This window comes from Streptomyces sp. NPDC048734, from assembly GCF_043198675.1.
Classification (GTDB): Bacteria; Actinomycetota; Actinomycetes; order Streptomycetales; family Streptomycetaceae; genus Streptomyces.
In genome coordinates this window covers 113,603-163,739 of record NZ_JBICUZ010000004.1, presented here as the reverse complement: position 1 = coordinate 163,739, position 50,137 = coordinate 113,603, and the positions used below count along the sequence as shown (strand labels likewise).

49 protein-coding genes and 3 pseudogenes are annotated in these 50,137 nt (G+C 73.5%); 27 read left to right on the top strand and 25 right to left on the bottom strand.

All coding sequences use genetic code 11. From position 1 onward, the window contains the following. Positions 1–199: 199 nt before the first annotated feature. From ACGFQC_RS13195 to ACGFQC_RS13185, 3 genes are all read right to left on the bottom strand, one after another. On the bottom strand, positions 200–559 hold the full coding sequence (locus ACGFQC_RS13195) for a tetratricopeptide repeat protein (RefSeq protein WP_363087962.1): 360 nt from the start codon (positions 557–559) through the stop codon (positions 200–202). Positions 560–637: 78 nt separating this feature from the next. Next, positions 638–1,075, bottom strand: a complete 438-nt coding sequence (locus ACGFQC_RS13190; RefSeq protein ID WP_363087963.1) for a MarR family winged helix-turn-helix transcriptional regulator — start codon at positions 1,073–1,075, stop codon at positions 638–640. Next, positions 1,072–1,608, bottom strand: a complete 537-nt coding sequence (locus ACGFQC_RS13185; protein WP_363087964.1) for a MarR family transcriptional regulator — start codon at positions 1,606–1,608, stop codon at positions 1,072–1,074. Before ACGFQC_RS13185 ends, ACGFQC_RS13190 begins: the two co-directional genes overlap by 4 nt. Positions 1,609–1,696: 88 nt before the next feature. On the opposite strand from ACGFQC_RS13185, the gene ACGFQC_RS13180 reads away from it, so the two are divergent. From ACGFQC_RS13180 to ACGFQC_RS13160, 5 genes are all read left to right on the top strand, one after another. After that, complete coding sequence (locus ACGFQC_RS13180) at positions 1,697–2,053, top strand: zinc ribbon domain-containing protein YjdM (protein WP_363087965.1); 357 nt, start codon at positions 1,697–1,699, stop codon at positions 2,051–2,053. Between the two features lie 155 nt (positions 2,054–2,208). Further along, positions 2,209–2,550 (top strand): metalloregulator ArsR/SmtB family transcription factor, encoded by a 342-nt coding sequence (locus tag ACGFQC_RS13175; protein WP_363087966.1) that lies wholly within the window; start codon positions 2,209–2,211, stop codon positions 2,548–2,550. Next, positions 2,547–4,280: a SulP family inorganic anion transporter gene (locus tag ACGFQC_RS13170; RefSeq protein WP_363087967.1), complete on the top strand. Its 1,734-nt coding sequence runs from the start codon at positions 2,547–2,549 to the stop codon at positions 4,278–4,280. The genes ACGFQC_RS13175 and ACGFQC_RS13170 overlap by 4 nt, the downstream gene beginning before the upstream one ends. A gap of 436 nt (positions 4,281–4,716) precedes the next feature. Further along, positions 4,717–5,142 (top strand): ATP-binding protein, encoded by a 426-nt coding sequence (locus ACGFQC_RS13165; protein ID WP_363087968.1) that lies wholly within the window; start codon positions 4,717–4,719, stop codon positions 5,140–5,142. Between the two features lie 222 nt (positions 5,143–5,364). Further along, positions 5,365–5,715 (top strand): metalloregulator ArsR/SmtB family transcription factor, encoded by a 351-nt coding sequence (locus ACGFQC_RS13160; RefSeq protein ID WP_363087969.1) that lies wholly within the window; start codon positions 5,365–5,367, stop codon positions 5,713–5,715. A gap of 49 nt (positions 5,716–5,764) precedes the next feature. Here ACGFQC_RS13160 and ACGFQC_RS13155 read toward each other — a convergent pair whose 3' ends face one another. Beyond that, the gene (locus ACGFQC_RS13155; protein WP_363087970.1) at positions 5,765–6,265 is read right to left on the bottom strand and encodes a hypothetical protein; all 501 of its coding nucleotides are present in this window, start codon (positions 6,263–6,265) and stop codon (positions 5,765–5,767) included. A 346-nt stretch (positions 6,266–6,611) separates the two neighbouring features. On the opposite strand from ACGFQC_RS13155, the gene ACGFQC_RS13150 reads away from it, so the two are divergent. Further along, a complete protein-coding gene (locus ACGFQC_RS13150) occupies positions 6,612–7,145 on the top strand; it encodes a 2'-5' RNA ligase family protein (protein ID WP_363087971.1) in 534 nt (177 codons plus the stop codon). Positions 7,146–7,759: 614 nt separating this feature from the next. Here the strand turns inward: ACGFQC_RS13150 and ACGFQC_RS13145 are convergent. Genes ACGFQC_RS13145 through ACGFQC_RS13135 form a run of 3 tightly spaced genes read right to left on the bottom strand, consistent with a single transcriptional unit; the run spans position 7,760 to position 9,632 of the window. Further along, entirely contained in the window at positions 7,760–8,725 is a 966-nt protein-coding gene (locus tag ACGFQC_RS13145) for a pirin family protein (protein WP_363087972.1), read from the bottom strand. A gap of 18 nt (positions 8,726–8,743) precedes the next feature. Then, the gene (locus ACGFQC_RS13140) at positions 8,744–9,235 is read right to left on the bottom strand and encodes a hypothetical protein (protein WP_363087973.1); all 492 of its coding nucleotides are present in this window, start codon (positions 9,233–9,235) and stop codon (positions 8,744–8,746) included. A gap of 1 nt (position 9,236) precedes the next feature. Then, positions 9,237–9,632: an ATP-binding protein gene (locus ACGFQC_RS13135; protein WP_363087974.1), complete on the bottom strand. Its 396-nt coding sequence runs from the start codon at positions 9,630–9,632 to the stop codon at positions 9,237–9,239. 190 nt (positions 9,633–9,822) lie between these two features. On the opposite strand from ACGFQC_RS13135, the gene ACGFQC_RS13130 reads away from it, so the two are divergent. Then, entirely contained in the window at positions 9,823–10,053 is a 231-nt protein-coding gene (locus tag ACGFQC_RS13130) for a DUF397 domain-containing protein (protein ID WP_363087975.1), read from the top strand. Between the two features lie 128 nt (positions 10,054–10,181). Beyond that, positions 10,182–11,102 (top strand): helix-turn-helix domain-containing protein, encoded by a 921-nt coding sequence (locus ACGFQC_RS13125; RefSeq protein ID WP_393288158.1) that lies wholly within the window; start codon positions 10,182–10,184, stop codon positions 11,100–11,102. A 35-nt stretch (positions 11,103–11,137) separates the two neighbouring features. On the opposite strand, the gene ACGFQC_RS13120 is transcribed toward ACGFQC_RS13125, so the two are convergent. Next, complete coding sequence (locus ACGFQC_RS13120) at positions 11,138–11,956, bottom strand: SAM-dependent methyltransferase (RefSeq protein ID WP_363087976.1); 819 nt, start codon at positions 11,954–11,956, stop codon at positions 11,138–11,140. 214 nt (positions 11,957–12,170) lie between these two features. On the opposite strand from ACGFQC_RS13120, the gene ACGFQC_RS13115 reads away from it, so the two are divergent. The 3 genes from ACGFQC_RS13115 to ACGFQC_RS13105 all read left to right on the top strand — a co-directional run bounded on the left by ACGFQC_RS13115 (position 12,171) and on the right by ACGFQC_RS13105 (position 14,434). Beyond that, positions 12,171–12,881, top strand: coding sequence for a helix-turn-helix transcriptional regulator (locus ACGFQC_RS13115; protein ID WP_363087977.1), 711 nt, complete (start codon positions 12,171–12,173; stop codon positions 12,879–12,881). Then, entirely contained in the window at positions 12,878–13,867 is a 990-nt protein-coding gene (locus ACGFQC_RS13110; RefSeq protein WP_363087978.1) for a pyridoxal-phosphate dependent enzyme, read from the top strand. The genes ACGFQC_RS13115 and ACGFQC_RS13110 overlap by 4 nt, the downstream gene beginning before the upstream one ends. 207 nt (positions 13,868–14,074) lie before the next feature. After that, positions 14,075–14,434 carry a cupin domain-containing protein gene (locus ACGFQC_RS13105; protein ID WP_363087979.1) on the top strand — a complete coding sequence of 120 codons (360 nt, stop codon included), beginning with the start codon at positions 14,075–14,077 and terminating at the stop codon, positions 14,432–14,434. Between the two features lie 84 nt (positions 14,435–14,518). Here the strand turns inward: ACGFQC_RS13105 and ACGFQC_RS13100 are convergent, their stop codons facing one another. Both ACGFQC_RS13100 and ACGFQC_RS13095 read right to left on the bottom strand, forming a co-directional pair. Next, positions 14,519–15,886 carry a VWA domain-containing protein gene (locus ACGFQC_RS13100; protein ID WP_363087980.1) on the bottom strand — a complete coding sequence of 456 codons (1,368 nt, stop codon included), beginning with the start codon at positions 15,884–15,886 and terminating at the stop codon, positions 14,519–14,521. Further along, complete coding sequence (locus ACGFQC_RS13095; protein ID WP_363087981.1) at positions 15,883–16,740, bottom strand: MoxR family ATPase; 858 nt, start codon at positions 16,738–16,740, stop codon at positions 15,883–15,885. The genes ACGFQC_RS13100 and ACGFQC_RS13095 overlap by 4 nt, the downstream gene beginning before the upstream one ends. A gap of 157 nt (positions 16,741–16,897) precedes the next feature. Between ACGFQC_RS13095 and ACGFQC_RS13090 the strand changes: the two genes are divergently transcribed. Continuing rightward, positions 16,898–17,533 (top strand): hypothetical protein, encoded by a 636-nt coding sequence (locus ACGFQC_RS13090; RefSeq protein WP_363087982.1) that lies wholly within the window; start codon positions 16,898–16,900, stop codon positions 17,531–17,533. Between the two features lie 140 nt (positions 17,534–17,673). Further along, entirely contained in the window at positions 17,674–19,212 is a 1,539-nt protein-coding gene (locus tag ACGFQC_RS13085; protein WP_363087983.1) for an FAD-dependent oxidoreductase, read from the top strand. Between the two features lie 9 nt (positions 19,213–19,221). On the opposite strand, the gene ACGFQC_RS13080 is transcribed toward ACGFQC_RS13085, so the two are convergent. The 6 genes from ACGFQC_RS13080 to rhaI all read right to left on the bottom strand — a co-directional run bounded on the left by ACGFQC_RS13080 (position 19,222) and on the right by rhaI (position 27,296). Further along, positions 19,222–19,938, bottom strand: coding sequence for an LUD domain-containing protein (locus ACGFQC_RS13080; protein ID WP_363087984.1), 717 nt, complete (start codon positions 19,936–19,938; stop codon positions 19,222–19,224). Continuing rightward, positions 19,935–21,422 (bottom strand): LutB/LldF family L-lactate oxidation iron-sulfur protein, encoded by a 1,488-nt coding sequence (locus ACGFQC_RS13075; RefSeq protein ID WP_363087985.1) that lies wholly within the window; start codon positions 21,420–21,422, stop codon positions 19,935–19,937. The genes ACGFQC_RS13080 and ACGFQC_RS13075 overlap by 4 nt, the downstream gene beginning before the upstream one ends. Then, on the bottom strand, positions 21,419–22,174 hold the full coding sequence (locus tag ACGFQC_RS13070; protein ID WP_363087986.1) for a (Fe-S)-binding protein: 756 nt from the start codon (positions 22,172–22,174) through the stop codon (positions 21,419–21,421). Before ACGFQC_RS13070 ends, ACGFQC_RS13075 begins: the two co-directional genes overlap by 4 nt. A gap of 110 nt (positions 22,175–22,284) precedes the next feature. Then, positions 22,285–23,736, bottom strand: coding sequence for a rhamnulokinase family protein (locus tag ACGFQC_RS13065; protein ID WP_363087987.1), 1,452 nt, complete (start codon positions 23,734–23,736; stop codon positions 22,285–22,287). Between the two features lie 5 nt (positions 23,737–23,741). Continuing rightward, positions 23,742–25,781 (bottom strand): bifunctional aldolase/short-chain dehydrogenase, encoded by a 2,040-nt coding sequence (locus tag ACGFQC_RS13060; protein WP_363087988.1) that lies wholly within the window; start codon positions 25,779–25,781, stop codon positions 23,742–23,744. Positions 25,782–26,135: 354 nt separating this feature from the next. After that, complete coding sequence (gene rhaI / locus ACGFQC_RS13055) at positions 26,136–27,296, bottom strand: L-rhamnose isomerase (RefSeq protein WP_363087989.1); 1,161 nt, start codon at positions 27,294–27,296, stop codon at positions 26,136–26,138. A gap of 296 nt (positions 27,297–27,592) precedes the next feature. On the opposite strand from rhaI, the gene ACGFQC_RS13050 reads away from it, so the two are divergent. From ACGFQC_RS13050 to ACGFQC_RS13010, 9 genes are all read left to right on the top strand, one after another. After that, positions 27,593–29,110 (top strand): sugar ABC transporter ATP-binding protein, encoded by a 1,518-nt coding sequence (locus tag ACGFQC_RS13050; protein WP_363087990.1) that lies wholly within the window; start codon positions 27,593–27,595, stop codon positions 29,108–29,110. Then, positions 29,107–30,144: an ABC transporter permease gene (locus tag ACGFQC_RS13045; protein WP_363087991.1), complete on the top strand. Its 1,038-nt coding sequence runs from the start codon at positions 29,107–29,109 to the stop codon at positions 30,142–30,144. The genes ACGFQC_RS13050 and ACGFQC_RS13045 overlap by 4 nt, the downstream gene beginning before the upstream one ends. Further along, the gene (locus ACGFQC_RS13040) at positions 30,137–31,159 is read left to right on the top strand and encodes an ABC transporter permease (protein WP_363087992.1); all 1,023 of its coding nucleotides are present in this window, start codon (positions 30,137–30,139) and stop codon (positions 31,157–31,159) included. Before ACGFQC_RS13045 ends, ACGFQC_RS13040 begins: the two co-directional genes overlap by 8 nt. A gap of 50 nt (positions 31,160–31,209) precedes the next feature. Further along, the gene (gene rhaS, locus ACGFQC_RS13035; RefSeq protein WP_363087993.1) at positions 31,210–32,292 is read left to right on the top strand and encodes a rhamnose ABC transporter substrate-binding protein; all 1,083 of its coding nucleotides are present in this window, start codon (positions 31,210–31,212) and stop codon (positions 32,290–32,292) included. 17 nt (positions 32,293–32,309) lie between these two features. After that, positions 32,310–32,630 carry an L-rhamnose mutarotase gene (locus ACGFQC_RS13030; protein WP_363087994.1) on the top strand — a complete coding sequence of 107 codons (321 nt, stop codon included), beginning with the start codon at positions 32,310–32,312 and terminating at the stop codon, positions 32,628–32,630. A 63-nt stretch (positions 32,631–32,693) separates the two neighbouring features. Further along, on the top strand, positions 32,694–34,118 hold the full coding sequence (locus tag ACGFQC_RS13025) for a BNR repeat-containing protein (RefSeq protein ID WP_363087995.1): 1,425 nt from the start codon (positions 32,694–32,696) through the stop codon (positions 34,116–34,118). Between the two features lie 91 nt (positions 34,119–34,209). Next, positions 34,210–35,241 carry a LacI family DNA-binding transcriptional regulator gene (locus tag ACGFQC_RS13020; protein WP_363087996.1) on the top strand — a complete coding sequence of 344 codons (1,032 nt, stop codon included), beginning with the start codon at positions 34,210–34,212 and terminating at the stop codon, positions 35,239–35,241. A 148-nt stretch (positions 35,242–35,389) separates the two neighbouring features. Continuing rightward, entirely contained in the window at positions 35,390–36,691 is a 1,302-nt protein-coding gene (locus ACGFQC_RS13015; RefSeq protein WP_363087997.1) for an alpha/beta fold hydrolase, read from the top strand. Positions 36,692–36,881: 190 nt separating this feature from the next. Continuing rightward, entirely contained in the window at positions 36,882–37,712 is an 831-nt protein-coding gene (locus ACGFQC_RS13010) for a pentapeptide repeat-containing protein (protein WP_363087998.1), read from the top strand. On the opposite strand, the pseudogene ACGFQC_RS13005 reads toward ACGFQC_RS13010, so the two are convergent. Further along, a pseudogene (locus tag ACGFQC_RS13005) lies at positions 37,677–38,139 on the bottom strand (cytochrome P450); the annotation flags it as partial. The gene ACGFQC_RS13010 and the pseudogene ACGFQC_RS13005 sit on opposite strands and share 36 nt — an antisense overlap. Here ACGFQC_RS13005 and ACGFQC_RS13000 point away from each other — a divergent pair. Both ACGFQC_RS13000 and ACGFQC_RS12995 read left to right on the top strand, forming a co-directional pair. After that, positions 38,129–38,399: pseudogene (locus ACGFQC_RS13000) on the top strand (TetR/AcrR family transcriptional regulator); the annotation flags it as partial. The pseudogenes ACGFQC_RS13005 and ACGFQC_RS13000 sit on opposite strands and share 11 nt — an antisense overlap. Positions 38,400–38,486: 87 nt before the next feature. Next, on the top strand, positions 38,487–39,212 hold the full coding sequence (locus ACGFQC_RS12995; protein ID WP_363087999.1) for a DUF2470 domain-containing protein: 726 nt from the start codon (positions 38,487–38,489) through the stop codon (positions 39,210–39,212). Here ACGFQC_RS12995 and ACGFQC_RS12990 read toward each other — a convergent pair. The 3 genes and pseudogenes from ACGFQC_RS12990 to ACGFQC_RS12980 form a co-directional block, all read right to left on the bottom strand. Beyond that, a pseudogene (locus tag ACGFQC_RS12990) lies at positions 39,183–39,341 on the bottom strand (beta-propeller fold lactonase family protein); the annotation flags it as partial. The gene ACGFQC_RS12995 and the pseudogene ACGFQC_RS12990 overlap by 30 nt on opposite strands. A 208-nt stretch (positions 39,342–39,549) precedes the next feature. Next, positions 39,550–40,815 carry an aromatic acid exporter family protein gene (locus tag ACGFQC_RS12985; protein ID WP_363088000.1) on the bottom strand — a complete coding sequence of 422 codons (1,266 nt, stop codon included), beginning with the start codon at positions 40,813–40,815 and terminating at the stop codon, positions 39,550–39,552. A 119-nt stretch (positions 40,816–40,934) separates the two neighbouring features. Then, the gene (locus ACGFQC_RS12980) at positions 40,935–41,429 is read right to left on the bottom strand and encodes an FBP domain-containing protein (protein WP_363088001.1); all 495 of its coding nucleotides are present in this window, start codon (positions 41,427–41,429) and stop codon (positions 40,935–40,937) included. An 851-nt stretch (positions 41,430–42,280) separates the two neighbouring features. Between ACGFQC_RS12980 and ACGFQC_RS12975 the strand changes: the two genes are divergently transcribed. Next, entirely contained in the window at positions 42,281–43,570 is a 1,290-nt protein-coding gene (locus ACGFQC_RS12975; protein ID WP_363088002.1) for an ROK family transcriptional regulator, read from the top strand. 69 nt (positions 43,571–43,639) lie between these two features. Then, a complete protein-coding gene (locus ACGFQC_RS12970; protein ID WP_363088003.1) occupies positions 43,640–43,909 on the top strand; it encodes a hypothetical protein in 270 nt (89 codons plus the stop codon). A gap of 525 nt (positions 43,910–44,434) precedes the next feature. Here ACGFQC_RS12970 and ACGFQC_RS12965 read toward each other — a convergent pair. The 3 genes from ACGFQC_RS12965 to ACGFQC_RS12955 all read right to left on the bottom strand — a co-directional run bounded on the left by ACGFQC_RS12965 (position 44,435) and on the right by ACGFQC_RS12955 (position 47,842). After that, a complete protein-coding gene (locus ACGFQC_RS12965) occupies positions 44,435–45,463 on the bottom strand; it encodes an NAD-dependent epimerase/dehydratase family protein (protein WP_363088004.1) in 1,029 nt (342 codons plus the stop codon). A gap of 514 nt (positions 45,464–45,977) precedes the next feature. Next, complete coding sequence (locus tag ACGFQC_RS12960) at positions 45,978–47,189, bottom strand: aromatic acid exporter family protein (protein ID WP_363088005.1); 1,212 nt, start codon at positions 47,187–47,189, stop codon at positions 45,978–45,980. Then, positions 47,186–47,842: an HAD family hydrolase gene (locus ACGFQC_RS12955; RefSeq protein ID WP_363088006.1), complete on the bottom strand. Its 657-nt coding sequence runs from the start codon at positions 47,840–47,842 to the stop codon at positions 47,186–47,188. The genes ACGFQC_RS12960 and ACGFQC_RS12955 overlap by 4 nt, the downstream gene beginning before the upstream one ends. Before the next feature lie 346 nt (positions 47,843–48,188). Here ACGFQC_RS12955 and ACGFQC_RS12950 point away from each other — a divergent pair, with 346 nt between their 5' ends. Next, positions 48,189–48,431 carry a hypothetical protein gene (locus ACGFQC_RS12950; RefSeq protein ID WP_363088007.1) on the top strand — a complete coding sequence of 81 codons (243 nt, stop codon included), beginning with the start codon at positions 48,189–48,191 and terminating at the stop codon, positions 48,429–48,431. A 51-nt stretch (positions 48,432–48,482) separates the two neighbouring features. Here the strand turns inward: ACGFQC_RS12950 and ACGFQC_RS12945 are convergent, their stop codons facing one another. Beyond that, positions 48,483–49,142, bottom strand: coding sequence for a VanZ family protein (locus ACGFQC_RS12945; RefSeq protein WP_363088008.1), 660 nt, complete (start codon positions 49,140–49,142; stop codon positions 48,483–48,485). Between the two features lie 231 nt (positions 49,143–49,373). Next, positions 49,374–50,036, bottom strand: a complete 663-nt coding sequence (locus tag ACGFQC_RS12940) for a DUF4230 domain-containing protein (protein ID WP_363088009.1) — start codon at positions 50,034–50,036, stop codon at positions 49,374–49,376. Between the last annotated feature and the right edge of the window lie 101 nt (positions 50,037–50,137).

The window sequence follows — 50,137 nt, the reverse complement described above, 5'->3', positions numbered from 1 at the left end:
CCGCGGGGCCCGGGGGGGGGGGGCCCGGGGGGGGGGCCGCGCCCGGGGGGGGGGGGGGGGGGCGGGCGGGGGGCCCCCGGGGGGGGGGGCGGGGGGGGGGGGGGCCCCCCCCCGCGGGCCCGCCCCCCGCCGTGCCGGATCAGTCGTGCCGGATCCGCCGTCCGGGCCCGGCCTGCCGGACCCGTCGCGAGCCCGTGTGTCAGGCCTCCTCGAAGTCACCCGTCAGTGCCGAGGCGATCCGCAGGTGCGGGCCCGCCTCCGCGTGCCGGCCCTGCCGCTCCAGGGTGCGGCCGAGCATCAGCCGGGCGTACTGCTCCACCGGGTCGCGCTCCACGATGGCGCGCAACTCGTTCTCGGCACGGCCGAGTTGAGCCGAGTGGTAGTAGGCGCGGGCCAGCAGCAGCCGCGGTCCGGTCTGCTCCGGCACCTCCTCGACCAGCCCGGCCAGGACCCGCGCGGCGGCGGTGTACTCCTTGGCGTCGAAGAACAGCCGCGCGCGCTCCCAGCGTTCGGCCGGCGTTCCGTGGGCGTAGTACTCGATGTCGTAGGTCGTGTCCACTCGTGTCCTCCTTCGCGTCGCACAACCGCGACCGATGGTTGAAAATTCCACCAGTGCGGCCGGTGGTGCTCCGCGGGTTCACATGGCGGCCAGTTCCGCGTCCGCCCGCTCGGTGACCAGGGCGAGCACCCGCCCGGCGGCGGCCCGGTCCTCGGCGGGGATGCCCGCGTAGATCCGGGCCGAGACCGCGCCCGACTCGGCGCTCGCCGTCTCGTACAGCGCGCGCCCGGCGTCCGTGGCGCGGACGGTCCCGCCGTCGGCCGACACCAGGCCCTTGGCCGGCAGTTGGTCGACGGTGGCGTGCACCTCGGCCCGGTCGGCCTCGAGGGAGGCCACGACCAGGGCGACGAGCGCCTCCCGCGTGGGGGGCCGGTCGGCCACGACGACCGACCGGAGGGTGATCTGCTGCGGGAACGTGGCGTCGTGGCGGCTCAGGACGCGTTCGAGTACGGCGCGGGCGGCGTAGTGGGCCAGGCCGATGGCGCGGCTGTCGACGGGAGGTGCGGTGACGGTCATGACGTCCCCCTGTCGCTCTGGTTCCGGTGGTCGCTGTCGTCGTTCTCGTGCGCGGTGGTGTCCGCGGTGCTGTCGTGCGGGGGTTCCAGGGGCGCGTCGAGCAGGAGCGCCAGTTCGCTCGTGAACGTGCGGGTGCGGGCGCTGTCCAGGCCGCCGAGCGGTTCCGTCAGCTGCTCCAGCAGCGCGTGCACCACCTTGACGGCCCGTCGGGTGACGTCCTCGCCCCGTTCGGTCAGCGTCAGTTGGACCGCGCGCGGATCGCGCGGATCGCGGATGCGCTCGATCAGTCCGGCGGACTCCAGGGCGCGGGCCAGCTTCGACACGTACAGCGCTTCCAGCCCGGTGTGGTCGGCGAGGCGGCGCTGGCTGGGGCGCTCGCCGGCGTGCCGCATACCGTGCAGCGACGCGACGACCGCGTACTGCGCGTGGGTGAGACCGAGCGGTGCCACCGCCCGGTCCACCGCCACACGCCACTTCGTGGACAGCCGCCACACCAGATAGCCGGGTGGGGCCCCTTCGGAACCCATGCTCATGCGCCATACGGTACATGGCTATTATGTACATGGCTACTATGCGGGCGGCCTGCCCGGCGCCGCGCCGGACGCCGGATACGCTGGCGCGGTGAACGAGAACCTTCCCCCCTGCCCGAAGTGCTCCTGCGAGTACACCTACGAGATGAACGCCCTGGTGGTGTGCCCGGAGTGCGGCCACGAATGGGTGCCCGCCGAGAGCGGCGCGGACGCCGGCGGCCCCGCGGAGCGGGTCGTCAGGGACTCCGTCGGCAATGTGCTGACGGACGGCGACACGGTGGTCGTCGTCAAGGCCCTCAAGGTCAAGGGCAGCCCGTCGGGCATCAAGGCCGGCACCAAGGTGCGCAACATCCGGCTGGTCGACGGGGTCGACGGCCACGACATCGACTGCAGGATCGACGGGTTCGGCGCGATGCAGCTGAAGTCGAGCGTGGTCAAGAAGGGCTGACCCCCCTCCCCGGGGAAACCCGCGGCGCCTCCACCGGATGCAGAATTGCAAAATTTCGCAATTGGTTAGATGCTTGATTTACTGCGCTCGCAGGTTGTGGCGGGCGCGACCCGCGCCCGCCCGGTGGGGCGCCGTCGAGGAAAGCCGAGGGTCCCGTGTCCGTTCCGCTGTACCAGGCCAAGGCCGAGTTCTTCCGCATGCTGGGGCATCCGGTACGGATCCGGGTCCTGGAGCTGCTCCAGGACGGCCCCACACCGGTGCGCGACCTGCTGGCCGCCATCGAGGTGGAACCCCCCAGCCTGTCCCAGCAACTGGCGACCCTGCGCAGGTCGGGCATCGTCACCGCGACGCGGGAGGGCTCGACGGTCGTCTACGAGCTGGCCGGCGGCGACGTCGCCGACCTGATGAGGGCCGCACGCCGGATCCTCACCGACGTGCTGACCGGACAGCACGAACTGCTGGCCGAGCTGCGGGAAGGCGAGGTCACCGCGCGATGACGGCCGTCCCCCTCCGGATCCTGCGCCGGATCACCGCCCTGCTCCCCGGCCGCGGCGACCTGGCGGAACTGCGCCGCGATCCGCGCCGGGACCTGCTCGCGGGCCTGACCGTGGCGATCGTCGCGCTGCCCCTCGCCCTCGGATTCGGCGTCTCCTCCGGACTCGGCGCCGAGGCGGGCCTGGCGACCGCGGTCGTCGCCGGCGCGCTCGCCGCCGTGTTCGGCGGCTCGAACCTGCAGGTGTCCGGTCCTACGGGCGCGATGACCGTGGTGCTCGTGCCGATCGTCGCCGCCCACGGCCCCGCCGGGGTACTGACCGTCGGGCTCGTGGCCGGCGTGATGCTGGTCGTCCTCGCCCTGCTCAAGGCGGGCAAGTACATGCAGTACGTGCCCGCACCCGTCGTCGAGGGCTTCACCCTCGGCATCGCCTGCGTGATCGGCCTGCAACAGATACCGAACGCCCTCGGCGTGCCCGAGCCGGAGGGCGACCGCGTCCTCGTGGTCGCCTGGCGCGCCGTGGCGGAGTTCGCCAGGACGCCGAACTGGACCGCCGCCGCCCTCGCCCTGGCCGTCGCCGCCGCCATGCTGGCCGGCGCCCGCCTGCGGCCCACGATCCCCTTCTCCATCCTCGCCGTGATCGCGGCCACCGTCGTGGCCCGGGTGGCCGGCCTGGACGCGGCGGAGCCGATCGGGGACCTGCCGTCCGGCCTGCCCGCGCCCTCCCTCTCCTTCCTCGACCCGGGCGCCCTCGGCTCCCTGCTCGCCCCGGCCGTCGCGGTCGCGGCCCTGGCCGCCCTGGAGTCGCTGCTGTCGGCCTCGGTCGCCGACGGCATGACGGTCGGGCAGCGCCACGATCCCGACCGCGAGCTGTTCGGCCAGGGCCTGGCCAACATCGCCGCCCCGCTGTTCGGCGGCGTGCCCGCCACCGGGGCCATCGCCCGCACCGCGGTCAACGTCCGCGGCGGCGCCGGGTCCCGGCTCGCCGCCCTCACCCACGCGGTGATCCTCGCCGTCATCGTGTTCGCCGCCGCGCCCCTCGTCTCCGCGATCCCGCTCGCCGCGCTCGCGGGCGTGCTCCTGGCCACCGCCGTCCGCATGGTCGAGGTCGGCTCGCTGCGGGCGATGGCGCGGGCCACCCGCTCCGACGCGCTGATCCTGGTGCTCACCGCCGTCGCGACCCTCGCGCTCGACCTCGTGTACGCCGTGATCATCGGCCTGGCCGTCGCGGGCGTCCTCGCCCTGCGCGCGGTGGCGGGCCAGGCCCGCCTCGAAGAGGTCCCGCTCGACCGGGGCGACCACAGCGCCGAGGAACACCGGCTGCTCGCGGAGCACATCGTGGCGTACCGCATCGACGGACCGCTGTTCTTCGCCGCCGCCCACCGCTTCCTGCTGGAACTGGCGGAGGTCGCCGACGTACGCGTCGTCATCCTGCGCATGTCCCGCGTGACCACCGTCGACGCCACCGGCGCCCTCGTCCTCAAGGACGCGGTGGAGAAGCTCCACCGGCGCGGCATCGTCGTCATGACGTCCGGGATCCGCGCCGGCCAGCGGCAGGTCCTGGACTCGGTCGGCGCGCTGGAACTGCTGCGCCTGGAGGGCCGCGAGTACGCCGACACGCCGGAGGCGATCCGGGCAGCCCACACCTACCTGCAGAGCGCCGGCCTCATACCGCCCCCGCACGGCCGGCGGACCCGGCCGCTCGGCGGGGAATCGGGCAGGGCCGCCGGATGAGCACTCCGCCCGCATCACCGCGAACGGCCGAGGACCGCGGTGCCACGTCCCCCCGGCCGCCGGAAGGCGGCACGCCGGGGCGGCGCGCGCACACGCGGCGGGAACAGGCCGCCGCGGTCCCCGCCACGGCCGGGGACGGGAGAGGTGCCCCCGCCCGGCGCGCTCCCGCCCGGCGGGAACAGGCCGCCGCGGTCCCCGCCACGGCCGGGGACGGGAGAGGCGCCCCCGCCCGGCGCGCTCCCGCCCGGCGCGCTCCGGTCCGGCGTGCTCCGGTCCGGCGTGCTCCGGTCCGGCGTGCTCCGGTCCGGCGTGCTCCGGTCCGGTGCGTTCCGGTCCGGCGCGCCCTCGCCGACAGGACCCGCGGCCCGTACGGCGCCCTGTCGCGCCCGCGCCCCACGACGGTGCCCGTGTTCCGCACGACCCCCGCGGAGCGGTCATGACGTTCACCCGGCTCGCAGCCCTGCCCCACCGGCACGTGCTCACGCTGCTCGCCACGCCGTCCGCGGTCCGTACCACCAGGGAGACGGCCCAGCAGGCCCTGACCGAGTGGGGCATAAGCCTGCGCCACCCCACCGTCGACCCGGCCCTGCTGATCCTCGGTGAGCTGGTCACCAACAGCGTCCGGCACGCCGCGGCGCTCTCCCCGCAGCTGACGGTCGTCTACGCGGCCGGCGAGGACACCCTGGCCTTCGCCGTGCACGACCGCCATCCCTATCAGCCCCTGCTGTACGGCGCGGTCGCCAGTGGGACGGGCGGGCTGGCCACCGTCATGGAGCTGACCCTCGGTCTCGGCGGCACCGCGGTCGTGCGCACCGACGCCGACGGCCGGGGCAAGAGCATCTGGATCACCCTTCCCCTCTGACCGGACGGCGAGGACCGGTCCGCGGCCCCGCGACGTCCCGTACGGAGTTGCTAATCTTGGCAATTGTCGATGTTGTCACCGCTGTGCGCGGTGCTGCGAGCGGGTGGACGCGATGCGCCGCGGACCGGCCGGTACGGCCGTGCTGCTCCATCGGGAACGCCGGGAACGCCGGGAACGCCGGGAAATCCGGGAAATCCGGGAAGTCGTGAAGGGGACGGCACGATGAGTACGCCGCTGTACCAACTGAAGGCCGAGTTCTTCAAGACCCTGGGCCACCCGGCGCGCATCCGCGTCCTGGAACTGCTGAGCGAACGCGAGCACGCGGTGGCGGAGATGCTGCCCGAGGTGGGCATCGAGCCGGCCCACCTGTCGCAGCAGCTCGCCGTGTTGCGCCGGGCGAACCTGGTGGTGACCCGCAAGGAGGGCTCGACCGTGTACTACTCGCTGACCAGCCCGTACATCGCCGAGCTGCTCCGGGTCGCGCGGACCATCCTGTCCGGAGTGCTGGCCGGGCAGGCCGAACTGCTCGCCGATCTGCAGGCCGCCCGCGCCCAGGGGGAACCGCCGTCCTGACGGCGGGCCTCGGAACCGCCGGCGGACCCGGCGGCCGCGCCGGCCGGCGTCACGACCACTCCGCCTCGTACCCGGGCACGCGCTCGGCGCCGTCCGGCCACAGCACCTCGACGTCGACGCCGTGGCTGCGTGCGTAGGCCACCAGGTGGGCGGTGGTGTCACGGCCGTTGGAGGCGGTGCCGTCCCGGACCGCCAGTACCTCGGCGCAGGCCCGCAGCACGCGCTCGTCGGCGCGGACGCAGGCGTCCCGGTCCGCCGGGTCGTACTCCAGCAGCCGTACCCGCTCCGACAGCAGCAGCAACTCCCCGGCGGCCAGCCGGTCTTGCTCCCGCCGCAGGGCGGGCGTCCGGTTCGGCGTGGGCACCACGGTCACCAGCGCCAGCCCGGCCTTCCCCGCGGCCCGCCCGAAGGCCACCGGCAGCCCCTGCCCGGCCCGGACCGGGCCCGTGCGGCCGGCCCCGGCGCACCGGGCCAGCCGGGTGCGCGGCTCCTCCTCCAGCAGTGCCAGGGGCCAGGGCGCGAGATCCGGGTGCCCCACGACAGCGATCAACTCGGCAGTCCTCTCTTCCCGCGAGCGGCCGCGCACCGGTTCCGCCTCGTCACCATCACGGCTTCCCCGGCGCGCGGAGGCTCCCCCAGGGCCTTTCGGCCCCGGGCGGGGACCGGTCGACCCGTGCCGCGGCGCCGCGGCCGACCGCGGCGCGGGGCGTCCGCGCGGAGGCCGACGGGACCGGAACCGATGACGACGACATGGCGTGTGCCCGCCACCCACGTCGCCCGGCTCAAGGCCACACAGTCCCACGGTCCGCTCGGCGGCGGGCTCCACGGTCCCCGCGCCCGGCTGTGGCCCGGCCGACGGGCGGCGGTTCGCAGGTGATCACCGGTAGGCTGCGGCGGTGCGCACGGTCGAGCTTTTGTTGGACGAGGCGGCGGAGCTGGTGGTCCGGGAGGCCTGGCGGCGGCTGGCGGATGCGGGGCTGCCCAGCCAGGCGCGCCACCGCTCACCGACGAACAGCCCGCACCTGACCCTGGCCGCCTGCCCGGAGCTGACCGCCCCGATCCGCTGGGAGCTCGCCGAGGTGGCCGCCGCCCTGCCGCTGCCGGTGCGCTTCACCGGTTTGGTCCGCTTCGAGCGGCCCACCTCGGTGCTGGCCTGGGCGCTCGACTGCGACTCCGTGCTGGCCGGTCTGCACCGCAGGGTGTGGGAGGCGGTGGCCTCGGACAGCCCGCCCGAGACCCTCAACCCCCTGCACGCACCGGGGCGCTGGAGCCCGCACGTCACCCTCGGCCGGACCCGACGCCCTGGTGCCTTCGCCGGCCGGCGGGTCCCCGAGCTGCTGCCCGCGCCGCCGCTGTCGGCCCGGTTCACCACCCTGCGCAGCTACGACACCGAGACCGGCGCCCTGGAGGTGCTGGAACCCCGCCCCTGAAGACCGTCTCATCCCGCCCGGACGCCGGTGAGCGCCTTCTCCACCTCCGTGCGTAAGGGGAGCCCTCCGCGGTTCAGCGGCTGCCTCCTCCAGACGCCGGATCTCACTCCGCGCGTTGCCGGGCGGCGGTCTGTGCCGACGGGAGCACCCGGAACATGCGCGGATGGAACTCGGCCCGGGATGCCCTGCCGGGCTCCATTCGTACGGTCACCGCATCGGAGGTGCGGTCGACCGGCCGGGCATCGAGAACCACCCTGACGAAGCAGACGAACCGTGCTGTCCGGGGGCGTGCCGCAAGGGGGCGAGGGCGCAGATCCGGGCGGCCGGAGCCTCGACATCGGCTGTCAACGTCACCAGAGCGATGAGGGTCCGTGTCTGGTTCGTAGTGGTGCAGCGGTGACCTCGAGACCGCTGATGACGCGTCAGCGAAGTCGACGTCGGGTCAGCATTCGTTCGGCCGGAGCTGCCCACAGGCACTCACACCCTGGAATCACGGGAGACCGTGCGTGATGCCTCACGGCAATACGGCGAGTGGCCTCCCGCCCGGCCGAGACTGCCGGCCGGGCGGAGACGCGTCAGGCGTCACGCACCACAGCCTCCGGAGTTTCCCCAGGTCAGCGAATTCTTCCGCGAGGTTTCAGCGGCACCGGCGGCAGCTCGGGCGCGGGCAGCGGAGCCCCGTCGTAGCCCTTCACCTCGCCGAAGCGGGTGCCGGTCATCCAGTCCTGGCGGGCCTGTTCGATCTCGGCCTGGGTGCGGCCGACGAAGTTCCACCACATGATCAGCTCTTCGTCGAAGGGCTCGCCGCCGAGCAGCATCACCGCGGCGTCGGACTCGGCGCGCAGGGGCAGTTCGCGGCGGCCGCAGCCGAGGTAGAGCATGGAGCCCGGCAGCACGGGGACACCGTCCACGTGCACCTCGCCGGACATCGCCAGGACGCCGTACTCGAAGTCGGGGACGAGCGGCAGCCGGACGTCGGCGCCACGGGCGAGCGCCAGGTCGGCGCCCACGATCGGGGTGTACGCGGTGCCGGGCGAGGTCGCGCCGTCGAGGTCGCCCAGGATCACGGTCGCGGTGAGGCCGGGGGCCGTGACCGCGGGCAGCGTGGCGTGGTGTTCGAAGTGCGGCTCGGTGTGCCGGTGGGCGTCGGGCAGCGCGACCCAGAGCTGGGCGCCGTGCAGGGAGGGGGCGTGCGACCTGGGACTCTCCTCGGAGTGGCTGATCGCCCGCCCCGAGGTCATCAGGCCCAGTTCGCGGGGGCGGATCGTCTGGAGGCTGCCGGTGGAGTCGCGGTGCAGCACCTCGCCCTCGTGCAGCCAGCTGACGGTCTGGAGACCGATGTGCGGGTGCGGCGGGACCTGCATGCCCGGCTCGTCGGCGATGTCGTCGGGGCCGTAGTGGTCGACGAACGCCCAGGCGCCGATCATGCGCCGGCCGAGGTTCGGCAGCAGCCGGCGTACCTCGGTCGACTCCCCGAGTCGGACGTGCCGGGGACTCAGCAGTTCCCGCACGGGCTCGGCGACGACGAATCCGCGTCCGCCGCACACGCTGGGCACGGGCGAACGGTCAAGGTTGCTCATGGCCCACAACCTAACGCGTCACCGGTCGGTCAGGGCGGCGGCGAGTTCCCTGCTGGCGCGGACGATCTCGTGGTCCGGTTCGTCGAGCAGGTGGCGCAGGACGCCGCGCTGGGCGCGGACGGCGTGGCGCGCGTCGCGCTCCCATTCCACGTACCTCTCGCGGTGGCGCAGCAGCTTGGGGTAGGCGGCTGCGGTGGTCTCCCACTGCCGGGCTTCGGCGATGCTCCTGAGCAGGTGCAGTATCTCGACGCGGCAGCTGACCTGCGGGAGGCGGACGAGTTCCCAGAGGAAGGGCACCGTGGCGGCCGTCGCCTGGCCCACCACGAAGCCGTACTGGCAGATGCGCCGGCGCAGTTGGCCGAGCGCGGGCCCGGCGGCGTCGGCGTCGCCGTGGGCGACGGTGGTCAGCAGGACCGGGATGGCTTCGGCGGACCCGGTCGAGTCGGCCATCTCGGGCCAGGGGACGTCTCCCAGGTCCTCGAGCGGCGTGGATCCCTTGATGGCGGTCATGTCAGGTGTGGGTGCGGGTCGGGAGCATGGCCCAGACGGTCTTGCCCACGGGGGAGCGGCGGGTCCAGCCCCAGTGCTCCGAGAGGGCCTCGATGATGTGCAGTCCCCGGCCGTGCTCCAGCAGGGCGTCTCCGGCGCGTGGGTAGACGGGCAGGTCGTCGCTCGGGTCGGTGACGGCGCACACCAGGTGGGAGGGGCGCAGGGAGAGCCTGAGCCGCACGTCCGCGGCGTCCTCGGAAGGGTCCGGCAGGGCGTGCAGGACGGCGTTGGCCGCGAGTTCGGTGACGACGGTCAGGGCGTCGTCGGCACAGTGCTCCAGGGACCAGCCGTCCAGGGTGCGGTGGGTGAAGTCCCGTGCTGCGGCGAAGCCCTCCCGGCAGCCCGAGAGGTGCAGCACGGCCGTTCTGGGCGAGTCACGGAGGACGGACTCGTGACTCCGGAACTGCGCAGGTGATGGCACGGCATCTCCCTGAGACGACGTCAGTACGGGGCGGCAGAAGTGCGGTTGACGACAGGGCTATTATCCACGCTGACGATGTCCTCGTGCAATTTCACGGGAAATTGCGCGTACTAGCGAGGAGAACGCAGTGTCGTCAGTGCCGAACGGAGTCCGGGCGAGCGCGCTCGGCGCCCGCTGGATCAAGAGCAGTCACAGCAATGCCGAGGGCAACTGTGTCGAGGTGGCCGTCCTGGACGGGGGAGGGATCGCGATGCGCAACTCCCGTGACCCGGAGGGGCCGGCGCTGGTCTACACGCCGGCCGAGGTGGCGGCGTTCGTGGCCGGGGCGAAGGAAGGGGAGTTCGACCACCTGCTGTGACGGTCTCCGGTCACCGCTGCCGGAGCGGCGAGGGCTCAATTCCCCTGCGCCGTGCGGTCGGTGGCCTTCGGATGAGACAATGGAGTCTGTCGTCCGCACATCAGCGCACACCGGAACGGGGAGTCAGGATGTCCGCCGAGTCGCCTCGCGTCTCCCGCCTCGAACCGTATCTGAACCGGTCCGAGCCCGCCCCCACCTTGCTGAAAATGCTGGTCGGCGTACAGCTGGCGGGTATCCGTGAGGGCGCCGGGATGTCCCAGGACCAGGCCGCGCGGGCACTCGGGTTCAGCCCGGCGAAGCTGTCGCGGATAGAGGCGGGCAAGGGGCGCCGTCCTCCCACGGAGACCGACGTCCGCGCGCTCCTGGACCTGTACGGGACGGATGCCTACGAGGCCTCCGTCCTGATCCAGTTGCTGCGGCGGGCGGGGGAGCCGGGCTGGTGGCAGCGGTACGACAAGCGGCTGATGCCCGAGTGGTTCGACCGCCTGGTGGGACTCCAGGAGGCCGCCACCGCCATCCGCACCTTCGAGATCCAGTACGTGCCGGGACTGCTGCAGACCTCGGCGTACACCCGGGCCGTCGTCGAGCGCGGCCTGCCGACGGCGCCCGCCCGCGAGGTGGAGCGCCGGGTGGAGCTGCGCATGCGCCGCACCCAGCTCCTGGAGCGGCCGGACGCGCCGCAACTGTGGGCCGTCGTCGACGAGTCGGTGCTCCTGCGGGTGCTCGGCGGCCGCGAGGTGATGCGGGAGCAGCTCGACCACCTGGTGCGGATGGCCTCGCTGCCCCATGTGACCGTGCAGGTCGTGCCGTTGGACGTCACTCACGCGTCCGCGCCGGCGATCCCGGTGACCTATCTGCGGTTCGGCGGCTCCGACCTGCCCGACGTCGTCTACCTCGAGCAGATCAGGAGCGCCACCTTCCTGGAGGACCAGGACGAGACGGAGGAGTACCGGGTCACGCTGGACCGGCTGGCCGACGAGGCGCTCAATCCGCGGGAGTCCCTCGCGCTCCTGCGCGAGACGGCGGAGACCCGTTACCGGACCCCCTGACCCCGAAGGCCGCGGTCAGGGGGCGGCGGTGCCGGTCAGGGAAGCCGGGCCACGCCGCCGAACTCGATCCACTCCTGTGTCAATTGACGGGGCGTCACCTCGGTGTCCGGCCGCCAGGTGGAGACCTCCACCAGACCGGGGTCGAGGATCTCCAGACCCTCGAACAGCGCTTCCACGTCCTTCTCCGTGCGCACCCGGCCCCAGTGGCCCTGCGTGGCCTGGTCCATGAAGTTCGTGACGAACTCGCGGACCTCCGGGTCCTCGCTGACCAGTTGGCACATCACCAGGAAGCTGCCCGGCGCGAGGCGCTCGGCCACGCGGCGGACCACGGCCGGCGGCCCGTCGTTCTCGCTGTCCGGGATGCAGTGGAAGACCGAGTTGAACAGCACGGCCACCGGCTCCGAGAAGTCGATCAGGCGCTCGGTGTCGGGGTGGGTGAAGATCGCCTCGGTCTCGCGCATGTCGGCGTGTATCACCGCGGTGCGATGGTCCTGCTCCAGCAGGGCCCGGCCGTGGACGAGCACCATCGGGTCGTTGTCGACGTAGATGACGTGCGCGGTCGGGTCGATGCTCTGCGCGACCTGGTGCACGTTGTTCTGCGTGGGCAGACCTGACCCGTGGTCGAGGTACTGCCGTATCCCGTGCTCCTGCGTCAGGGTCCGTACGACCCGCTGCAGGAAACGCCGGTTGTTCAGGGCGAGGGCGCGCGTGCTGGGGACGACCTTGTCGAGTTCCTCGCACGCCGCGCGGTCCGCCGCGTAATTGTCCTTGCCGCCCAGATAGTGGTCGTACATGCGCGCGGCCGTGGGAACCGTGGCATCGATCGACGTGGACAGCTGCTTGCCAGACTGCATCTCATCCCCCAGTGCGGGCCCGCGCCGAGGGCTGGCGCGGTCGGCAACCCATCCTAGGGACACGGCAATTGGCCCTGCCACCCCTTGATCCCCCCGCTTGCCGTGAAGGTGCGGCGGGCCCGAGCGGATTCTGGATTTCCAGTCCAGCACTTGGATCTGTGGTCTAATGTGGGGACGGGGCCAAGAGGACGGAGCGCAGAGGGGAGACCGCACGGTGGACGAGGACTCCCGGGCCGCACACGCCCGCGATGCCGAACGGGACGCCGTCCTGCGCGCCCTGGTGCCCGTCGTGGGCGGCGTCGCTGCCACCTTCGGCCCGGTGTGCGAGGTGGTGCTGCACGACTACCGGCGTCCGGAGAGCTCCGTGGTCGCCGTCGCCGGGGAGGTGACCGGGCGGACCGTCGGCGGCGCGATGAGCGAGATCGGCCTGCGCGTCCTCGCCCGCGGTGACGACGCCGACGACGAACTGAACTACGTCACCCGTACCGCCGGCGGCCGGACGGTGAAGTCCTCGACGATGGTGCTGCGCGACTCCGCCGGCACGGTGTTCGGCGCCCTGTGCGTCAACGTGGACGTCACGGAGGTCGGCCGCGTGCAGACCCTCCTCGCCGCACTGGCCGGGGCCGCCGGCCCGTCCGTGGACGCACCCCTGACCACCTTCGGCGACGACATCGACTCCGTCGTCGACACCCTCCTCGACACCCACCTGCCGCGCGACCGGACCTGGGCCGGCCTGGACAGGCCCCGGCGCCTGGCTCTCTTCCGCGCCCTGGACGAACGCGGCGTCTTCGCCGTGCGCAGGGCGATCGAGCAGGTCGCCGCACGCCTCGGCATCTCCCGCGCCTCCGCCTACAGCTACCTGTCCCAGGCCCGGACGGCCACCGGGCCCGGACCCCGTCCCACCTCCGAGGGAGCCCGCCCGTGACCACCGCACCCCCACCGATCACCCTGGACGACGTCCGCGACGCGGCCGCCCGCCTGAAGGGCGTCGCCCACCGCACCCCCGTCCTGCGCTCCCGCACCCTCGACGCGCTCGTCGGCTCCGAAGTCCTCCTGAAGTGCGAGAACTTCCAGCGGGTCGGCGCCTTCAAGTTCCGCGGCGCCTACAACGCCGCCTCCCGGCTCACCCCCGCGCAGCTCGCGCGCGGCATCGCCGCCTACTCCTCCGGCAACCACGCCCAGGCCGTCGCCCTCGCCGCCCGGGAACTGGGCGCCACCGCGGTGATCGTCATGCCCGACGACGCCCCGCGCTCCAAGAGGAAGGCGACCGAGGAGTACGGCGCCGAGATCGTGACCTACGACCGTTACGGCGGCGACCGGGTGGCCATCGCCGAGGCCCTGGCCGCCGAACGGGGTCTGACCGTCATCCCGCCTTACGAGCACCCGCACGTCATGGCGGGACAGGGCACCGCGGCCCTCGAACTCTTCGAGGAGGTAGGCGAGTTGGGAGCGCTGCTGGCGCCGGTCGGCGGCGGCGGACTCGTCGCGGGCAGTGCCACGGCGGCCAAGGCGCTGTACGAGGGCATCCGGATCGTCGGCGTCGAGCCGGAGGCGGGCGACGACACCAGACGGTCGCTGGCGGCGGGGCGGCGCGTCGAGATCCCGGTGCCGCGCACCATCGCCGACGGCCAGGCCCTGCACACGCCCGGTGAGCTCACCTTCTCGGTGAACCGGCGGCTCGTCGACGAGATCGCGCTGGTCTCCGACGACGAGATCCGCGCGGCCATGCGGTTCGCCTTCGAACGCCTGAAGATCGTGGTCGAGCCGAGCGGCGCCACCCCGCTGGCCGCCCTGCTCTCCGGCCGGACCGGACCCCTGCCGGACCGGGTCGGGGTGATCGTCTCGGGCGGCAACATCGACGCCGGACGCTTCGCGCGGCTCTGCGGCGAAGACGTGCGGGACGGCGCCTGAGGAAGATCCACGAGGACGTCCACGGACGCCGGAGGACGCCGGAGGACGCCGGAGAACGCTGGGGAACGCCGGAGTCACCCGAATGGCGGCTCCCAGGTCGCGGGCGGAGGATGAACGTGTGGGGACCGGCCCCCACCGGTGACGTCCAGTGCCGCCGGGGAGCCCGTCCCCGGCCGCGGTCGAGCGCGGCCGGAAGGGAGGAGCGTCATGCTGGAAGTGAAGACGCTCGACAAGCCGGACGAGCGACGCGATTTCCCGCGGGGGCATCTCGAAGCCGTCCACATGACGGGCCTGGACTTCGCCGTGGCGACCTTCGAGCCAGGCTGGCGCTGGTCCGAGTCGGTGGCATCGCTCGCCGGAACCGAGAGCTGCCAGGTGCACCACAACGGCTACGTCGTCCAGGGCCGCATGCGCATCCGTATGGACGACGGAGCCGAGAGCGAGGTGGGCCCCGGTGACGTGTTCGTCTGCTCGCCCGGCCACGACGCCTGGGTGGTCGGCGACGAGCAGGTGGTGGCGTACGACTTCGCCGGGCAGATGGCCCAGGAGTACGCGAAGGCCGACTGAGACCGGCCCGGTCGGACCGGCAGCCGTTACCGGCAGTCGGACCGGGATTCAAACCGGCAGTCGAACCGGCAGTCGAGCCGGGAGTCAGACCGGGAGGATGCGGCTGACCAGCGCGCCGAGCTGGCGGGCGGTGCGGCACTCGTGCATCGCGACCAGCTCGGCGTAGTCCGGGGCGGCAGAGTCTCCCGTACCCCACTGCGCACGCGGCTCCGGATTCAGCCAGTGCACCCGGCGCGCCCGCGCCACGATCCGCCGTACGGCGGGCAGGTTCGGGTCGCTCATGTTCGTGCGGGCGTCGCCGAGCACGAAGACCGTCGTGCGGGGCCCGACCGCCGCTCCGTACCGCTCTGCGAACTCGCCCAGGGCGACGCCGTAGTCGCTGCTGCCGTGCCAGCCGGTCAGTGTCGCCTCCGCGCGGATGCGGGCACCGAGGCCCTCCGGGTCGGCCGCGCCGTGCCGGAGCAGGCCGGTGACCTCGTCGACGCGGTTGACGAAGGCGAACACCCGCACCTTGCCGAACTGGTCGTGCAGCGCCTGCACCAGCAGCATCGTGAAGTCGGAGAACCCCGACACCGAGCCCGACACATCGCACAGCAGCACCAGTTCGGGCCGGGCCGGGCGCCGGCGCCGCAGCACCGGACGCATCGGCACCCCGCCCGTCGACAGCGAGCCGCGCAGCGTGCGCCGCAGATCGATCGAACCGCGCGCGGCCCGGCGTCGGCGCGCCGCCAGCCGGGTGGCCAGCTTGCGTGCCAACGGGTGCACGGTGCGCCGCAGTTCCGCCAGCCGGTCACGGTCCGCGTACAGGAAGTCGACCCGGTCCGCGGTCGGGGCCACCGCCCGCCGGGCGATCTCGTCCCGGCCCCGGCGCTCGGTCACCCGCCGCCGCGCCTCCGCGGCGACCAGCGCCCGGAAGGCCTCGATCCGCCGCCGGACCTCGTCCTCCAGCAGCCGGTCGGTGAACCCGGCACCACCGCCCCGCCGCCGCACCTCGTCCCGGACCCGGGCCAACAGCGTCTGCGGGCGCAGACGTTCCAGAGTCTGGTACGCCGACCAGCCGTCCGACCCCGGCGAACTCCCGTACCCGCCGAGGCCGTCGACGGCCTCGATCGCCAACCGGGCGGTCAGGGCCGCGTCGTCGTCGGCGAGGGCGGCCGCGAGCCGGTCCCGCAGGTCGTCCCGGTCGGCGGGTGGCACGGCCCCGGGCACACCGACGCCGACGCCGTACGGGAAGTAGAGGTCGAAGACCGCGTCGAAAACCCGCCGTTGGTCCGCGGAGCGCAGCAGCGTCGCGGCCAGTCCCTCACGCAGCAGTGCTCGGTCGGTGAAGCCCAGGACGGCCGCCGCCCGCGCCGCGTCCACCGTCTCGCCGGTGCCGACCCGCACCCCGTGCGCGCGCAACGCGGCGACCAGGCCCGTCAGCCTCCCCGCCGCCTCCGTCCCGCCGGTCACACGGCGTCCAGGTCGAGTTTCGCGGCCGCCTTGAGGACGTCGTCCTGGTGCTTGAGGATCACGCCGAGCGTGTCGCGCACCAGGTCCGCGTCGAGTGCGCCGGCGCCCAGCGCGAGCAGGGTGCGCGCCCAGTCGATCGTCTCCGCGACCGAGGGCACCTTCCGCAGGTCCATCGCGCGCAGCGCACCCACCACCCGGACGACCGACTCCGCCAGCGCCGCGTCGACGCCCGGCACCTTCAGCCGCACGATCCGCCGCTCCAGCTCCTCCTCGGGGAAACCGATGTGCAGGAACAGGCAGCGGCGGCGCAGCGCCTCCGACAGCTCACGGCTCGCGTTCGAGGTGAGGACCACGAAGGGGCGGCGGGTCGCCGTGATCGTGCCCAGCTCGGGGACGGTGACCTGGAAGTCACTGAGCACCTCCAGGAGCAGGCCCTCCACCTCGACGTCGGCCTTGTCGGTCTCGTCGATCAGCAGCACCGTCGGCTCGTCGCCGCGGATCGCGGTGAGCAGCGGACGGGGGAGGAGGAACTCCTCGCTGAAGATGTCCGTGCGGGCCTCGTCCCACGTCTCGCCGCGCCCCGCGCTGATGCGCAGCAACTGCTTGGCGTGGTTCCACTCGTACAGCGCCCGCGACTCGTCGACCCCCTCGTAGCACTGCAGGCGCACCAGCCGGGCCCCGGCCACCTCGGCGACGGCCTTGGCGAGTTCCGTCTTGCCGACCCCGGCCGGCCCCTCCACGAGGAGCGGCTTGCCGAGCCGGTCGGCGAGGAAGACGGTGGTGGCGACGGACGGCGAGGCCAGATAGCCGGTCCCGGCGAGGCGGGCGGAGACATCGTCGACGGACGTGAACAACGGGGCCTCCGGCGGTCGGGTGCGGGCGGAGCGAGGTCCGGGCACTATCTAAGCGCTTGTTCAGCGCGCTTGTCACCCGGTCCGCACCGCTCGTCGTCCGGTCCGTGTCGCTCGTCGTCCGGTCCGCGTTGTCAGTGGCCCCCGGTAGTTTGCGCTCATGGGCGTCTACCTGGTGAGCATCGACGAGCGGGAATGGTTCAGCGAGCACGACGAGGACGGCGAGCACGACGAGCGCGATGAGGACGATGAGTCGGGCGGACGCGGTGCCCTCGCCTCGGCGTTCGACGACGAGCTGCGGCGACGCGGACTGCCGCCCTACCGGCCGGGGTCCGGGCCGGTGGCCGGGCGCGGCCGGGGCGCGGGCGGCTGGTTCGAGGAGAAGGCCGCCCCGCCCATGACGGGCTTCGACGCGCTCTGCCGGGACCGGCTGACGGAGGCCGAGCGCGACGCCCTCTACGGCTGGACCGTCCTGGTGCCCCTGTCCCTGGAGGAGCCGATCACGCTGCCGTTCGGCTCCGCCCACACCGACGAGACGGTGATCGCCGGCGCCCCGCAAGCCCTCGCGGCCGGCGAGCGGCTGGCCGGGATCCTCGGCCTGCCCCTCGACGCGATACCGGCGACGGGCGCCAACCTCGAGCTGAGCCTGTGGTTCATGGCGGACGGGGCACGCACGACCGCCGCCGCGAGACCGGGCCCGTGGGCCGATGACCTCGACACCGCCTTCTACGCGGCGGTGTACCTGCGCGCCGCACAGTACGCCCTGCGGCACGGCTGCCCGATCACCTACAGCTGACCCGCGCCGGTCACCGCCGGAACGCGGTCACGCGGTCACGCGGTCACGCGGCCGCGCGGTCACGCGGCCGCGCGGCCGCGGCCATGCGCCGCCGTGCCCGCCCACCGTGTGACCCGCCCCGCCGCGGGCACTCGGGGCCCATGAAACAGCAGGCGGACATGCACGGGTCGTACTGGATGCACACCGTCCCGCCCGGTGATCCGGCACCCCCGCCCCGGGGGCCGCTCACCGTCGACGTGGCCGTGGTCGGCGCGGGCATCGCGGGGCTCAGCACGGCCCTGGAACTGGCCAGGCGCGGCCGCTCGGTCGCCGTCCTGGAGGCGGACCGGATCGCGGCCGGCGTCACCGGCCACACCACGGCCAAGCTGAGCGCCCAGCACACCCTCGTCTACGACCACCTGCGGCGCACCCGCGGCCCCGAGGGAGCCCGGCTGTACGCCCGCTCCCAGTCGGACGCCGTCCGGCACGCCGCGGCGGTCGCCGAGGAACTGGGCGTCGACTGCGAATGGGAGGACACGGCCTCCTACACCTACGCGCAGGACCCCGCCCGCACCGACCAGCTGAAGGCCGAGGCGGAAGCCGCCGCGGAGGCGGGGCTGCCCGCCGAGTACGTGACGGAGACCGAACTGCCGTTCCCGGTCGCGGGCGCCGTCCGGGTCGCGGACCAGGCGCAGTTCCACCCCCGCAAGTACCTCCTGGCCGTCGCCGACGCCATCCGTCGCCTCGGCGGCACCCTCCACGAGCACAGCCGCGTCACCGGCCTGAACGAGGGCGACCCCTGCGAGCTGACCGTGGAGTCCCCGCAGTCCGTGACGAAGGTGACCGCCCACGCCGTCGTCGTCGCCACCCACTACCCCGTCTTCGACCGCGCGCTCCTGTTCACCCGGCTCTCCCCGCGCCGCGAACTGGTTCTGGCCGCGCCGGTCGACGCCGGCCGCGCGTCGCGCGGCATGTACATCACCCCCGAGCTGGGCACCCGTTCCGTGCGCACCGCGCCTCTGCCCGACGGCCGGCGGCTCCTCGTCGTGACCGGTGAGCACTTCACCCCCGGCGCGGGCGGTGACGTCGAGGAACGGTTCGACAAGCTGGCCGGCTGGGCCACCGAGCACTTCGGCGACCTGACCTTCACCCATCGCTGGGCCACCCAGGACAACGACTCCACCGACTCCGTCCCGCTGGTCGGCCCCCTGCACCCCGGCAGCCGGAACGTGTACGTGGCCACCGGCTTCGGTGGCTGGGGCATGAGCGGCGGCATCATGGCGGGCCGGCTGCTCAGCGACCGGATCACCGGGCACGACTGTCCCTGGAGCGACCTCTACGACCCGCGCCGCATCGCCTCCGTCGTCCGCGAGGGCGCCACCTTCCTCAAGCACCAGGCCGAGGTGGCCCGCCACTTCGTGGGGGACCGGCTGCCGACGGGGACCGGTTCGACGGTGGACGGGATCGCCCCCGGCGACGGCGCGGTCGTGCGCGTCGCCGGGGAACGCCGCGCCGTCCACCGCGACGAGGCCGGACAGCTGCACGCCGTCTCCGCGCGCTGCACCCACCTGGGTTGCCTGGTGGCCTTCAACCGGGCGGAACGGGCCTGGGAGTGCCCCTGCCACGGCTCCCGCTTCGACGTGGACGGCAAGGTCATCCAGGGACCGGCCCAACAGCCTTTGGAGCGCAAGGAGTTGTAAGGCGGCCGCTCAGGGCCTCTCGTCTGGATCACGCCGGGCTCGCGGGGGCCGGCCTGATCCAGACGAAAGACCCTGGCCGACCAGGATCACCTCCAGGGTACGCGGGCCGTGCACGCCCTCCACCCGGTCGAGTTCGATGTCGCTGGTCGCCGAGGGGCCGGAGATCCACGTCAACGGGCGTGCCGGGTCGAGTCGTTCGAGCGCCTGCGGGACGGAGGAGACGACCTGGTCGGGGACGCGCACGACGCAGACGTGGTGGTCGGGGACGAGGGTGACGCGACGGCGGCCCTGGTCGGGCGAGCCGTCCAGGACGATCGTGCCGGTCTCGGCCACCGCCACCGCGCACGCCGTGACCACACTGTCGATCCGGTCGAGTTCGTGCGGCGTGCTCGCGGCGGTGTCCGGGAGCCGCTCGGCACCGGTGGCCGCGAGCCAGCGGGTGTCCAGACCCGGCGGCACGAGCACCGTCCTCGCGCCCCGCGCCGCCAGCGTTCCCGCGATCGTCGCCGGCAGGTCCTCCTCGGTGCAGCGGTGCACGACCGCCCGGTAGTCCGCCAGGTTCTCCGCGAGCAGCTCCACCGTCTCCGCGACGCTCCGCCCGCCGTGCTCGCGCAGGTAGTCCCGCGCGACGGCGTCCTCGTACGGGGGATCGTCCCGCGGGACGTCGGCCAGCGCGCGCCGCACCCGGCCCAGAATCCGTTCCCTGCTGCTCGTTCCGCCGCTCACTTCGCGGCCCCCTTGTCGTCGTTCCCGCCGTGCGTGCGCTGCCACCAGTCGCGGAAGGGCTCCGCCGGCACGGCCGGGAGGTCCCGGGTGCCGCTCCACGCCTTGCCGGGGCCCGGCAGCGAGCGCGGATGCAGTCGGCGGGTGCGGGAGGCGAGCCGCTGGCCGGTGCGCAGGGCGCCGGGGTGGCTGAACGCCCAGCGGGCCGCCCGCATCGCCGCCCGCTCGGCGGCGTGTCCCTTGGCCGGCTTCAGCACCGCCTTGTTGCCCTCCCGCGTCACCGGCCCGCCCTGGACGACCCGTTCCCGCAGGTGCACCAGCACCTCGGGGATGTCGATGGCGACCGGGCAGACCTCGTAGCAGGCGCCGCACAGTGAGGAGGCGTACGGCAGCGAGGCGTCGATCTCGCTCTGGGTGCCCCGGAGTTGAGGGCTGAGGATGGCGCCGATGGGCCCCGGGTAGACCGAACCGTAGGCATGCCCGCCCGCCCGCTCGTAGACGGGGCAGACGTTGAGGCAGGCCGAGCAGCGGATGCAGCGCAGGGCCTGGCGACCGACCTCGTCGGCGAGGGTGTCGGTGCGGCCGTTGTCGAGGAGGACCAGGTGGAAGGTCCGCGGGCCGTCGCCGTCGGTGGTGCCCGTCCACGTCGAGGTGTAGGGGTTCATGCGCTCGGCGGTGGAGGAGCGGGGGAGGGTCTGGAGGAAGACCTCCAGGTCACGCCACGACGGCACGATCTTCTCGATGCCGACCACCGAGATCAGCGTCTCGGGGAGGGTGAGGCACATCCGCCCGTTGCCCTCGGACTCGACGACCACCAGGGTGCCGGTCTCGGCGACCATGAAGTTGGCGCCGGAGACGCCCACCTTGGCCCGCAGGAACTTCTCGCGCAGGTGCAGCCGGGCCGCCTCGGCGAGCTCGGCCGGCGTGTCCGTCAGCCCCTCGGGCGCCGCACGCCCCCACTCGCCCATCTCGCGGGCGAAGATGTCGCGGATCTCCCCGCGGTTGCGGTGGATCGCGGGGACGAGGATGTGCGAGGGCCGGTCCTTGCCCAACTGCACGATCAGCTCGGCGAGATCGGTCTCGTAGGCGCGGATGCCCTCGGCCTCCAGGGCCTCGTTGAGCCCGATCTCCTGCGTGGCCATGGACTTGACCTTCACGACCTCCGACTCGCCGGTCTCCTTGACCAGCCGGGTGACGATCCGGTTGGCCTCGTCGGCGTCGGCCGCCCAGTGGACGGTGCCGCCCGCCGCCGTCACGGACTCCTCCAACTGCTCCAGGTAGCGGTCGAGGTGACGGAGCGTGTGGTCCTTGATCCGCTTGCCGGCCTCCCGCAGCGCGGCCCAGTCGGACACCTCGGCGACCGCCGCCGCGCGCTTGGCGCGGATGGTGTGCGTGGCGTGCCGCAGATTGCCGCGCAGCGTCGTGTTGCCGACCGCCTCGTGGGCGGCCTTCGGGAACGCCGGCATCCCGAGATACGTCCCGCTCATACGGCCGGTTCCTCCTCCGTGCTCGCCAGGATCTCCGCGATGTGCACCGGCCGCAGACCGGACCGGAGCCGGGTCATCGTGCCGCCGATGTGCATCAGGCACGAGTTGTCGGCCGCGCACAGCACCTCGGCGCCCGTCGACTCGGCGTTGCGCACCTTGTCCGTGCCCATCGCCGCGGAGACGTCGGCGTTCTTCAGCGCGAAGGTCCCGCCGAAACCGCAGCACTCCTCGGCGCCGGGCAGCTCGACCAGCTCCAGCCCCTTCACCGCCTCCAGCAGCCGCCGGGGCCGCTCCCCGAGACCGAGACCGCGCAGCCCGTGACAGGTCGGGTGGTAGGTCACGGTGTGCGGGTAGTACGCCCCGACGTCCGTCACGCCGAGCACGTCGAGGAGGAACTCGGTCAGCTCGTACGTCTTCGGCACCACCGGCGCCAGGGTCGCGGCGAGGGTGTCGCCGCGGCCCTCGGCCCGCGCCCGCTCACCCATCCGCGGGTACAGCTCGCGCACCATCGCCCCGCACGACCCCGACGGCGTCACGATCGCCTCGTACCCCCCGAAGACGTCGGAGAAGTGGCGGGCGAGGGGTTCGGCCTCGTGGCGGTAGCCGGTGTTGTAGTGGGCCTGGCCGCAGCAGGTCTGGGCCATCGGGAAGTCGACCTCGACGCCCAGTCTGGTCAGGAGTTTCACCACGGCGCGGCCGGTGTCGGGATACAGCGTGTCGTTGACACAGGTCAGGAACAGTGCGACACGCATCGCGGCTCCTAGGGGTCGATCATCGGATGGGTGCAGGGTAGTCCGGTGGCCGGACCGGGGCCGGGCCGCGGCTCACGCGTGGCGAGCCCGGACCGGGGGCCGGCCCCGGCTCACCGCGGGGCGAGCCGGGCCTGCGCGTCCCGCCAGCGGCCGGTGCCGCCTCGCGGTTCGTAGCGCGTCAGGTGCTGGGTTCTGACGAGCAGCCCGCGCATGTCCTGCCGGTCGCCGACCAGCCCGTGCGCCCTGGCCTGGACGAGGACGTTGCCGAGCGCGGCGGCCTCCGTCGGACCGGCCACCACCGGCAGCCCGCAGGCGTCGGCGGTGAGCTGGCACAGCAGCGCGTTGCGGGTGCCGCCGCCGACGATGTGCACGACGTCGACGGGGTGGCCGGCCAGCCGCTGGGCGTCCTCGACCGCCCGCCGGTGGGCGAGGGCGAGGGAGTCCAGGATGCAGCGGGTGACCTCGGCGGGGGTGACCGGCACCGGCTGCCCGGAGGCGCGGCACGCCTCGGCGATCCGCTCCGGCATCCGGCCCGGCGCGAGGAACGCGGCGTCCCCCGCGTCCACCACCGACCGCAGCGCCGGCACCTCGGCGGCGTCGCGCAGCAGCCCGCTCAGATTCGGGTCGCCCCAGGCCCGTACGCACTCCTGGAGCAGCCACAGCCCCATGATGTTGCGCAGGTAGCGGACCGTGCCGTCCAGTCCCAGCTCGTTGGTGAAGTTGGCGGCGCGGCTGTCCTCGGTGAGCACGGGTGCGTCGAGCTCCAGGCCGGCCAGGGACCAGGTGCCCGTGCAGATGTAGGCGAAGCGCTCGCCCGTGGCCGGCACGGCGGCCACCGCGGACGCCGTGTCGTGCGATCCGACGGCCGTCACCGGCACGGGCCCGGTCAGGCCGGTCTCCTCCAGCACCTCCGCCCGCAGCACGCCCGCCGCGTCCCCGGGCCGCCGCAGCGGCGCGAACAGGGAGAGGTCGATGCCCAGCCGCGCGGCGAGGTCGTACGCCCAGTCGCCGGTCCGGGGATCGACGAGTTGGGTGGTGGAGGCGTTGGTCAGCTCGGTGCCCTGCTCGCCGGTCAGCCAGTACGACAGCAGGTCGGGGATCATCAGCAGCCTGCTCGCACAGGCCAGCTGACGGCTCCCGCGGGCCGCCGTGAGCTGGTACAGCGTGTTGAACGGCGCGTACTGCAGTCCGGTCGCCGCGTACAGCTCGGCGGCCGGGACGCTCGCCCACACCTTCTCCGGGACGCCCTCGGTGCGGGTGTCGCGGTAGTGCACCGGGTTGCCCAGCAGGGCCCCGTCGGCGTCGAGCAGACCGTAGTCCACGGCCCAGCTGTCGATGCCGACGGAGTCGAGCCGGCCCCCCGTCGCCGTGTCGGCGGCCCGCAGCCCCTCCAGCACCCCGGCGTACAGCCCGAGCACGTCCCAGCGCAGGCCTTCCGGCACGCGCACGGGGCGGTTGGGGAAACGGTGCGCCTCGGTCAGCTCCAGCGTGTCCGGGCCGACGCGGCCGACCATCACGCGCCCGCTGGAGGCGCCGAGGTCGACCGCGGCGTACGACTGCACGGCCGTCACCGGAGGAAGGCGGCCGCCACACCCGCGTCGACGGGGATGTGCAGACCGGTGGTGTGGGTGAGTTCGCCGCCGGTGAGCGCGAAGACGGCGTTCGCCACGTGCTCGGGCAGCACCTCCCGCTTGAGGATGGTGCGCTGCGCGTAGAACTCGCCCAGCTTCTCCTCCTCCACCCCGTACACGGCCGCGCGCTTGGCGCCCCAGCCGCCCGCGAAGATGCCCGAGCCGCGCACCACGCCGTCGGGGTTGACGCCGTTGACGCGGATCCCGTGCTCGCCCAGCTCGGCGGCCAGCAGCCGCACCTGGTGGGCCTGGTCGGCCTTGGTCGCGGAGTAGGCGATGTTGTTCGGGCCGGCGAAGACGGCGTTCTTCGACGCGATGTAGACGATGTCGCCGCCCAGTTCCTGCGCGGTCATCACGCGGGCCGCCTCGCGCGAGACGAGGAAGGAACCGCGGGCCATGATGTCGTGCTGGAGGTCCCAGTCCTTCGCGGAGGTCTCCAGCAGCGGCTTGGAGATGGAGATGCCGGCGTTGTTGACCACCAGGTCGACCCCGCCGAAGGCGAGCACCGCGGCCCGGAAGGCGTCGGCGATCTGCTCCTCGGAGGTCACGTCGACGGTCACGGCTACGGCCTTGTCCGGTCCGCCCAGCTCCTCGGCGACGGCGGCCGCGTTGTCCCCGTTCAGATCGGCGACGACGACACACGCGCCCTCGGCGACCAGCCGGTGCGCGATCGCCCGGCCGATGCCGCTGCCCGCGCCCGTCACCAGCGCCACCCGGGTGGCCAGCGCCTTCGGCTTCGGCATCCGCTGGAGCTTGGCCTCCTCCAGGGCCCAGTACTCGATGCGGAACTTCTCCGACTCCTCGATCGGCGCGTACGTCGACACCGACTCGGCGCCGCGCATCACGTTGATCGCGTTGACGTAGAACTCGCCGGCCACCCGGGCGGTCTGCTTGTCCTTGCCGAAGGAGAACATGCCCACTCCGGGGACGAGCACGATCGCCGGGTCGGCGCCGCGCATCGCGGGGGAGTCGGGTGCGGCGTGCCGCCGGTAGTAGGCGGCGTACTCCTCGCGGTAGGCGGCGTGCAGCTCCTTCAGCCGCGCGATCGCCTCGTCGAGCGGCGCGGCGGGCGGCAGGTCGAGGACCAGCGGGCGGACCTTGGTGCGCAGGAAGTGGTCCGGGCAGGAGGTGCCGAGGGCGGCGAGGCGCGGGTGCTCGGCGCGGGCGGTGAAGTCGAGGACGACCTCGGAGTCGGTGAAGTGCCCGACCTGCGGCCGGTCCTGGGAGGCGATCGCCCGGACGTACGGCGCGAGGGCGGCGGCCCGCTCGCGGCGCTCGTCCTCGGGCAGCGCCCCGTAGCCGTCGAGCACCGGGCCGAAGGGCTCCGCCTTGCCGCGCTCCTCGAGGAAGGTCTCGGCGGTGCGGATGATGTGGAGCGAGTTGCGCTCGCACTCCTCGGCGGTGTCGCCCCAGGCGGTGATGCCGTGGCCGCCGAGCACGCAGCCGACGGCCTGCGGGTTGGCCTTCTTCACCGCCGCGATGTCCAGGCCGAGCTGGAAGCCGGGGCGGCGCCAGGGCACCCAGACGACCGTGTCGCCGAAGCACTCGGCGGTCAGCTTCTCCCCGTCGGCGGCGCAGGCGAGCGCGATGCCCGAGTCGGGGTGCAGGTGGTCGACGTGGGCGGCGTCCACGAGACCGTGCATGGCGGTGTCGATGGACGGGGCCGCGCCGCCCCTGCCGTGCAGGCAGTAGTCGAACGCGGCGACCATCTCGTCCTCGCGCTCGACGCCCGGGTAGACGTCGACGAGCCCCCGCAGCCGGTCCAGCCGCAGCACGGCCAGTCCCGCCTCGGTGAGGGTCCCGAGGTCCCCACCGGACCCCTTCACCCACATCAGCTCGACGTCGCCACCGGTGACGGGGTCGGTGTCGGTGCCCTTGGCGGAGGTGTTCCCGCCGGCGTAGTTGGTGTTGCGGGGGTCAGCGCCGAGCCGGTGCGACCGGGCGAGGAGTGCGGCGGCTTCGGGATGCGGTGCCATGAACTTCCAGTCCTTACGTGAGAGAGGTGAGTGCGGTTCTTCCAGGGACGCGGGGCCGTGCCCGGGGGGCCGTGCCGAGGTGCGGCCCGCCCACGCGGGCGCGACCGGTCACGGCGACCCGCGGCCCGCGTGTGGCGACGGCGACCCGCGGCCCGCGAGCGGCGGGGACGACGGCCGGCGCCCCGCGAGCGGCGGACCCCCGGACGGTCGGCCGCGGCGCCCGGGACCCGCACGCGGCGGGAACGACGGTCGGTGCACCGCACGCGGCGAGGACGACGCCCCGGTCCGGGAGCGGCGGATGCGCGGTCGGCCGCGGCGCCCGCGGCCCGCGACCAGCGGGAACGCGGCCCGCGCTCACGCGCCCCAGCCGGCCTGCTCCCCACCGACCCGCTCGGCGACGATCTTCTCGGCCCACCCGCTCGCGCGGTACGCGGCGACGGGGTCGGGGTCCAGCCCCATCTCCTCCCGCACCTCGCGCAGCAGCGGCCGCACATCGGTGTTGTACGCGTCCATCAGCACCGCGTTCGCCTCCAGGACGTCCCCGGAGGCCTGCGCGGCGGCCAGCGCCGACCGGTCGACCAGCAGGGCCTTCGCCGTGGCCTCCTGGACGTTCATCACGGACCGGATGATCGCCGGGATCTTCGCCTCGATGTTGTGGCACTGGTCGAGCATGAACGCCACCTCGGAGCCGAAGCCCCCGCCGCGGACGACCTCGTACATGATCCGGAACAGCTGGAACGGGTCGGCCGACCCCACCATCAGGTCGTCGTCGGCGTAGAACCGCGAGTTGAAGTCGAACCCGCCGAGCCTGCCCTCGCGCAGCAGCGTGGCCACGATGAACTCGATGTTGGTGCCCGGCGCGTGGTGACCGGTGTCGACCACGACCTGGGCCTTCGGGCCGAGCTTGAGGCAGTGGGCGTACGCGGTGCCCCAGTCCGGCACGTCGGTCGAGTAGAACGCCGGCTCGAAGAACTTGTACTCCAGCAGCATCCGCTGCCCGTCCCCGAGGCGCCCGTAGACCTCGGCCAGCGCCTCGGCCAGCCGGTCCTGACGGGCCCGCAGGTCGTCCTGGCCGGGGTAGTTCGTGCCGTCGGCGAACCACAGCTTGAGATCGGCGGAGCCGGTCGCGTCCATGATGTCGACGCACTCGAGGAGGTGGTCGACGGCCTTGCGCCGGACCGAGGCCTCCGGGTGGCAGACGCTGCCCAGCCTGTAGGCGTCGTCCTGGAAGGTGTTGGAGTTGATCGTCCCCAGCTTCACCCCCCGGTCCTCGGCGTGTTTCGCAAGTGCGGAGTAGTCCTCCACCTTGTCCCAGGGGATGTGCAGGGCCACGGTCGGGGCGACGCCGGTGAACTCGTGCACCTTCGCCGCGTCGTCGAGCTTCTCCCGCGGGTCGCGGGGCACGCCCTCCTGGGCGAACACCTTGAAGCGGGTCCCCGAGTTCCCGTACGCCCACGACGGCGTCTCTACGGCCTGGGTCTTCAGCGCGGCCTTCACCGCGGCGAGGTCGGTCACTCAGTGCTCCTGTGACATCGGTCCGGAAAGACATCCTGCTCGGCTTCCGGAAAGGCTTCCGGGTGAAACGATTCAGAACGGGAAGCTATGAGGCTGCCGGAGGTGTGTCAACCCCTCTGCTCAGGCCGGGGCTCCGTGACCGTTGCGTGACCTTCGGCTATCGAAAACTTTTCGAGGCGGACCCATTGACGTGACATGTCCGTCGTGCCTAACGTCCCGGCAATCCAGTTGAAACCTTTCACGACGTCGTGGCGGCCCCTCGGGGACTGTCGGCGGACGTCGTCGAGGAGCCATCCATGACCCACCCGTCCGACACGGGACCGGCCCCGGTGCTGGCGCTCAGGGACGTTTCCAAGTCCTTCGGCGCCGTACGCGCTCTGCGGGGCGTCTCCCTGGAGCTGTTCCCCGGCGAGGTGCACGCCCTCGCCGGGGAGAACGGCGCGGGCAAGTCGACCCTCATCAAGACGCTCGCCGGAGTGCACCGACCGGACGCCGGCCAGGTGCGGCTCGACGGCGAGCCCGTGGTCTTCCACGGTCCCGGCGACGCCCGTGACGCCGGCATCGCCGTGATCTACCAGGAGCCCACGCTCTTCCCCGACCTCTCGATCGCCGAGAACATCTTCATGGGCCGCCAGCCCCGGCGGGCCCTCGGCCGCATCGACCACAAGGCCACCCACGAGGCCACCGCGGCCCTGATGCGGCGCCTCGGCGTCGACCTGGACCCGGACCGCCCGGCGCGCGGTCTGTCCATCGCGGACCAGCAGATCGTCGAGATCGCCAAGGCGCTCTCCTTCGACGCCCGCGTCCTGATCATGGACGAGCCGACCGCCGCCCTCACCGGCAGCGAGGTCGCCCGCCTCTTCAACGTCGTGCGCACCCTGCGCGACGAGGGCGCCGCCGTGCTGTTCATCTCGCACCGGCTGGAGGAGATCTTCGCGATCTGCCGACGGGTGACGACCCTGCGGGACGGCGCCTGGATCGCCAGCGAGCCCCTCGACGGCATGACCGAGGACGACCTGGTGCGCCGGATGGTCGGCCGCGACCTCGACGAGCTGTACCCCAAGCAGTACGTCGATCCGGGCGAGGTCGCCCTCAGCGTGCGCCGGCTGACGCGCGAGGGCGTCTTCACCGACGTCTCCTTCGAGGTCCGGCGCGGTGAGATCGTCGGCCTCGCCGGCCTGGTCGGCGCCGGGCGCACCGAGGTCGCCCGCGCGGTCTTCGGCATCGACCGCTGGGACGCCGGCGAGGTGGAGGTCGACGGCCGCACCCTCACCAACGGCGCCCCGTCCACCGCCATGGCCGCGGGCCTCGCCCTGGTCCCCGAGGACCGGCGCGCCCAGGGCCTGGTGATGGACATGTCCATCGAGCGCAACATCGGCCTCACCGGCCTCCGCACCACGGTGAAGGCCGGCCTCATGGACCGCGGCGCCGAGCGCAGCCGCTCGCTCGACTGGGCGGTCAGGCTCCAGGTGAAGTACGCCCGGATCGCCGACACCGTCAACACGCTCTCCGGCGGCAACCAGCAGAAGGTCGTCCTGGCGAAGTGGCTGGCCACCGGGCCGAAGGTGCTCATCGTCGACGAGCCCACCCGCGGCATCGACGTCGGCACCAAGGCCGAGGTGCACCGGCTGCTGTCCGAGCTGGCCGCCGACGGGGTCGCCGTCCTGATGATCTCCTCCGACCTGCCCGAGATCCTCGGCATGGCCGACCGCGTGCTGGTGATGCACGAGGGCCGGCTCACCGCCGAGATCCCCCGCTCCGACGCCACCGAGGAAACCGTGATGGCCGCAGCCACGGGGAGGGCAGCCGCATGACGGTGACCGCTCCCGAAGCCCCCGCCGCAGAGGTGGCCAGGTCCAGCAGCACCCGCCTGGTGGACCGCGTCTTCAAGATGCGCGAACTGGCCATCCTGCTGGTCTTCCTGGTGATGATCGCCGTCACGCAGGCCGGCAACAGCGAGTTCCTGTCGGAACAGGGCATCAAGGACCTCCTGCTCAACGCGACCATCCTGGTCCTGGTCGCCACCGGCCAGTCCCTGGTCGTCATCACCCGCAACGTCGACCTGTCCGTCGGCTCCACGCTCGGCATCAGCGCCTTCGCCGCCGGCGTCCACCTCCAAGGCGGCGGCAGCCCGCTCGTCGCGGTCGCGCTGGCGGTCCTGCTCGGCATCGGCTTCGGCCTGCTGAACGGCCTCCTGGTCAGCCTCGGCCAGGTGCCGGCCCTGGTCGTCACCCTCGGCACCCTGTACATCATCCGCGGCATCGACTCCATCTGGGTCGGCTCCCGGCAGATCACCGCGGCCGACCTGCCCGGCGGTTTCGTCGACTTCGGCGCCGGCGGCATCTCCGCCGTGCCCTGGCTCGCGCTGATCGCGCTCGTCGTCCTGGTCGCCACCGCCTACTACCTCAAGCACTTCGGCAGCGGCCGCGAGCTGTACGCGCTCGGCTCCAACCCGGAGGCCGCCCGCCTCGCCGGCATCCCCGTCCGCAAGCGGATCCTGGTCGCCTACACCTTCTGCGGCGCCCTCGCCGGCCTCGCCGGAGCCCTGTACCTCGCCCGGTTCGGCAACGTCGACTCCGGCACCGGCAACGGCTACGAACTCACCGTCGTCAGCGCGGTCGTCGTCGGCGGCGTCGTCTTCACCGGCGGCTCCGGCAGCGTCTACGGCGCCGCCCTCGGCGCCCTGCTGCTGACCTCCGTCAACAGCGTGCTGCCCGCCCTCGGCGTCAGCTCCGTCTGGGTGCTCGCCATCAACGGCATCCTGCTCCTGCTCGCCATCGCCGTCGACCGCGTGGTCGCCGTGCGGGTGGCGTCGGCCCTGAAGAAGAGGAACGCCCGCCATGCCTGAGTCCGGATCCCTGGTGAACCGCGCCATCCGGTGGGACACGGTCGTCGGCGCCCTCCTGATCGTGCTGCTCCTGTTGTCCTTCTCCTTCGTGGACGGCTTCGGCAACGCCCTCAACCTGTCCTTCCTGATCGGCAACACGCTCCCCATCGCGCTGGTCGCCCTGCCGATGACCCTGCTGGTCGTCTCCGGCGAGATCGACCTGTCCGTCGCCTCCACGGCCGGCCTGTCCGGCGCGGTGATGGGCGCCCTGTGGAACCAGGGCATGACCATCGAGGCGATCATCCCGGTCTGCCTGCTGCTCGGCGTGGTCTGCGGCCTGGTCAACGGGCTGCTGGTGACCCGCCTCGGACTGCCCTCGCTCGCCGTCACCATCGGCACCATGGCCGCCTACCGGGGCATCGCGCAGATCGTGCTCGGCTCCGACGCGGTCACCGACTTCCCCGCCCAGTACCTGGACTTCGCGGCCGGCCGCATCGGCGACACCTTCGTCCCGCAGGCCCTCCTGCCCTTCGTGGTCCTCCTCGCGATCGCCGTGGTCGCCCTGCACGCCACCCCGTTCGGCCGGTCGCTGTTCGCGATCGGCGCCAGCGAGGAGGCAGCCCGGTTCGCCGGCATCCGGGTCAGGCGCCAGAAACTGATCCTGTTCACCCTGACCGGCCTGATGGCCTCCCTCACCGGCGTCTTCTGGGCCCTGCACTACGCCAGCGCCCGCTACGACAACGCCACCGGCCTCGAACTGTCCGTCGTCGCCGCGGTGCTGCTCGGCGGCATCGACTTCGACGGCGGCAAGGGAACCCTGGGCGGAGCCATCGCCGGTGTCTTCCTGCTGGGCGCCCTGCAGAACGTGATGAGCCTGAAGGACGTCTCCGCCCAGTCGCAGATCGTCGTCACCGGCATCCTGCTCGTCCTGTCCGTGCTCGGCCCCCGTGTCGCCCGCCAGATCGCCGTCGCCCGGGCCGGCCGGCGAGCCGCGTCGGCACCACCACCGGCCGGCGCACCCGCCCCGGCCCCGTGACCCCCCAGCCACCCCCCGCGTCCTCCCGTACACACAAAGGACCCCTCGCCATGCGCAAGTCATCCCTCCGCCGTACCTGCGCGGCCCTGGCCGCCGTCACCTCCCTCGCGCTCGCCGCCACCGCCTGCGGCGGCACCACCAAGGAGGACGTGAAGAACGAGAGCACCGGCGCCGCGGCCTCCGCCGGCAAGGCCGACCCGAACGCGGCCACCAAGAAGGGCCTCACCGTCGGCTTCCTGCCCAAGCAGGTCAACAACCCGTACTTCACCACCTCCGACAAGGGCGGCGAGGCGGCCCTGAAGGAACTGGGCTCCAGCTACAAGGAGGTCGGCACCAGCAGCGGCACCGACACCTCCGGCCAGGTGTCCTACGTCAACACGCTCACCCAGCAGCAGGTAGACGCGATCGCCGTGTCCGCGCAGGACCCGGGGGCGCTGTGCACCGCGCTCAAGCAGGCCATGAGCAACGACATCAAGATCGTCACCTACGACTCCGACACCAACCCCGAGTGCCGCAACGCCTTCGTCTCGCAGGCCAGCGGCGAGGACCTGGGCCGCACCGAGGTCCAGCTGCTCGCCGAGCAGATCGGCTACAAGGGCGAGATCGCGATCCTGTCCGCCGCGCAGACCGCGACCAACCAGAACGCCTGGATCGAGTTCATGAAGGACGAACTCAAGGACGCCAAGTACAAGGACATCAAGCTCGTCAAGGTCGCCTACGGCGACGACGACGCCCAGAAGTCCTTCCAGCAGACCCAGGGCCTGCTCCAGGAGTACCCGAACCTGAAGGGGATCATCTCCCCGACCACCGTCGGCATCAAGGCCGCCGCCCAGTACCTGTCCGGGTCCAAGTACAAGGGCAAGGTCAAGCTGACCGGCCTCGGCACCCCCAACGACATGCGCAAGTACGTCAAGAACGGCACCGTCGAGGCCTTCGAGCTGTGGGACCCGGCGAAGCTCGGCGCGCTCGCCGCGCAGACGGCGGTGGCCCTGGTGTCCGGCCAGATCACCGGCAAGGAGGGCGAGACCTTCACCGCCGGCGGCACCAGCTACACCATCGGCAAGGACGGCGTGATCAGCCTCGGCAAGCCGACCGTCTTCGACGCCAAGAACATCGACCAGTTCAACTTCTGATCACACAAGGGGTGTTGATGCAACGCGTGTGCTTCCTGCTGAAGGTCCGGGCGGACCGCCTCGACGAGTACCGCGAGCGGCACGCCGCCGTCTGGCCGGAGATGCTCGACGCTCTCTCGGCCACCGGCTGGCACAACTACTCGCTCTTTTTGCGCGAGGACGGACTGCTCGTCGGCTACCTGGAGACCGAGGACTTCGCCGCGGCCCGGGCCGGCATGGAGGCCACCGACGTCAACGCCCGCTGGCAGGTGGAGATGGCGCCGTTCTTCGAGTCGTTGGACGGCGCCCGGCCCGACGAGGCCATGAAACCGCTCACCGAGGTCTTCCACCTCGCCTGACCTCCTCCCCGCGTTCCCCTCGTACGAGACGACGGAAGTCCCCGAGATGAACGGAGTCCTGAGATGAGACGACGCACGCTGCTCGGCGCGGCCCTGGCCGGTGCCGTGACGACGCCCGCCCTCGCCGCCGGCACCGCACGGGCCGCAGACCCCGGCCCCTCGGTGACGAGGACCGGCACCACCACGCTCGACAGCCGGGCGATCTTCTTCGTCTCCTACGACGGCCTGGTCAACAACAACTCGTTCCAGAAGAACGGCCTGCTGACCTACAAGGGCCACCAGTACGCCGTCTGGTACACCGCAGACCGGAGCGCCGTCGTCGGCCGCCGCGTCCTGGGCGGCAGCACCTGGTCCACCGTGAAGGTGGGCCACACGCTCCGCTACGACGACTCCCACAACGTCATCTCCATGGGCGTCTCCAGGACCGACGGCCGGCTCCACCTCAACATGGACTCGCACAGCGACGGCTTCACCTACGTCAAGTCGGTCGCCGGGCTCATGGACGACCCGTCGGGACTGAGCTGGACCGCGAGCCGCTTCGGCGCCCCCCAGTCCACGCTCGACGGGCTCACGCTCACCTCCCAGTTCACCTACCCGCAGTTCGTCGCCACGCCCGAGGGCAGGCTCCAGCTCAGCTACCGGGTCGCCGTCTCCGGCAACGGCCGCAACGCCCTCGCCGAGTACGACGGCACCAGGTGGACCGCCCTCGGCGAGTGGTCCGCCGCCACCGGCACCTACACCGGCGAGCACGGCTCCAGCACGGCCCGCAACATGTACCTGCACGGCATCGACTACGACCGGGGCGGACGGCTGCACGCCTTCTTCACCTGGCGCGAGCAGAACGGCGCCGTGATGTGCGACGGCGGCGGCATCACCAACCACGACACCGGCTACGTCTACTCCGACGACCGCGGCCGCACCTGGCGCAACGACGCCGGCACCGTGGTCGGCACCACCGGCGGCTCCGACAGGGTCGCCGTCACTGACGCCGGACTCGTCGTCGACCCCCTGAACCCCGACCACTCCCTGATGAACCAGGAGAGCCAGGCCACCGACTCGGCGGGCCGCCCGCACGCGATCATCAGCTACGTCCCCGGCCGCTTCGGCCAGTGCACCACGGACTACGTCGCCGACCGCACCGCCAACGGCCGCGCCTTCCACCTCCGCAAGAACGCCTCCGGCACCTGGCAGAAGACCGAGATCCCGATCCCGCTCAACTCCAGCCAGCGCACCAGACTGATCCTCGACAGATACGACAACGCCTACGCGGTCCTCCCCTTCGGCCGGATCGCCGGCGCCTCGAAGGCCTCCGGACACACCGACTGGAAGCTGCTGTTCGACGGCGCCGGCCTCAACGCCTTCGGCGAGGTCGTCGTCGACGAGACCCGGATCGCGCAGGACGGCGTCCTGTCCGTCCTCTACCAGGAGAAGTCGAGCGGGACGACCCCCTCGGCGCTCCGCGTCGCCGACTTCCGGCTCCCCACCTGACCGGTCCGGTGCGCGGCGGGGTGGCGGTAATGTGAAGGCCCCCGACGCCCCCACCGTCCCTCGTCCCTGACTCTCTGGAGGTTTCTGCCTGATGGCCCAGTCGGTGGGAATCAAGGATGTCGCCCGCGCCGCCGGCGTCTCGGTCGGCACGGTGTCCAACGTCATCAACCGCCCGGACACCGTGGCCACGGAGACCCGCGCCCGCGTGCTCTCCACGATCGACCGGCTCGGCTACGTCCGCAGCGAGTCCGCCCGCCAACTGCGCGCGGGCCGCAGCCGGATCATGGGGCTGCTCGTCCTCGACATGGGCAACCCCTTCTTCGTGGACGTCGCCCGCGGCGCCGAACGGGCCGCCCGGCAGGCGGGTCTCGGCGTGATGGTCTGCAACAGCGCCGAGAGCGCCGGCGAGGAGGCCGAGTACCTGTCCCTCTTCGCCGAGCAGCGGGTGCGGGGCGTCCTGCTCACCCCGGCCGACGCCACCGGCCGCAACATCGCCGCGTTCCGCCGGCACGGCATCCCGTTCGTGCTGGTCGACCGGGTCTCCGAGGGCACCACCGAGTGCTCGGTCTCCGTCGACGACGTGGCCGGTGGCGCGCTCGCCGTACGCCACCTGGTCGACGCCGGACACCGCTCCGTCGCGTACGTCAGCGGCCCGCCCGGCCTCACCCAGATCCGCGACCGCCGCACCGGCGCCCTGAGCGCCCTCGCCGAGGCGGGCCTGGGCCCCGAGTGCCTGCGCGAACTGCCCACCGAGCGGCTCGACGTGGCCGCGGGCCGGGACGCGGGCGCCCGCCTCCTCGGCCTGGCCGACCGCCCGACCGCCGTGTTCTGCGCCAACGACCTGCTCGCCCTCGGCGTCCTGCAGGCCATGTACGCGGCCGGCGTCAACGTCCCCGACGACCTCGCGATCGTCGGCTACGACGACATCGAGTTCGCCGCCGCCGCGGCCGTACCCCTGACGTCCGTCCGCCAGCCGGCCGTCACCATGGGCGCCCTGGCCGCCGACATGCTCCTGGAGGAGACCGAGGAGGGGCCCGGCGGCGGGGCGCGGCCGCACGAGCACCGGCGGGTCGTGCTCCAGCCGGAGCTGGTGGTGCGCCGGTCCAGCCTGTCGCCGCGCTGACCGGCCGTTCAGCAGTGACGATTCGCCTGCCGGCAGCGGCTTGACCCGCCGTTCAGCGGCGGTTCGTGATCCCCCGGGCTCCGCCGGCGCCGGGACATGTGCTGAACTGGGACGCGGCCCGCACCTCGATCGTCACGGGAGCCTCACGTTGTCCGACAGCTACCGTCAGCCCGGCGTCGTCCTCACCGACCGTCGCTTCACCGTGCCCCTCGACCACGCCGACCCCGCCGGGGAGACGATCGAGCTGTACGCCCGCGAGGTCGTCGCGAGCGACAAGGCGCGGCAGGACCTGCCCTGGCTGGTCTACCTCCAGGGCGGACCCGGCTTCGGCGCCTACCGGTTCGTCGGCCGGCAGGCCTGGCTCGACCGCGCCCTGAAGGAGTTCCGCGTCCTCCTGCTCGACCAGCGCGGCACGGGCCGCTCCACGCCCGCCAACCGGCAGACGCTCCCGCTGCGCGGCGGTCCCGCCGAGCAGGCCGCGTACCTGACCCGCTTCCGCGCCGACTCCATCGTCCGCGACTGCGAGCTGGTGCGCCGCGAGGTCACCGGCGGCGCCCCCTGGACCGTCCTCGGCCAGAGCTTCGGCGGCTTCTGCGCGGTCACCTACCTCTCCCTCGCCCCCGAAGGGCTCGCCGCGGCCCTGATCACCGGCGGGCTGCCCGCCCTGGACGCCCACGCCGACGACGTCTACCGGGCCGCCTACCCGCGCATGGAACGCAAGACGGCCGCGCACTACGCCCGCTACCCGCAGGACGTCGCCCGCGCCCGCCGGATCGCCGAGCACCTGCTCGCGCACGAGGTGACCCTCCCGAACGGCTACCGCCTGGGCGTCGAGGCCTTCCAGAGCCTCGGCATCCTCCTCGGCGGCAGCGAGGGCAGCCACCGGCTGCACTTCCTCCTCGAGGACGCCTTCGTGCCCACCCCGGACGGCCCCGCCCTGTCCGACGCCTTCCAGGAGGAGGTCCAAGGGCTCCTGTCGTACGCCTCGCACCCCCTCTACGCCCTCGTCCACGAGTCGATCTACGGCCAGGACGAGCGGCCCACCGCATGGTCGGCCGAGCGGGTGCGCGCCGAGTTCCCGCAGTTCGACGCGGCGAAGGCGCTGGCGGGCGACGGACCCCTGCCGCTGACCGGCGAGACCGTCCACCCCTGGACGTTCGACCGTGACCCGGCGCTGCGCCCACTGCGCGAGACCGCCGAACTCCTGGCCGCCCGCACCGACTGGACACCCCTCTACGACCCGGCCCGCCTCGCCGCCAACGAGGTCCCGGTCGCCGCGGCGGTCTACCACGACGACCTCTACGTCGACACCGCGCACTCGCTGCGGACCGCCCGCGCCGTCCGCGGTCTGCGCACCTGGGTCACCGACGAGTTCGAGCACGACGGCGTCCGCGCGAGCGGCCCCCGCGTCCTGGACCGGCTGCTCGCACTGACCCGAGACGAGGTCTGACCCGCGACGGTGTCCGACTCGCGACGACGTCCGACCCGCCCGGCGAAGCCGCGGGTGCTCCGCCGCCCGAACACCGTTCTCCCTCCGAGGCGTTGACCCACGGGAGCCCGACACCCACGTGCGGGACTTCCCGACCGGGGCGGCCCGGCCGGTGGGGGAACGTTTCGGCACGGTCGGTAGGGTGGACGGAATGCGAGACCAGACGGTGGACCGGGAAGACCTGCGCGGTGACTGCGCGAACTGCTTCGGATTGTGCTGCGTGGCCCTGCCCTTCGCCCGCTCCGCGGACTTCGCGATCGACAAGGCCGCCGGCACGCCCTGCCCCAACCTGGGCGAGGACCACCGCTGCGGCATCCACGCCCGGCTGCGGCAGCAGGGTTTCAACGGCTGTACGGTCTACGACTGCTTCGGCGCCGGCCAGAAGGTCTCGCAGGTCACCTTCGGCGGCCGGGACTGGCGCACGGGGCCCCGCGGCCACGCCCGCCGCATGGCCGAGGTCTTCCCCGTGGTCCGGCACCTGCACGAGCTGCTCCGGTACCTCACCGAGGCCCTCGCCCTCCCCGCGGCAGCCCCGCTCCACCCCGAGCTGCGCCGGGCCCTGGAACGCACCGAGGAACTGACCCTGGGCACCCCGGAGGAACTCGTCGCGCTGGACGTGTCCGCCCACCGCGAGACCGTCAACGCCCTGCTCCTGCGTACCAGCGAACTGGCCCGCGCCGGCCTGCCCGGCCGCAGGAGGGAACACCGGGGAGCCGACCTGATGGGCGCCCGCCTCAGGGGCGCCGACCTGCGCGGCGCCAACCTGCGCGGTGCCCTGCTCGTCGCCGCCGACCTGCGCGGCGCCGACCTGCGCGGTGCCGACGTCATCGGTGCCGACCTGCGTGACGCCGACCTCACCGACGCCGACCTGACCGGTGCGATCTTCCTGACCCAGCCGCAGCTCACCGCGGCCCGGGGGAGCACCGGGACCAGGCTGCCGGGGTCGGTCGACCGGCCCGCGCACTGGACGGCGGGGCGCTGAGACGGGCTCCTGCGCGTCCGCTCCCCGCACGCCCGTCGCCGTGGCCGCCGGCGTGCGCCGCTCCAGCCGCAGCCGCAGTCCCTCCGGCATCAGGGGCAGCCGCTCGGTCACCCGCAGCCGGTAGCCGGCGCCGGGCACCGGCTCGTAGCGGCGCGGCAGCAGACCGAGCACCGGCGTGGCCTCGTGCGGCGCGAACTGCCGGCCGGTGCAGGCCCGCACCCCGGTGCCGAACGGCTTGAAGGTGTGCGGGGCACGCGCGCGTACCGCCGCCGCCCCGGAAGCGGTCCGGGTCGAACTCCTCGGCGTCGGCGCCCCGCACCTCGGGGTCGCGGTGCGGCACCGCCGTCAGCACCAGCGCCCACGCGCCTCGCCGTATCGGATGCTCCCCGGCCAGGACGGTGTCCTCGCGGGCCTCCCGGGCGAACGAGGCCGGCGACCGGGCCGTGCGCCGCGTCCACCGGCGGGCGCCGGCCGCCCGGGAGCGGCAGCTCCTCGCGGCCCTCTCCGCCGACCCCGAGTTCGGCCGGCTGTCCGGGGAGCGCGCCGACGTGCGCCTCGCGGTGCGCGGCCGGCCGGCGTTCGCCACGGCGGTGTGCGCGGAGCGGCCGCGCGGGTCCGACGACGCGCTGTCCCGGGAGCAGGTCCGCCGGCTGTGCGCGGGCGCTGCTCGGCGTCATCGCCCGCTGACGGGTGCCGCACGGGTCCACGGGGCCCGGTTGGCGTACACCCCGATCTCCGATAGGTTAGGCAAGCCTTACCTAAGGAGGTCCTGGGATGGATGACAGCGACAACTGGACGGCCGTGCCCGGCACGGCGGAACGGGCCCGGTCCGTGCTCGCCGCGGCATGGTCCTGCGCGGTGACCGCGCAGGGCGGCCGCGAGGAGTTCGTCGGCGCGCACACCGTCGCCGACGACGGACGGGTGGTCCTCCGCGTGCCGGAGGACAGCGCGCTGCTGACGGCGGCGATCTGCGCGCCGCGCGGGGAGCCGTCCGCCGTGCTGGAGTTCGCGGACGTCGCACCCGTGCCCGTCCGCGACCGCGTCCGCGCCAGGCTCTGGCTGGCCGGCTGGTTCGTCCCCGAGGACGGCCGGCTCGCCTTCCACGCCACCCGCGTCGTGCTGAAGGAGCCCTCCGGGACGGTCGTCGTCGCGCTCGACGAATTCGCCGCCGCCGCGCCCGACCCGCTGGCGGCGGCCGAGGCCCGGCTGCTCACCCACCTCGCCGACGCCCACCCCGACGCCGTGGAACGCCTCACCCGGCTCGTCCGCAAGGAGAGCCTGCACGGAGCCGTCCGGGTCCAGCCGCTCGCCGTCGACCGCCACGGACTCACGCTGCGCATCGAACGCGTCCGCGCCCACGGCGACGTACGCCTGCCCTTCCACGCGCCGGCCGACGACGTCGGGCAGCTCACCGAGCGCATCCACGTCCTCCTCGGCCAGGCCGCCGCCGCGTCCTGCCCACGGGCCCTGCAGCGGCAGCGCACAGACCGCGACGGGTGACGCGAACGGCTCGCCCGCGCGCCGCAGGGCGCCGTCGCGGCCGTCCACGTGGAACGCGGCGACCGTGCCCGAGCGCTGGTTCGCGGCGAACGGCAGGCCGCCGTCGGGGGAGGGGGCGAGCTGCCGGGGAACTCCCCGCCGCCGTCCCGACGGCCACCCTGGTCCGCGAGGACCACCGGACACCGGACGCAAAGCCGGACGAGGCCTCCTGCACGCCGGTCACGGCCCCGAGGCGTCCTCGCCGGCCGGGAGGGACCAAGGGGCCAGGAAAGTAGGGCCCCACGCCACGGCCCCGAGGCGTCCCCGCCGGCCGGGAGGACCGGCCGGGAAGGCGTCTTCACCGGGAACGACGCGGCTTCCGCCGCCGGTCCCGCCGCAGTCGGTCGGGAACCCGCAGCCGCCGGTGGATGCGCCCGCGCAGCCGGGACAGCCAGGGCAGCCGCCCGTCCTGCTCCCGTGTGGCGCGGTCCAGTTCCTCCAGGAGACGGTGCGAGCGGTGTTCGGTGTCGAGTTCGTCGATCATGCGGTTGACCTCGGTCAGCACCGCGCCGTGCAACTGCCACTGCCGGGCGTCGTGCTGGAGCTGTTCCAGCAGCAGCTGGGCGAGCTTGTCGCGGGTGGCCGCGGCCTGCCGCAGCTGCGAGGTGAGGCGCTCCTCGGCGGACTCCGCGTTCTCGCTGACGTGCGTGGTGACCAGTACCGCGAAGCTGACCACCGCGTCCGCGATCTCCGACAGCAGCCGTTCCAGGGTGGTGCCGGTCTCCGCCTGGAACAGGGTCCGCGGCTCGCGCTCCTTCGTGAGGTCCGTGAGCGTGCGGGCGAGCACCCTCAGGACCACCGTGCAGATCTCCAGCGTGTCCAGGCCGGTGCGCAGCACCACCCGGTGCAGGACGCCCTCCCGGACCCGGGGGTTGAGCCGCAGGCTGTCCTCCGCCTGCCGCAGGGCGGCGTCCACCTCGACGATGTCGTGGTCCAGGCGGCGCGCCTCGTGCAACCGGGCGGCGGCCTGCTCGGCGGGCATGCGGCCGGTGGCCTCCTCGCCGATCCGCAGCATCAGCTGCCGCACCCGGCGGGCCAGGTCCTCGATGGACTCGCCCGCCTCCTCCACCCACACCGGGGGCGGCAGCAGGAGGTTGATGCTCAGTCCGACCACGGCCCCGATCAGCGTCTCCAGCACCCGCGCCCAGGCCGTGTCCCCGACCGTGGTCACGCCCAGCACCAGCATGGCGCTGATCGCCACCTCGGGCACGTACTCGTCGACCCGCACCAGGTGGCCGACGGCCAGCGCGGCCACGATCAGCAGCCCGAGGCTCCACCAGGTCAGCCCCACCAGCAGGCTGAACGCGATGGCGACGAGCACCCCCGCCACCACCGCGTTGACGCGCCGCACACCGTTGGTGAGCGTGGCGTACAGGGTGACCTGGACGACCAGCAGCGCGGTCAGCGGCGCGGTGAGGGGGGCGGCCTCGGGGCTCAGGTGCAGCGCGACGGCGTAGGCGATCATCGCGGCCGCGGAGGACCGCAGGGCCTGGACGACCGCGGGTTCCCGGTGGCGCCGCACGAACCGTACGAGCGGTGCGGCACGCTCACGTACATCAAGCATCCCTTGGCCAGTTCCCGTTCCTCACCTGCCTCGAACGTTTCTTTTGTCACCCGCCTCGAACGGCGGCGCGGAACGGAGCCGGCGGCCCCAGGGGGCGGCCCGGAGGTCGGCCCGGGAGGTCAGTCGAACAGTTTGTCGAGGAAGGCGGCCAGGTTGCCGGTCGTCCGCGCGATCTGCTCCTCCAGGGTGAGGCTCTCCTCGAACCGGCCCCCCGACTCCGGGACCTTCCTGCCGCGCACGTAGAGGGAACAGGCCAGGTCGGTGCACATGTAGAGGCCCACGGAGTTGCCCTCGCGCCCCGCGGCGCCCGCCTTGCGCGCGGTCATCAGCGACACCCCGCCGCCGGGGTGGGTGGTCAGGCACAGCGAGCACATGCTGCGATGCAGGAAGCCGCGCTGCGAGGCCGGGAACCGCAGGGTCACACCCACCGGACGCCCGTCCCGTTCGGTCACCAGGTAGCTGCGGTCGGGAGCGCCGGGATCGCGCCATCCCAGGAAGTCCAGATCGGCCCAGGGCCGCGAGTCGAGATCCCGTGGCACCGCCAGCCGCTTGGCCTCCCCCTTGGAGCAGTTCACGAAGGAGTTGCGGATGTCGTGCTCGGTGAGTGTCCTCATCGGGAGTCTCCTGAATCGTGCGGCCCGCGAAGACCGGGTCGCCATTTCCTTGGGGCTCTAGGTTATGGCCTAAGCATAAAGGTATTCGGCTAGGGGGAGCCAGTGATTTTCCCTCACGACGCGTCACCGCGGGCGCGGGCGGCCATGCACCATGTCGCGGCCCGCCCCGAGGGGCCGGTTCGCCGCCGCCGGCACGTCCCTGCTCGCCCTGGCCGAGGCGGACGAGCGGGACGCCCTCGACGGCCACGTCGAGACCCATGCGCGCGGCGGCGTCGACCTCGAACGGGACGTGGAGGTCCCCGTCCTGAACGCGGGCTGCCGGGGCGCGCCCGTGGAGGGCGAGGCCCGCGCCCTGCCCGGTGGAGTGGCACCCCGGCCACCGCGTCGCCGTCGAGCACCTGTACCGGCACGCCGACTGCCGGGGGCGGGAGTGCGCCGCTCTCCGCGCCCGCATCGCGCGGGCCGGCGTCGTCGGCCGAAGGCCATCGGTGACGCGGCACGCGGCGGGCGGTATGCGGTGCGGGACCTGAAGACGGTGTGGCGCACGCCGGCCCGGTTCGGGGCGCCGGAGGGGGTGGGGGCGGCACACCCCGCACCCGGTCGGCCCGCCGCGCCCGACGGCCGCAGCGCTGTCACCGGCACGCCCGCCGCGCACGCCCGCCGCGCACGCCCGCCGCGCAGGCGCGCGAAGCGTCGCGGACGCCCGCCTCCGGGCCGTTCGCGGCCTCCGAGGAGGCCGAAAAGGCGGCCGTCCCTTAGCTCACATCGTGAACTAAGGGTTGGACGAATGTCGCGCGGACCCCACCCGCACAGGTATGTTGCAGGTCGGGCAGGGTTCGAAGGGGGCCGACATGGCAGGGCGCAACGGGCGTACGGTACGCGATCTCAGGCGGGCCAACCGCACGGCCGTCCTGCAACGGCTCTACTTCGACGGCCCCCTCAGCCGCTTCGAGCTGGGCCCGGCCACCGGCCTCAGCTCCGGCTCCGTCAGCAATGTCGTCGCCGACCTGGTCGCCGACGGGCTCGTGGAGGAGGCCGGCAGCGTCGACTCCGACGGCGGCCGGCCCCGCACCCTGCTGCGCGTGGCGCCCGCCAGCGGCCACATGATCGGCGTGGACATCGGCGAGACCCGCGTGCGCGTCGAGCTGTTCGACCTCACCCTCACCGAACTCGCCCGCGCGGAAAGGCCGTTGGAGCATCGGCGGTACGAGGTCGAGGGCATCGTCGGCCATGTCCGCGACGGCATCGCCGAGGTGCTCGCCGCCGCGGACCTCGCCCCCGAACCGCTGCTCGGCGTCGGCATCGGTGTTCCCGGCATCGTCGAGCGCGGCCCCGAGCACGGCGCCGTCGTACACGGTCAGACGATCGGCTGGGACGCCGTCCCGCTGGAGGAACTGCTGCGGGCGGGCTCCCCGCTCCCCGAGAGCGTCCCGTACTTCATCGACAACGGCGCCAGGACCCTCGGCCAGGCCGAGATGTGGTTCGGCGGCGGCCGCGGGGCCCACAACGCCTGCGTCGTCCTGTTCGGCTCCGGCGTCGGCGCCTGCCTGGTCACCCCCGACGTCGAGAACGGCCGGGCCGTCGAGTGGGGGCACCTCACCGTGCGGGTGCGCGGCCGCCGCTGCCGCTGCGGTGCGCTCGGCTGTCTGGAGGCGTACGCGGGCGCCGAGGCGCTCCTCGACCGCTGGCGCGAGGAGGGCGGCCGGCCCCCTCGGGGCGCCGACGAGGAGACGGCGCTCACCGCGATGCTGGCCGCCGCCTACCCGGCCGACGGCGCCGAACCCGATCCGGTCGCGCTCGCCGTGCTGGAGGAGACCGCCGAGTACCTGGGCGCCGGACTCTCCGACCTGATCAACCTCTTCCAGCCCGAGCGCATCCTCATCGGCGGCTGGGCCGGCCTCCAGCTCGGCACCCGCTTCCTGCCCGCCGTACGCCGCCACGCCACGGCGTACGCGCTGCGCCACCCGGCGGAGAAGGTCACCGTCGAACTGGGCCGGCTCGGGCCCGACGCGGTGACCGTGGGCGCCGCGATCCTGCCGCTCGCCGACTTCTTCTCCCGTGGCGGCCGGCGCCCCGAGCCCCTGACGAGCGCTCCGGCGCCCGCCTGGCGCACCGCGCTGGAGGAACGCGCCCCGCACTGAGGTTTCGCCGGTCACCCGGGAGGTACTCGCGTTCCGCCCCGTACGAGACGATCCCGGAGGGAGGACGTCGTGGCCGATCATCGCCTCGAAGGACCCGGAGAGAACGGCACCCCCGTCCCGCGCGACCTGCCCGACCAGCAGGCCGACGGAGGCAAGGACCGCTGGGACATCGCCCCCGTCCGGTCGGACGAGAACGCCGGGAAGAGCGACGACCCCCGCGATGCCGACCCCGACGCCGACGTCCCCGACACGGACGAGGCCGGCACCGGCCCTCAGGGCGCCCCCCGCCCGGCCACCGTCAACCCCGACCACCCCGTCCCCGACGAGTCGTCCGGCTGAGACGGGCGCCCCCCGGCGGGAAACCCGACGACCTGCCGCCCGGTCCCTTGCGACGATCGTCCGCATGGCCGACCGGGCGGTTTTCGCCGTGGTGCCGGAGGACCGGCGCACCGGGCGCGCACCAGAGGCACGGGGCACGTTTCGGTGCGATGGGAGGGGACCCCGACCCGCCGGCAGGCCCCGACGTGGTCCTGCCCGCCGTGTCGGGTCCGCGCGGCGACCCCGTGCCCACGGGCGGATCGGCCGGTGGCCTCCCGGCGCGCTCCCGCAGGCCGGGGAGACGGCGGTCCGGTGGCTCGGGCGGCCGGTCGGCTTCCGGGCGGACCGGCGGGACGGGCACCGCCCGCGCCGCCCCCGGCCTGTTCGTCCCGCCGGAGGCGCACGCGGGCCGGGCGTCGGCCGAACCGAGGGAGCGGGCCGCCCGGCACCGGGCGGCTGAAGGCGGCCGTACCGAGGGTGAGGAGGACGCGGTGGTGCGCCGTATCCGGTCCCCGTCCCGGCGCCGACCGCCGGCCCGGACCGCGGTCAGCCCACCTTGCGCCCCCGCAGCGGCTCCGTCGGCGCGCCCGCGCCGGCGCGGACTCCCCGCAGGAACTCCGTCAGGACCTCCGGCGCCGTGCGCTGCGGGCGCCAGCCCAGTTCGACCCGCGCGCGGGTGCAGTCCATCAGCGGCACCCGCAGGACCGCGTCGAACAGGTGCGGGGAGGCGGGCAGCAGCCGAAGGCCCCATGCGGCGGCGATCGCCGCGCGTGCCGCCGACCGGGGCAGCCGCACGAGGCGGGCGTCGAACATCTCGGCGAGCAGCGCCGCGTCCAGGGGCGGATCGGCCGCGAGGTTGAACGGTCCGCCCACGTCCGTGCGCACGGCGAGCCGGTACGCCTCCGCGGCGTCCTCGGTGTGCAGGGCCTGCATCCGCAGCCCCGGTACGTCCGGCAGGAAGGGCAACAGCTCGGGACGCAGGACCGGCCCCGGCAGGAACCGGCCGCCGAAGATGCGGCGCTGCTCGCTCGCGGACTCCCGCTTGAACAGGAACGCCGGCCGCATCCGCGCCACCCGGATGCCCGGATGATCGCGTTCGAAGGTGTCCAGAACCCGCTCCAGGTACGCCTTCTCCCGGCAGTACGCGGCGTCCGGCCAGCCGTGCGTGGGCCACGACTCGCCCACCGCGCGCTCCTTCGGCCCCGGCGAGTAGGCGCCCACCGACGAGGCGTGCACCAGCACCGGCACGTCCGCCGCCGCCACCGCCCGGAACACCCGCAGACTGCCCAGCACGTTGGTCCGCCACGTCACCGCGGGATCGTGCGTCGGCTGGAACGCCCACGCCAGATGCACCACCGCGTCCGCACCCTCGAACACCTCGGCGAGACCGGTCTCCTCGGCCCCCAGGTCGACCGTCGACCACTGGGTGCCGGGCGGCCTGCGGTCCGGCAACCGCCGGGCCAGCCCCACCACCGACTCCACCTCGGGATCCTCCGCCAGCAGCCGCACCACACTCGTGCCGACATTGCCGGTCGCCCCGGTGACCACGACCCTCTTGCCCGACCCGCTGCTCACCTTCGACTCCTCTCGCCGCCGTCGGCTGAGCGCGACGAGTACCCCCGTTCCGCGCGAGGCACGCGAACGACCGGAGCGGCCGGAGGAGAAGGGAACGGCCGGAGGGGACGGGAGCGATCGGAACCGCCGGAGGGGACGGCAGCGGCCGGAACCGCCGGAACGGGGCGCCGGCGGCACCCCCGCCCCGGCGTCTTCGCCGCGCTCCACGGCCCCGGGACGTCCGGTGTCCGGGAGGCCGCCGCATCCACGCCGGTCGGCGCGTGAACGCCGGGGACGGGGGCGGGCAGCGAAGAGCCCCGACCGTGACGGGGGAATCACGGCCGGGGCGGTCCTGGTGTGGGCGCGGACGGCGGTCGCCTCTCGGCGAAAGGCTCCACAGGGCTTCAGCCGAACGATCTTCCCTGTGGGCGAAAGGTGAGGCCCGGGGACACTGTTCCGTCCGCACCCACACTCTGTTCAACGGCGAACCGCCCGCGGCTGTTCCCGGCCCCGCCGCCCCCTCCGGTGACGTCGGTCACCGGCTCCTGTCCGCCTCCCGGGCGGCCGGGAGGACCTCGGCCCAGAGGTTCTCCGCCTGGAGCAGCAGCGCCCCCAGGACCGCCGTGTGCGCCGCGCCCCGGGTGGCGTGGTCGCGCAGGCTGTCCTGCAGGCGGAGCCGTAGCTCGGCCGGCTCATCCGGCTCGGCCGGTCCCGCAGTCCTCTCCGCGCTGTCCGCCCCGGCGGTCCCGGCCCGCTCCGCCCCGGCCCGGCAGGCGTCGCCGAGCAACTCCAGCAGCCGGGCGTACGTCCGCAGGGCCGCCGTCTCGGGCGGGGCGGGGGCGCGTTCGCCGTCGGCCGCCACCGCCAGCGTGCGGGTGAGGGCCACGACATGGTCGGTGACCCGGCCCCAGCGGGCGTCCTCGGTCTCCGGCGGCACGTCCAGGGGGAGCCGGTGCAGCACGCGCAGCGGCCCGGAGGTCAGCCGCAGGCTCTCCCGGCTCCAGCCGCGCGCCGAGCGCAGCCCTTCGCGCCGCCGTTCCAGACGGGCGGACGCCCGTGACCATTCGGCGGCCGTCCCCGTGTCCCACCCGCCCTCCCGCAGCCCGGCCGCGACCATGTCCAGCACCTCGCCGGCCTCCCGGGCCAGCGCGACCAGGTTCTCCCGCACGTCCCGCAGATGCACCGGCGGCAGCACCAGCGCGTTGACGGCGACCCCGATCACCGCGCCGAGCGCCGCCTGCCCCACCCGGTGCCCGACCGCCGACGCCGACACCGCGCCGGAGGCGAGCGTGAACACCGCCGTGGTGGCCGCGTAGATGCCCTGGTCGCCGAACCTGGGCCAGTTGGCCAGCAGCATCAGCACTGGCAACGACAGGGTGAGCGCGCCCAGGGTGTCCGCGGTGACGGCCTGCGCCGCCGAGGCGAACAGCGTGCCCGCGCAGATCGCCGTCCACTGCTGGGCGGCCTGCCGCAGCGAGCCGTACACCGTGGCCTGCACCAGGACCAGCGCCGCCCAGGGTGCCATCAGGGCCATCGGGTCGCCCAGCCAGCCGCTCGCCACCAGCCAGGCCAGCAGGGCGGCCCCCGCCGCCTTCAGCGACTGGACGACCAGGTCCCGTTCCCGGCCGGGTCCGCCGCAGGCCGCCCGCGCGGCCCGGCCGACGCCGGTCACCTCCCGTCGTACCGCCTCCGTCAGGCGCCGCCCCCGGGGCGCCTCCTCCGTCCCTGTTCCGCCGCGGATGCTCATGCCAGCGGGCTGTCCTCCAGGGCCGCCAGCAGATGGGCCGGACCGTCGTAGACCGCCTGGGCGCCCGCCTCCTCCAGGTCGGGGCGCGGGATGCCGCCGCACAGCACGCCGACGCAGCGGACCCCGGCCCGGCGGCCCGCCCGCATGTCCCACACGGTGTCGCCGACGAACACGGCCTGCTCGGCGGGCACCCCGGCCAGCTCCAGGGCGTGCTCGACGGGCTCGGGAGAGGGCTTGCCCTCCTCGACGTCGTCCGCGCTCGCCGTGGCGGTGATCGCCTCGTCGGCGTCGAGGGCGCGTCGCAGCGCCGCCAGCTCCGTACCGCTCGCCGAGGTGGCGAGCACCACCGTCCAGCCGTCCCCGTGCAGCCGCCGCAGCAGCGCCCCGGCGTCCCGCAGCGCGGGCAGCCGGTCGAAGTACTGGCCGTACAGGGCCTTGTGGGCGGCGCTCAGCCCGGCGTCCCGGTCCTCGTCGCGGTCCTCGCCCAGCACGTGGGCGATCAGGTCGGTGGACCCGAGCCCGATCGCCCGGTGCACGGCGTGCATGGGCACCCGGTGGCCCGCCTGGCGGAAGGCCTCCCACCAGGTCACGACGTGCAGGTGGTTGGTGTCGACGAGGGTGCCGTCGACGTCGAAGACGGCGGCGCGTTCCATCCGGGGTTCCTTTCGTCGTACGGGGATCCACCCGCGCGGGGCGGTTCCGCCCGCTCGCGCGGCCCGCACCGGGTACCACGTCAGCCGCCCGCCACGCCCGTTACCCGCCACGTCAGCCGCCCGCCGGGCCCCCTGCATCGGCACGCGTGTCTTCGAGCTGTTCGACGAGGGCCGCACCATCGCCCCCGTGTTCACTCATTCGGGTGAGCGCGGGGGCGACGGTGCGACCTGTCACCCAGGGTGTCGTCGAGGCGGCGGTGCCGGACCTGTTCGACGGCGGGGTCGGCGGAGGCGGCGGAAAAATCGGGTGATTCGTACCGGCCGGTTGCGATTTACGCTCTATGACATGACCGAAAGCGCGAGCCCTTACATCTCCCGACCGCGGATCACGGTGCTCGGGGTGCAGCCGTGCGAGTCGCCGTTCCGCATCGTGGAAATCGACGGAGAGGTGGTCGGTGAGGCCAGGGCCGTCACCGACGTCCTCGAGGCAGCCGCCGCGTACGGCATCACCGTCCACGACCTCGACGACCCGGACGTGGTGCGCTGGGTGGGCGGTGGCCGGTACACCTGGAAACCCCGACACCGTTGAGGACGCTCCGGCCACCCGGTTCGCCGCACCCGACTTGCCGCACCCGCGTCATCACGCCCGCGTCGTCACCCGGCGCTCCCGTGCGTGCACGGCCCGGCTCATCCGCCGGCCCACCAGCAGGTACCCGATGAGCGCGCCCGTCGTGTTGAGGATGACGTCGTCGACGTCGAAGGCGCGCCCGGTGACCAGCGCGCCCTGGGCGAACTCCACCAGCAGCATCACGCTCGCGGTCAGCAGCAGGACCCGTACCAGTCCGCGCGCCCGCGGCGCGAGGACCGGCACCAGCACGCCGAACGGCACGCCGAGCAGCAGGTTCCCGCCGATCTGCTTCACCGCGTCGCGCAGCTCCGGCTGGTCCAGGTACGCCCTCAGCGACTGGCCGGGCCGCAGATTCGAGTGCACGAGCGCCTCGGAGGCGGGGGACGGCTCCAGGGTGAGCCGGGCCAGCACGACGGCGAACGCCACCATGAACACGAAGGCGACCAGCATCGCCAGCAGCCGCAGGGGGAGCGGCAACGGCCGGCGTCCGCCCTGCTCGGCGCTGCCGGACTTCGCCCGCCCGGCGGGCCTCGTCTCCTTGCCGCGTTCGGCCGGCCCGGTCTTCGCGGCGGGCCCGGTCTTCGTCGGCGGCTCGGGCTTCGCGGTGCGCAGGCGCAACGCGGTGCGCGCGCGCAACGCGGCGGCACGCGGACGTAGGGCTGCACGGTCCATGCGGTCCTCCAGTCTTCAACTTCCCTGAGTGGGAGGGCTGTTACCCCCGAACGTCCGGAGGATGCGGAGGCTCGTGGCCGGGATCCCCAACCCCGCCGCTTCCGCTCGCTCCGCCGCGCCGCGCCCGTTTTGCCCGGTCCTCGCGGCGCCGGCTTCCACCCCCGTGCGGCCGTCCGCCGCAGGCCGGCCAGGACAGGCCAGGCCGCCTGGTGGGCCGGGCGGCGGAACGGGTCACGTGCCGTAGGTCACGCGCACCTCCTTGAAGCCGAGGGAGCTCAGCAGGCCCTGGAGCATGGCGGTGGTGTTCGTCTCGGCGCGCGCGGTCAGCTCGCTGTCCTTCGCCGCGTCGCCGATGTGCCGGACCGCGAGCTTCTGCACGGCCTGTTCGCCGTTGGGGTTGTCCGAGAAGAGGTCGCCGAGCCGGTCCAGGAGGCCGCGCTGCTTGGAGACGGCGTAGGAGCGGTCGGGGTCGAGGGCCGGTGTGCCGAGCCGCGCGTGCGGCAGCCGGAGGGTGGCCGACGTACGGTCGCCGTCGACCGTCACGTCCTTGTCGCCGACCTCGCCGAGGTCGACGTAGGCGTCCACGGTGCCCGCCCCGACGTACAGGGTCCTGGTGCCGCGGAGCGCGTCGGGGAGGTACTTGGCGTCCTTCTCCAGGTCGACGACGACCTGGAAGTTGCCGGAGGCGGCCTCGTAGCGGCTCATGTCCTGGATGGACCTGAGCAGTGCGGGACCCGAGCGGTCGTGCGTCTCGGTGCCGAAGACGTCGCGCAGCCCGGGCAGCAGGCTGAACCGGATGCCCGCGAACACCACGGCGAGCACGACCACGACGGCGGTGAGCACCTTGGCCCAGCCGGGCATGCGCCTGGGGAGGCGCTTGATGGAAGTCGTCATGTCGGCGCTCCCTCCTTCCTGCTCACCGGATGCCCGTCAAACGCCTTGGCAGGCACCCCTGTCGAGGGGCTGTGACACGGGCGTCCTGGACGGTGGTGCGG

Bases quoted from the DNA above. Each gene is read 5' to 3' on its own strand.
- ACGFQC_RS13190 (WP_363087963.1), bottom strand. From the start codon at position 1,075: ATGACCGTCACCGCACCTCCCGTCGACAGCCGCGCCATCGGCCTGGCC.
- ACGFQC_RS13185 (WP_363087964.1), bottom strand. From the start codon at position 1,608: ATGAGCATGGGTTCCGAAGGGGCCCCACCCGGCTATCTGGTGTGGCGG.
- ACGFQC_RS13170 (WP_363087967.1), top strand. From the start codon at position 2,547: ATGACGGCCGTCCCCCTCCGGATCCTGCGCCGGATCACCGCCCTGCTC.
- ACGFQC_RS13165 (WP_363087968.1), top strand. From the start codon at position 4,717: ATGACGTTCACCCGGCTCGCAGCCCTGCCCCACCGGCACGTGCTCACG.
- ACGFQC_RS13160 (WP_363087969.1), top strand. From the start codon at position 5,365: ATGAGTACGCCGCTGTACCAACTGAAGGCCGAGTTCTTCAAGACCCTG.
- ACGFQC_RS13145 (WP_363087972.1), bottom strand. From the start codon at position 8,725: ATGAGCAACCTTGACCGTTCGCCCGTGCCCAGCGTGTGCGGCGGACGC.
- ACGFQC_RS13140 (WP_363087973.1), bottom strand. From the start codon at position 9,235: ATGACCGCCATCAAGGGATCCACGCCGCTCGAGGACCTGGGAGACGTC.
- ACGFQC_RS13125 (WP_393288158.1), top strand. From the start codon at position 10,182: ATGTCCGCCGAGTCGCCTCGCGTCTCCCGCCTCGAACCGTATCTGAAC.
- ACGFQC_RS13120 (WP_363087976.1), bottom strand. From the start codon at position 11,956: ATGCAGTCTGGCAAGCAGCTGTCCACGTCGATCGATGCCACGGTTCCC.
- ACGFQC_RS13105 (WP_363087979.1), top strand. From the start codon at position 14,075: ATGCTGGAAGTGAAGACGCTCGACAAGCCGGACGAGCGACGCGATTTC.
- ACGFQC_RS13090 (WP_363087982.1), top strand. From the start codon at position 16,898: ATGGGCGTCTACCTGGTGAGCATCGACGAGCGGGAATGGTTCAGCGAG.
- ACGFQC_RS13085 (WP_363087983.1), top strand. From the start codon at position 17,674: ATGAAACAGCAGGCGGACATGCACGGGTCGTACTGGATGCACACCGTC.
- ACGFQC_RS13075 (WP_363087985.1), bottom strand. From the start codon at position 21,422: ATGAGCGGGACGTATCTCGGGATGCCGGCGTTCCCGAAGGCCGCCCAC.
- ACGFQC_RS13070 (WP_363087986.1), bottom strand. From the start codon at position 22,174: ATGCGTGTCGCACTGTTCCTGACCTGTGTCAACGACACGCTGTATCCC.
- ACGFQC_RS13060 (WP_363087988.1), bottom strand. From the start codon at position 25,781: ATGGCACCGCATCCCGAAGCCGCCGCACTCCTCGCCCGGTCGCACCGG.
- ACGFQC_RS13050 (WP_363087990.1), top strand. From the start codon at position 27,593: ATGACCCACCCGTCCGACACGGGACCGGCCCCGGTGCTGGCGCTCAGG.
- ACGFQC_RS13045 (WP_363087991.1), top strand. From the start codon at position 29,107: ATGACGGTGACCGCTCCCGAAGCCCCCGCCGCAGAGGTGGCCAGGTCC.
- ACGFQC_RS13040 (WP_363087992.1), top strand. From the start codon at position 30,137: ATGCCTGAGTCCGGATCCCTGGTGAACCGCGCCATCCGGTGGGACACG.
- rhaS (WP_363087993.1), top strand. From the start codon at position 31,210: ATGCGCAAGTCATCCCTCCGCCGTACCTGCGCGGCCCTGGCCGCCGTC.
- ACGFQC_RS13030 (WP_363087994.1), top strand. From the start codon at position 32,310: ATGCAACGCGTGTGCTTCCTGCTGAAGGTCCGGGCGGACCGCCTCGAC.
- ACGFQC_RS13025 (WP_363087995.1), top strand. From the start codon at position 32,694: ATGAGACGACGCACGCTGCTCGGCGCGGCCCTGGCCGGTGCCGTGACG.
- ACGFQC_RS13020 (WP_363087996.1), top strand. From the start codon at position 34,210: ATGGCCCAGTCGGTGGGAATCAAGGATGTCGCCCGCGCCGCCGGCGTC.
- ACGFQC_RS13010 (WP_363087998.1), top strand. From the start codon at position 36,882: ATGCGAGACCAGACGGTGGACCGGGAAGACCTGCGCGGTGACTGCGCG.
- ACGFQC_RS12995 (WP_363087999.1), top strand. From the start codon at position 38,487: ATGGATGACAGCGACAACTGGACGGCCGTGCCCGGCACGGCGGAACGG.
- ACGFQC_RS12985 (WP_363088000.1), bottom strand. From the start codon at position 40,815: ATGCTTGATGTACGTGAGCGTGCCGCACCGCTCGTACGGTTCGTGCGG.
- ACGFQC_RS12980 (WP_363088001.1), bottom strand. From the start codon at position 41,429: ATGAGGACACTCACCGAGCACGACATCCGCAACTCCTTCGTGAACTGC.
- ACGFQC_RS12975 (WP_363088002.1), top strand. From the start codon at position 42,281: ATGGCAGGGCGCAACGGGCGTACGGTACGCGATCTCAGGCGGGCCAAC.
- ACGFQC_RS12960 (WP_363088005.1), bottom strand. From the start codon at position 47,189: ATGAGCATCCGCGGCGGAACAGGGACGGAGGAGGCGCCCCGGGGGCGG.
- ACGFQC_RS12955 (WP_363088006.1), bottom strand. From the start codon at position 47,842: ATGGAACGCGCCGCCGTCTTCGACGTCGACGGCACCCTCGTCGACACC.
- ACGFQC_RS12950 (WP_363088007.1), top strand. From the start codon at position 48,189: ATGACCGAAAGCGCGAGCCCTTACATCTCCCGACCGCGGATCACGGTG.
- ACGFQC_RS12945 (WP_363088008.1), bottom strand. From the start codon at position 49,142: ATGGACCGTGCAGCCCTACGTCCGCGTGCCGCCGCGTTGCGCGCGCGC.
- ACGFQC_RS12940 (WP_363088009.1), bottom strand. From the start codon at position 50,036: ATGACGACTTCCATCAAGCGCCTCCCCAGGCGCATGCCCGGCTGGGCC.